Here is a 57671-nt window from a genome sequence, read left to right on the forward strand (position 1 = left end):
GTGTTGGGAGGTGCTTCAGGCGGCAGACCACATCATCGTATTGGTGACCGTTACCAAGAGCTGAAGGAGCTAGGGCATGACATTGAAAACCCTGCAGCGGTTTAAATCGCCAACAGGTCTTTCCTACGTGAAATTAGGGCAAGGGCCATCCCTTGTTCTGATTCATGGAGTAGGGCTTAGGCTGGAAGCTTGGGTGAATCAATTAGAGGCCTTGTCTAAAAACTATACCGTTTATGCTGTCGATATGCCTGGTCATGGAGAGAGTAGTGTGATGAAAGAATGCACCGATATCTCTAAATACACAGATGTTATTGCCCGTTGGGTAAAAACAGAATTGAAGTCCTCTGTTGTTATGGTTGGTCATTCAATGGGGTCGATGATTGCGCTGAATTTTGCGATTCGATATTCAAAGCTTTGCTCTGGAGTGCTTGCTCTTAACTCGGTTTATCGTCGTTCTGCAGAAGCTAAGAAAGCTGTTTTGGCGAGAGTTCAGCAAATTAAACATGACATTAACGCGCAAAATGTCACGGGTCCTGTGGCTCGTTGGTTTGATTATCCGGTTCAAGGCAATGATGTTGTCTACGCTGATTTGTGCTGCCAATGGCTTAGTCAGGCACCTTTAGATGGCTATCGACAAGCCTACGAAGTGTTTTGTCTAAATGACGGCCCAGCTGAAAGTGATCTGGAAGCACTGGCCGTACCTGCGATGTTTATTACCGGTCGGAATGACCCAAATTCTTTGCCTTCTATGTCTGAGAATATGGCTGCAATTTGCTCTAAAGGTGAATCGTATATTGTTGAAAATGCTCGACATATGGCGCCGTTGACTCATTCGAATGAAATAAACCCGATTATGATTGATTTTGCCTCACGCTGCTTTATTCAATCAAAGGAGATGTCTCATGAGTAATTTTGACGTACGTGAACTACGCAATGCATTCGGTTCCTTTATGACTGGAGTGACCATAGTAACGGCAGTAAGTAAAACTGGAGAAAAGGTAGGTTTTACTGCGAACTCATTCACGTCGGTATCTATGGATCCACCTTTGTTGTTGGTTTGTCCTGCTTTGCGCCTATCTAGTTACGACATTTTTGAGTCATGTGATCACTTTGCCGTGAGTGTTCTGGCGGAAGATCAGCAACATGCTTCGAATACATTTGCAGGTTCTAAAGGCGATCGTTTTGCTGAAGTGGAATGGCATGCAGATGAATTTGGAACGCCACTGATTACTGGAGCGGTTGCCCATTTTTCTTGTTCATCATTTCAAAAAGTTGAGGCTGGTGATCATTTACTGCTGATGGGCAAAGTTGAACAGTTTTCAAGCAATGAAAAGTTTGGATTGGGTTATGCGAAAGGCGGCTATTTTAGCTTAGGCATGGAGCATAAAGCGGAAGAGATCGCCCATGAACAGTATGCACAAGTTGGAGCGTTAGTAGAATGTAATGGCAAACTCTTACTTAAACGAACGGAACAAGGCTTCAGTTTACCGCAAGGCAAAATGCAGGCTGAAATTTCGTCTCTCCAAACTTTAAAAAACCTGCTTGTTTCTCTTGGTATTGAAGCGGAAGTCGGTCAGGTTTTTTCTGTCTATGAGAAGTCAACAGCGGGAAATTTTGTGGCTTTCTATCGCGCTGAAAGTGTCGCTGAAAATACGCTTGATGGTTATGAGTATGTGGGCATCGATGATTTGTCGGATGTGGCTTTTGCCTCTTCAGACTTAACCTCTATGGTGACACGTTTTGTTCAAGAAAAGCGTAATGGTGTTTTTCGCCTATACGTCGGTAATGAATTAGAAGGAGATGTACGATGAAGTTTTCACTTTTTGCTCATATGGAGCGGGTAGACGAACAACAGCGTCAGAAAGATCTTTATGATGAATTTATGTCGCTTTGTAAAATGGCGGATGAAGGCGGAATGACTACTGTTTGGACGGGTGAACACCACGGCATGGACTTTACCATTGCGCCAAACCCATTCCTGAATTTGATTGATATTTCGCATCAAACTAAAAATATCCGCTTGGGAACAGGCACCGTTGTTGCGCCATATTGGCATCCAATAAAGCTGGCAGGCGAAGCGGCGATGACAGATATCATCACTAAAGGTCGTCTTGAATTGGGTATCGCACGTGGTGCTTATTCTTTTGAGTACGAGCGTATGGTTCCAGGTGGGATGGATGCTTGGGCAGCGGGTGAGTGTTTACGAGAAATGGTGCCTGCTATCAAAGGGTTGTGGAAAGGGAATCATACCCAAGAAAGTAAGCATTATAACTTTCCGAAAACCACGTCTTCACCAAAGCCATTAACGCAAGATGGTCCTCCAATCTGGATTGCAGCACGAGACATTAATAGCCATGAATTTGCTATTAGCCAAGATTGTAACGTGCAAGTCACTCCTCTTTGGCAGGGTTTAGAGGAAGTTGAAGGGCTCATTGAAAAGTACAACGAAGCCTGTAATAAGTTCGATCGTCGTACCAAAATTATGATTTTGCAGCATGCTTATGTTGCAAAGGATGAAGTTGAAGCAGACAAAGCAGCGACTAAGTTGCATGAATTCTATTGTTATTTTGGCGCGTGGTTTAAGAATGAACGCCCAATTAATCAGGGGTTGATTCAGTCTCTTACTCAAGAAGAAATTGATAATCACCCATTCTATAAAAAAGAAGCCATTAAAAACGATCTCATGATAGGCACTTCTGAACAGATTATTGAGCGTCTAAAACATTATGAAGCACTTGGTTATGATGAATTCGCTTATTGGTCTGATTCCGGCATGACTCGGGAAGAAAAAGAAACGTCCTTACGTCGCTTTATTGATGAAGTAATGCCAGCTTTTAATTAAGGAATAGGCTCATGTCTAATAAAAATAAATTACCACACTTTAAGTTGCTTATTGATGGTGTCTGGACTGATGGTGCTAATGCTCGCTCTATGACAACAACGAACCCTGCAACGGGTGAAGCTTGGGCAACTTTTGCCATGGCGGAAGCCGAAGATGTTGATCGTGCCGTTAAAGCTGCACGTAATGCACTTTCTAAGAAAGAATGGGGCGGATTAAGCCCGACGCAGCGTGGTGTTCTAATGCACAAGTTGGCTGATCTATTGGAGCAGCATTCAGAAGCCTTAGGCGAAATTGAAACCACAGACAGTGGCAAGCTGGCTGCAGAAACTCAGAGTCAAGCCAAATACGTAGCGAGCTATTATCGTTATTACGCCGGATTAGCTGACAAAATAGAAGGCCATACATTACCAATCGACAAGCCAGATATGCATGTCTTTACCAAGCCTGAACCGATCGGTGTGGTTGCTGCCGTCGTGCCATGGAATGCACAAATGTTTTTAACCGCTACTAAGTTGGCGCCTGCGCTGGCTGCTGGTTGTACGGTGATCATTAAGGCATCAGAAGTTGCTCCTATTGCTATCTTAGAATTTGCTAAGTTGATTGAAAAAGCAGGTTTTCCAAGCGGTGTTGTCTCTGTCATTACTGGGGACGCTGAAGGCTGCGCGATTCCACTAACCTCTCATCCTGATATTGATCGTCTTGCTTTTACTGGTGGTCCAGAAACTGCAAAACATGTGGTTAGAAATACCGCGAATAACTTCGCAGTGACGTCATTAGAATTAGGTGGGAAATCACCGATTTTAGTCTTTGATGATGCCAATATTGAAAGTGCTGTAAATGGCATTATCGCAGGAAATTTTGGTGCATCTGGACAGTCTTGCGTTGCAGGCTCTCGTGTTTATGTCCAACGTGATATCTACCCTAAAATTTTGGCGCGTTTGTTAGAAAAAACCGCAGCTATTGTTGTTGGCAACCCTCTGAATGCGACAAGTCATATTGGTCCCTTATGCACCTTGGCACAAGTTGAAGGCATTGAGCGAACTTTGGATAAAGCTAAAGCACAAGGCGGCAAAGTGTTAACAGGAGGCACACGTCTAAACGATCTAGGGTCGGATTATTATTTTGCACCAACCATCGTTGAGTGTCCGACTCACGATATTGAAACGCTGCATGTTGAGCTATTTGGTCCTGTGTTATCGATCGCATGTTTTGATTCAGAAGAAGAGGCGATTACGTTAGCGAATAACTCTGAATTTGGTCTTGGCTCAGGCCTTTTTACCGAAAATTTAGCTCGCGCGATGCGTGTTTCTCAACAAATTAAGTCAGGTGTCTGTTGGGTGAATACTTATCGAGCCGTTTCGCCTATGGCACCTTTCGGTGGCATTAACCAATCTGGCTATGGGCGAGAAGCGGGTATTCAAGCTATCCAGGATTACATCAGGGTACGTACCACTTGGATTAATACATCAAGTGAACCTATGGGGAATCCATTTGTAATGCGATAAATACAGGTTATTTGTGCCTTTTAATTATCTAGAAGCTACGCATTAGCAAAAGGATGAGTGTTTTTTTACTTGATTCCAATTGCGGTGCGTTTGCGATTTTTAGCGAATTTTATATACGTTGCTGATTTATATGGATTTTTTAAAGATAAGCGCTGTAACAGCCTAAACCAATAAAAATAAACTCAAATATTATATTTGAAGGCTTATGCTTAGGAGTTGTCATGAAACCAAGCAGTACAGAACAAGATATGAGTCATAAGAGAATGCGTAACATCATGTCCTACGGTTCCATTTTAATGGTCGGGGCGTTTGTTCTCTTTTCGGTTTTAAATGTGAAGCTATCTAACGATATAGCAAATGGAATTAATCATTGGATTCAAACTAATATGAGTTGGTATTACATTGCGGTTGTCTGCTTTGTATTATTTTTCTCAGTGTGGGTGGCATTCAGTCGCTACGGTAACATTCGTCTTGGTAGGGATGATGAGAAGCCTGAATTCGGCTTTACTGCCTGGTTCTCAATGCTGTTTAGTTGTGCGATTGGTACAGGGCTACTGTTCTGGAGTATTGCAGAGCCTATTACCTATTTACAGGGCAATCCATTTTTGGATATGGAGCATATACAACCTAATACACTAGATGCGGCGCGAGTTGCATTGCGTATAACCATGTTTCATTGGGGACTTCATGGTTGGGCTGTTTATATTTTAGTGGGCCTTTGTTTAGCGTATTTCTGCTATCGAAGAGGGTTACCGCTTACCGTTCGTTCTGGATTATATCCCTTGTTGGGCGACAGAGTTTATGGGCCGATTGGTCATGCTGTCGACTTCTTGGCCATATTCAGCACGCTCTTCGGTACTGCCACTACGTTAGGTCTTGGCGTCTCACAAATGAACGCGGGCCTGAATTATCTTTTTGGTATCGAGATTTCTTCTACTTCTCAGGTGATATTAATCGCTATTGTATCGATTATCGCGACTATTTCTGCTATTTCAGGGGTAGGTAGAGGCATTCGAATATTGAGTATTTGGAATATTCGATTAAGCACTCTTGTCATTGCGTTTTTCGTTCTAGCTGGCCCTACGGTATTTTTATTAAAAATGACCGTTTCAGGTCTAGGTGACTATTTTACCAATTTCATTCCTATGGGATTCTGGGTTGATACGGACCCTAATCGCCAATGGCAGAGCTGGTGGACAATCTTTTATTGGGGTTGGTGGTTGTCTTGGGGTCCATTAGTTGGGATGTTCATTGCGCGTATTTCTCGTGGCCGCACTATTCGCCAGTTCCTATTAACTGCTTTGGTTATTCCTCCATTAGGTGGTTTTATTTGGATTATTGTATTCGGCGGAACGGCTCTTCATATTCAGGTGCTTGGTGATGGTTCTTTAGCTAGCGTTGTGAATGACAATATTACATTGGCTTTGTATAGCACCATTGAAGCGATCAATGTGCCATCTTTAACAAATTTGGTTGCTGGTCTTACGACCTTCCTTATTGTTACGTGGTTCGTGACTTCTGCGGATTCCGGAACCTTGGTCATTTGTACAATAGTGTCACTTGGAGATAAGAATCCATCCAAAGTATTGCGTCTTGTTTGGGGGATCGGGCTTGGCGCTGTCTCAGCTATTTTATTGATTGCTGGCGGGTTGGACTCTTTAAAAACGGCATCAATTATCGCCGCTTTACCTTTCTCTGTTGTTTTATTGTTTATGTGTTGGGCGTTGGTGAAAGGCTTGGCTGATGAAGCCAATGGCATTCGTTACAACCAAGATGATCTTGCAGGTGGTGGTTCTCAGGAAAAGTCTGTTTCTTCAAAAGAAGAGCTTGCATCAAATTAAGCTATTTACTGAGGATGATTTCTCAATGGAGCAAATATGTTACAACAACAATTAAAAGATCCTTCGTTACTTAAATGCGCAGGGTTTATCAATGGGCAGTGGGTGCAAACCAAGACTGAAAAAGCCTTTGAGGTGTTTAATCCATCGACTGGTGATGTGGTTGCCAATGTCGCGGATTTAGGGGTTAAAGAAACACAGCTGGCCATTGATGCTGCTCAAGCCGCTTTTGAAAAATGGCGAGAAGTGCCTGCAAAGCAAAGATCGTCTCTTTTACGTCGCTGGTTTGACCTTGTTATGGCGAATCAAGAAGATCTGGCTTTAATTATGACCTTTGAACAAGGGAAGGTGATTGCAGAGTCTCGCGGTGAAGTGGCTTATGGTGCTTCTTATATTGAATGGTTTGCTGAAGAAGCGAAACGTATCTATGGTGATATTCTTCCAAGCACCACCTCAGATCGACGCTCATTAGTGATTAAGCAAGCTGTCGGTGTGGTTGGCGCGATTACACCATGGAATTTTCCTAATGCCATGATCACTCGTAAAGTGGCTCCTGCATTGGCGGCAGGTTGCACGATTGTATTAAAGCCTGCGTCAGAAACACCACTTTCAGCCTTAGCCTTGGCTGAACTGGCTGATCGCGCAGGTTTTCCTGCGGGTGTGTTTAATGTTGTCACAGGAACGGATTCAAAGTCGATTGGCGCAGAATTGACATCTAACCCTGATGTGAAAAAAATCACATTTACGGGGTCTACGGTAGTCGGCAAGATCTTGATGGAACAATCTGCAAAAACTGTTAAGAAAACATCAATGGAGTTGGGTGGCAATGCACCTGTTTTGATATTCGAAGATGCAGATTTAGATAAAGCGGTTGAAGGCGCATTGGTAGCGAAGTTTCGTAATGCAGGTCAGACTTGTATATGTGCTAATCGTATTTTGGTTCAGGATTCTATTTACGAAGAGTTTATCCGTCGCTTTACAGCGCGTGTATCGGAATTCGTACTGGGCGATGGGCTATCTTCTGAAAGTACAATGGGTCCTTTAATCACTAAAAAAGCGGTGGCTGGTGTTGTTTCTTTGGTAAATGATGCGGTAAGTCTAGGAGCGAAGGTTTGTATCGGGGGAAATGTTGGCAGTAATGGAGATTATTTCTTTGAACCAACGGTCCTGAGAGATTTAAATGCTTCTATGCGTCTTGCTAAAGAAGAGGTGTTTGGTCCGGTCGCGCCTGTGTTTAAGTTTGGCTCAGAAAAAGAAGCTGTAGCGATGGCGAATGATACTGAGTTTGGACTTGCTGCCTATATGTATACCAAGGATCACGGACGTATTTGGCGTGTTGGTGAGGCACTGGAGTACGGAATGGTGGGAATTAATGAAACGGCCATCAGTTCTGAAATGATACCTTTTGGTGGCGTTAAAGAATCAGGTCAGGGTCGCGAAGGTTCAAAATATGGACTAGAAGACTATTTGGAAATCAAATACATGTGTATGGGAGATATCTGATAGGAATGGAGCCCCGCCAATCGAATAGTTTAGCGGGGCTCTTTTTTAATGTTAATTATTGATAGGGTTCTTAAATGAACCCACGTTCTTACTCTGTGTTACCTGTTTGCATCATTTCCAACCGTTCTTTGTATTGCATAAGTAAGTAGCCCTGTTTGTTTAGTACGAAAGCATTGTGAAATAAAGATGGCTTAGTTTGTATTGTGTAAGTGATTCAAGCTAAAGTGACTAATGTATAAATCACTGATAAGGAATAAGTATGACGGGTTTAAAGAAAAATCTAGGCTTTACTCGTTTGGCACGAGGTGTTGCCGCTGCCTTACTTGTTACTCAAGTAACAGCGTGTGGCACATTGCTTTACCCTGAACGTCGTGGACAAACGAATGGCCAAATTGATATCGGTGTGGCGGCATTGGACGCCATTGGTTTACTGTTTTTCTTTGTTCCTGGTGTTGTGGCATTCGGTGTCGATTTCGTAACGGGGGCAATATATTTGCCTGGTGGCGGAATGGCCAGTTTAACGGAAGATGAATTGAACACCATTAAGAATGGCTCAGACTCAATCGATGTTGAGAAATTTAAAACTGTGATGGCGCAACGTAATGATATTGAGTTGCCTAAAGATATTTATACTGATCAATTGAATGTTGTTGCTATGTCTTCGCCCCAGTCTCTAAAAACGGCAATGAGCCTGAATGACCAGCGTGTTGCGGTTTCATCAGCTTACTAATTGGTTTAGACGAGCGTTATAGATAAGATATGTAACGTCTAAAAATAGGGTTATGGAGCACTTCTCTGTAACCCTATTTTTTTATGTTTTCGCAAGCTTTGTAAACAATCTCTTGCATTTGTTTGAGACCCTGATGCTTGTCTAGTGTAATGATTGATACTTGGGTTTTGATGATATCTTGCCAAATGTTGTCTGCAATTTTGATTGATTCCCCCTCTACTTGAATGACTATATCCACATCATGTTTGCGTATTAGGGCAGACACTTCACTGGGCGAAAATACTGTCACACCGTGAACCAGCGTTCTGTTATTCCAAGGTTCATCGTCTATGAAAGCGATAATATTCAGGGGTTGTCTAGCCTGTTTGTTTTGGTCGAGTAAGGACTTAGACAGCGCAAAGCAGAGGTAGTCAATACCAACAAAAATGAGCTTTTTGGGGATCGGCCTGCGTTTAAAGTATTTAGGCAGTAAACTCGTTAGTGCGTTAATCATCATGTCTCAAGTCGTTTTTGTGTAGCGTTGCTTTGGCCTGCCACCTGTTTTGTAATCGAGTGTCATGCAGACATAGCCTTGGGTTTCTAAATACTCAAGGTAGCGTCTTGCGGTGATGCGGCTAAGATTAATGGCATCGCCAACTTCTTCGGCAGTGAATGAATGTTCCTCTATGGTTTCAAGGTATTGATTAAGCTTTTCTAAGGTGTTCTCGTCAATGCCTTTTGGTGTTTTTCGGCTGCCGTCTTGAGAAGCGCTCTTTCGAAATAGCGCATCTATGTCTTGTTGATCGATTTTATTGTTTTTCGTTAGACGCTTTTTAAAATCTAAATAATCATCCAACGCCTGTAATACGCGAGACATGCGAATTGGTTTGACTAAGTAATCTATCACGCCAAGTTGGATGGCTTTTTCAATGGTCGTGGTTTCTCTTTCTGCCGTTGTCATGATAAAGGCGGCATTGAAACCACGCTGCTTTAAAGATTTTACTAAGCCAATCCCGTTTCCATCAGGAAGCGTAATGTCCACCATGATCAATTCTGGTTCGAATGCTTCGGCTTTTAATTCTGCTTCAATAATACTTTCACAGACTGCGATAACATGAAAATCATTGTGCTGGTTTACGGTACTTTCTAATACATAGCTAGCACGCAGATCATCTTCCACAATCATTACAGGAATGCGACTCATCTTATTAGTGCTCGTTTATCTAAATAAATACTAAACACAGTGGTGTTTTCTTCACTGCGCTCCCAATCCAGACTGCCATGATATTGGTCGACAACTTTTTTAACCAAATATAAGCCAATACCGTGTTGCTCTGTACTGTGCTTGCTGCTGACGCCAAAATCCAATATTCGGCTTTCTAGTTTTTCATCAATACCGGCGCCGCTGTCTTCAATTTGTATCATGATGTGGGCGTTACGATCACTGATATAGAGTTTAACAAATGGTGATGAATGCTGTCTGTTTGACCAGGCTGCCAGAAAGGCATTGTCTATTAGGTTTCCAACTAAAGTGACCAAGGCTTCATTTGCCTCAGAAGGGTAGTGACCTAATTGGCAATCGCTATCCATTTGCATGTCTACTTTTAAGTCTTTGGCTTTGTTGTGCTTAGCGAAAATAAGGCCTGCTACAGCACTGTTTTCGATGGTCTGAATAATGCGTTTTAGTATTATTTGGTCGCCGTCGCTTTCTTTTTGGAGGTATTCAATAGCGTCATCATAGCGCCCTGCTTGCAGCATACCAGACAGTACATTAAGTCGATTAGAATGCTCATGTGTTTTAGCACGTAATAAGTCAGCGTAATTCTTTGTGGAAATTAGCTCTTGTTCTAGAGACTTTTCACCGTGATCAGGAAAGAAGACGATGACATAGCCTACATTGCCTTTTTTACCTTTGATAGGGTAAAGGGTAGCGATAAATTCCAGAGCACCTAAATGAAACCTGTTTTGAGTGAGTTGGCCTTTTGCTTCTAAGATAAAATGGGAAAGACTTTGAGAGAGTTCTTTTAACGGCTTTCTGACAACTTGTGACGGGCTTAAAACGTTCATGGTTAACCATTCAACCGCTGTGCTGTTAATCGCGGTAATGCTCTGTTCATGATCAATGGCAACAATGCCATCGCGAATGCTGTCTAAAATTAATTCATGCTCTTTGAATTTCTGTACGATCTCTTCTGGTTCTAAGCTTAAAAAAGTCCGTTTTAACTTGGCGATCAAAAAAATCGCGATAACCACACCAAGTAAATAAACTAGCACAACAAGTAAGCCTGCTTCTTTTAAATGTTGATATATCAATTCGCTGGTAGTTTGAGATAAATAGCCAACGCTAACGGCCCCAATTACGTCTGAATTGTGTTTTATAGGTGTGAAATTGCGAATGGCTTCCCCTAGTGAACCGCTGGCGACATTGGTAAAAGCGATGCCTTGCTGTAGGACTGGGTATATATCGTCTCCTATAAAAGCTTTACCGATCAATGTGGGTGTTGGATGACTTAGACGAATGGCGTCTTTGTTTACGACAACAATATAAGATGCGTCTGTTTGCTGGCGAAGATTTTCGATGTGTTGCTCTAGGGAAGTAAATTGACCCGAATTGCTTGCTTTGACGGCCTGAATCACTTTTTCGTCTTGGGCAATGACTCGAGCTAGCTCCAACCCTCGTTTACTTATTCCTTCTAAATAGGCATTTTGTAGGGAATAGCCGAATACGAATGCCGCTGAAATGATAATGGCGGTAATGGTTGAAATTGTAATTAATGCTAAGTAGGACTTAAGTGTCATGTATGGATTATTACTTATGAAATAAGAGCGGTGATTATACAGCATACAGAGGGAACGGCTAAACAAAAGGGAAAAGCCTTGACGGACTTTTCCCTTTTGTTTGAAAGCTAGCAAGGTGATTATGCGGACTTGCTAGTTTATTAAATAACTTGTTGAAGTGTTATGCGATCGATTGCACCACAATTGTCGCCAATATCAGCATGAAGGCACCACCAATTCGCGATGAGATTTGTGCGAAAGGCATCAGCTCCATACGTTTACTTGCCGCAAGTACCGCTACGTCGCCTGTACCGCCCATGTTTGCCATGCAAAGCCCGCCAGTAATCGCAGCCTCGATTGGATAAAAGCCCATCAACCAGCCGATTAAGCCAGCACCAAAAACAGCGCCAAGTACGGTGATTAGAACTAGTAAGAAGTAGATTGGGGATAGAGCATTAAGAATTTGGTTCAGATCTGTGTATGCCACACCAATGCCGACCAATAGGGCTGGTGTTAGGTTGCCAACAACAAACTTGTACCAAGAAAAAGCAGCTTGCTCTAACGCCTTAGGCATAATGCCAGACACTTTGATAATAGCGATTGACAGGATCATTAGCGCATAAGTGTGCATGCTAATGTAGTTGGATAGAAAAGTACCAATGAAGTACATGCTGACAGCCAACAAAGCACCAACGCCAAGAGTGGTGACAGTCAATCCAGAGACTGTTTGGTCTTCTTCCTCAATCGGTTTTTGGCCGCGAATTAGTTGGCCATTACCTGTTAGGCTTGGGGACATCTGGCCGAGTTTATTGAGCAATCCCGCAATCACAATAGCGATAGCATTACCAATAGCCAATGCAGGAACCATTTGTGACATTAGCGTCTCTGCATTCATGCCCGTCTTTCCAGACATGATTTCAACAAGTGGCACAGCTCCAGCACCCATACCACCACCCATAATAGGCAGTGCTATTAACATCACGGAATCGTAAAAGTCTTTGCTCACCAGCATGCCAACTAGGCCTGTGAAGATACAAGCGAAGAAAGCAGACCCTAAAATCACCGGAATGTATTTTAATGCGGCTTGTTTTAGGGTTTGTGTGTCCATACCAAAAATGGAGCCCGTTACTAGACTGGCAACATAAAACGCTAAAAAGCCACCACTTTTCATGAAGGTTGTAATGTTGCTTTCAGCGCTAGAAGGAAACAAACCGCTGTGGAATAAGTAAGCAGAGCCGAAAATGACGACAATCGCGCCACCACCGAAGAACTGATTGATAATAGGGGTTCTGTCCCCAATGTAATTAAGGATGAAGCCGATGATGACCATAATACCCAAGGCACCGATCATTCCGCTGGGCATTTGGCCGGCAAACGTAGCCAATAGAATGGTAATTGCGGCAATAGCCAATATGATTTTACTGGTGCGTTGATCGCGCACTGTCATAGCATCATTACTGAACATGGTAGACTCTCTTGTTTTTTTGCTTGTTTTGATATGCGGCGCAGTCTACCAACCTTCGTTATAAGCGGAAGTTTCTTTTCTTCTAATGAAACTAAAAAGTGGTTTTGAAACTTTTGTAATGCAAGTTATTGTCACGTTTTACACAATAGCGTAAATTTTTCCCTTAATGATGAGTCTTTATCCATGACGTCATTTTGTCCGCTGGCATTGGCTTGGCAATGAAATAGCCTTGCCCAAATTGACAGCCAATCTCTAATAACGCCTGTTGAATTTCTTGGGATTCAACGCCTTCAGCAATGAGCTTGTAATTAAATGCTTGGCTTAAGGCAACGATACAAATCACGATAGATCGATCCTCAGGATTTTTTAATAGGTTTTGTACAAAGCTCTTATCGATTTTTAATGTGTTCAAAGGCAATTGTTTTAAATAGCTTAGGGACGCATATCCTGTCCCAAAGTCGTCCAATGCGACATGTACACCTAATTGGCCACAGGCTTTTACCACCTCAACGGCATGTTTGATGTCAGACATAGACACCGTTTCTAGGATCTCAATCTCTAATGCTTGAGGGTTTACAGCTGGAGTTTGCTCTAGTAACAGAGAGAGACGCTGAACAAAGTTGTGGTTTAACAAGTGAGCGGGAGCAATATTGACGCTAATGACGAGGCCTGGGGTATTCCAGATTGCGTGTTGCTTTAGAGCTTCTTTTAGAACCCATTCACCAATCAAAACCCCTGTGCTTGGGTGTTCTAATGCTTCGGAAAAAGTCTCCGGATACAATAAACCTAGGCTGGGATGGTGCCAACGAATCAGAGCTTCAACACCAATAAGTGTCTGTTTTATCATGTCAATCTGAGGTTGGTAATAGAGTTCAAATTCATTTAATGCGACACCTCGTTCAGCGGCTTGCAGCATGGTTCTGCGATCATATAGGCGCTTCTCTTCATGAGGATCGAAAAATAAAATGTTGTTACTACCGGAATTTTTAGCTTGATACATGGTTTGGTCAGCGCGACGTAATATGGTGTCAGCGTCTAGACTATTATCTGTCACCAAGGCTACGCCAACACTCGCAGAAACCTGTACTTGGCATTCGAACTCTGTCAGTTCAATAGGCGTGTTGATTAGGCTGATTAGCCTATTTAAGAACAGGTCGCATTCTTGCTTGCTGGCAATTCCTCTAAGCAGTAAGACAAATTCATCACCACCCATTCTAGAAAGCGTATCTTCTTTGCGAAGCAAATTTTTCAGACGATTCGCAATGGTAACCAAAACATAGTCACCCGTCTCATGGCCGTAATTATCGTTGACGGGTTTGAAATTATCCAAGTCCAAAAAAGCGACAGCAGCGGGTTCGTTGTTTTTAACGACCTGTTGCAACTTTTCTAATAGCAGCGGCCTGCTGGCTAACCCTGTAAGGTTGTCATAATGGGCCATATCGTGAAGTTTTTTTTCTAGCTCGGCACGATGCACTGAATTGATGATGGCGTGGATGAGTTTGTGGCTTTGTAGCTGACTTTTTAATAGGTAATCACTTGCTCCAAGCCTCATAGCCTCAGCTGCCACTTCTTCATCGCCTAATCCAGTGATCATGATGACAGCACAATGGTTATCCATCGTCGAACGAATACTATCTAGCAAAGTGAGTCCCGAAGTTAATCCCAAACGGTAGTCAATAATGACACAGTCAAAATCACTCTTGCTCAAATGCTCTAAAGAGTCTTCGACGGAAATCGCTTCAGATACGTGCGTTTTTATGTCTGATTTGGACAGCATTCTACGCAGACGTTCACGATCAACATCATCATCGTCAACAATCAGCAGCTTTAGTGTGGGCCCTTGGTAGGCTTCTAATAGGTCTACAGTGAATTGTGCTTCCATAGTAACTCCATGTTTAATGGTTTGGCTCAACAGCGTTTCTATAAGCGTCCATTAGCATGGCCAATTTAGCGAATTGTGGCCCAACAGCGGATTTCACCATGTAGCCTGCCACATTATTGTCATACGCTCGCGCTCGGTCGTTATCATCATTTGAAGTAGTAAGAATGAAAACGATGCAGTCTTGAAGGACTGGGTCTTCACGTATGTACTCTAAAAACTCAAAACCATTCATGACTGGCATATTTAAGTCTAGTAGTACCAAATAGGGTGCTGCTAATGTTCTGCTTGGATGGCGTTTTTCTAATATTTCTATCGCTGTCTTACCGTGTTCTGCATAAACCAAGCTGATATCGGGATCCACTTTTTTTAGGCTGCGAGTAATGGATTCAGCTGCAACATCATCGTCTTCAACAATAAGTACGTTTAGGTGTTCAATCATGGGTATCCTTCCTCAAAAATCGTGGCCACCATACATGGAATGTGACGCCTCTTTGTGGCGTATTTGCTTCAACGCTAATACGGCCACCGTGTGTTTCAACTAAGCGCCGACTAACAGATAGGCCTATACCAGTGCCACTGCGCTCGTTGGATGTTACTGTTTGAAATAAACGAAAAATGCGTGAGAAAGCCGCTTCTGGAATACCGGGTCCATCATCCGATATCGAGAAATGACAAAGATTATTTTCAGCAACACAGTGAATAAATATATTGCCAGTGTCCCGATCATGGTGTTTGATCGCGTTACTAATTAGGTTGCGAATGACCGTTTCTAACGGTGTCGATGTGGAAGTGAGATGTTTTAATTTGATATCTCTAGTAACGGTTATGCCTTTTGGAATAGGGATTAATTCGAATATATCATCTAGAAGCTTGTTGACGTCGATTTGTTGTGTGTTTGACTCGACTTTACCTGCTTTAGCATAAGTTAATAAATTGTCTATTAACTGTTCCATGCGCTCAATTCGAACCTCTATTCTGTCGAGGTTTCGTTTGACATCCGGAATAAGGCCAGAGTCTAAATCTTCTTTTATCCACTCTAATAAATCTGCAATACCTCGAAGTGGTGAGCGCAAATCATGAGAAGCCACATAGGTGAATTCTTCTAAGTTAGTATTTGTCTCTTTAAGATCTTGTTCCATACGTTTACGTTTGGTGATGTCCAGCAGAGAAACCAATACCATGTTATTGCCTGTTTCGTCTTCAAACGGGCTGAGGCCTATTTCAACTGGGAATTCTCGCCCATCTTTATGCAGTGCTGTTAGGTCGCGACCCACGCCCATCATTCTTGGTGTTGGCGTCTGGTGAAAAGTGTCGCGCAATTTACCGTGGTATTCGCGGTAGCGATGGGGTAAAAGCATATCCATTGACTGATTGATTAGCTCTTCAGCGGAATAACCAAAAGCTTGGCAAAGAGCGCTGTTTGTAAGTTGAATTATTCCACCAGCATCCACCGCTAGAATGCCATGAGGAGCGCTTTCAATAGAGCGTTGAAACATATTGTTAGCGCGTTGTCTTGCGGTTAAATCGATCAAGGTGGCTAATACAAAAGTGTGTCCGTTTTGCTGTATTGGGTTAAGCCCAATTTCTATTGGGATATGTTCACCATTTTTCTTGCGAGCGTATAAGGCTTGTCCTAACCCCATTTGACGCTTACGCGGTTGCGCAAAAAAATGCTGTATAAAGTTTTTGTGCTTATCTCTGAATTCTTCAGGCAGCAACATATCAATGTCAGCATTAAGCAGCTCTTCTTGGGAGTAGCCGAGAATATCAATAAGAGAGTCGTTAACGAATAGGATTCGTGTGTTGGCATTGACGACCATGGCCCCCATAGGTAAGTAAGTGACTAATTGTTTTAAAAAAAACTCATCCCTTGACGGGCTATTAGGCAGGTCAATTCTGCTATCTTCAACTTCAGTATGATCCATCATGTATTCCATATATCAAGAAGGCGCTCTATATATTGATAGACTAGAAATGACAGAACAGCAATTAGGTAAATATTGCTTTTTGTAAATATGGGAGGGTCTTAGGTGAGGGGAGGAAACTTTGGTAGGAATGGAATGCACGGCGAAGGACAGAACATTCGCATAGTGCTCTCTTATTAATGGCAAGAGAGCACGACAAAAAAGGTTTGCTAGTTACTAGTAGGCAGTTGTACAGGGTTAGTACTGAATAAGTAACCATCGAAATTAGGGTCTTGATGTTCTGACAACAGCATTAAGGTGTCTTTAACGTTTTCTAAATGTCGCCACATGGCCATACGAGCCGCATCAGGCTTCTTTTGTTGAATCGCAAGCAGAATATTCTCGTGATCAATAAGCCATTTTTTTCGGTAAGCCTGATCAATGATGTGGGAGTGAAGTTGTTTCCACATGGGGCTATTTTCACGGCGTTCCCATAGAGTTTTGACAAGGTCGACCAAAACGCTATTTTGCGTTGCTTCAGCGATCGCCAAATGAAACAACTTATCAGCCTCATGATTTTTGTCGGCTGTGTCTATTGTCTGCTTTTCCAGCTCTAGTGCATCGCGCATTTTGAGAATGTCTTTCTTGGTTGCCTGGCTGGCTGCAAATTCTGCAACATGACTTTCAAGCAGTTGCCTTGCTTGCATCATTTCAAATGGGCCAACATCATCCTTGTCTAATGATTCTTCAAATCGATCGGTCGATTTAATGCTAGTGGGTTGCTTTAAAAGATAAACACCGCTGCCTTTACGAACTTCAACCACCTCCATCAGTTCAAGCATGATTAGTGCTTCACGAAGTAAGGTTCTGCTGACGCCTAATTGTTCGGCGATATCGCGTTCCGGTGGTAAACGGTCTCCGATCTGATATCTGCCTTTTCTAAGTTCCTCGTATAATTTAAGGCCTACCTCTTGGTAAAGGCGCTTTGGTTTTACAAGACTGTTTATCATGGCGTTCTACTTTAATTTTAATAATAGTGAGAGATCAGAGGTCGATAGACTAATGTACTAAAAAGAGGGAGCTTTAATAAGTAAGCGACTCTTATTAAGAGGTAACCCAATAAGAGTCGCTGGATTTTGCTTATTTGTCGAGTGCTTTTATTGCTTTCACATAAGATGAAATCGCAGGGTTCTCTGCTGCGGCTTCATGCATTGGAGCAACGGCTTTAATAAAGGCGTCTTTATCAGCCTGAAGAACTTCTACGCCCATTTTTTCAGCTTTTTTAAGCTCTTCTACCGTGTATTCCGCCCAAAGTGTCTTCATGAACGCTGTCGCGTCTTTACCCGCAGCGATTACGGCTGCTTTGTTATCATCAGACAATCCTTCCCAAGTGCTAGCGCTGATAACTAATACATCAGGAATCATAGCGTGTTCATCTTCGGTGTAATATTTCGCCACTTCACCATGACGGTAGGTCGTTACAGCGCCAATGTTGTTTTCGGCACCATCAACCACACGTTGTTGTAGTGCAGTGTACAGCTCACCAAATGGTAGTGGGGTTGGAGATGCACCCATTAATTCCATCATTTTAATCGCGCTAGGGCTTGGCTGAACGCGAATTTTCATGCCTTTCAAATCGGCTGGTGTTCGAACAGGCTTAGTTGTGTAGAAGTTACGAGAACCTGCATCAAAATACGCTACACCGACAAAACCGTATTTTTCAGAAGAGCGCAGGATTTTTTGGCCAATGTCTTCACTTTCAAGTGCGCGATAAAAGTGTTCACGATCTCTAAAGATGTAAGGGATGTTGAAAGCGCCGTAACCTGGGTCAAATGACTCAAGTTCACTGGCGTTTGATTTCGCCATGTCGAGCGCGCCACTTTGAAGTAATTCTAGAGACTCACGTTGTGTACCTAATTGTCCATTTGGGTAAACACGAACTTTCAAATCACCATCTGTCTTTTCTTTTACTTCATCAGCGAAGAATTTAAGAGCTTTATGGACAGGGGATTTTGTGTCGCCGTTATGACTAAGTTTTAGAGTTTGAGCGAAACTCATAGAAGAGGCACCCATCAAGCCGCCAATGATGACTGCTGTAGCAAGGTGTAACTTAGTTTTTTTGATATTTAACATTTTGTAAATCTCCGTTTTGATATTTTTATAATGTTTTAGATTATCAAAGTGTGTTGTTTCGAGTTCGAATAATTGCACGCAAGTTGATTTTGGTCAACCAATCCGTCTGATTAGTTGACCAAATTTGATGTTTGGTTCAATATGTCGTTGGTTAATAGGCGCTGTTTTGCGCTTTTAGTCTCTTTTGGGGGTAGTAAATGGCGAAATTCATTCATGTGGTCGACCGCATATTATCGACAATTTGTATCACTTTGATGGTGGTATTGGTGTCGTGTGTGGTGTGGCAAGTGTTCTCTCGATATGTTCTTGGTGCGCCAAGTACATCAACTGATGAGATTGCTAGGTTCTTGTTTATTTGGGTTGCTTTGTTAGGTGCGGCTTTCACATTAGGGCAGAAAAAGCATCTGGCGATGGACTTTGTTTTGCTGATGTTGGATGGCAATAAAAAAGCCACCTTGCAATTGGTCATTACATTAATTGGTGTGTTTTTCGCGGCTGTAATTATGGTGTATGGCGGTGGATCATTGATGATGAAAACGTTGAATGTTGGTCAAGTCTCTCCTGTTTTAGGGTTGCAAATGGGCTGGATTTATTCCGCAATTCCAATCAGTGGCGTATTCATGATCTCGTATTTGGTAAGAGATTTGGTCACACCAAGCCAAGATTAAAAAAATTTACATGTTAAAGAATTCCGCTGTTTTCTAGCGTCTTAGCGGTCTAAAAAATTCTGATAATAAGGATAAAAAACGTGGAATGGTTAATTGCACTTGTTTTATTTGGTAGTTTTTTCGGAATGCTGGTACTTGGCGTACCCATTTCTTTTTCCATTGCGATTGCTTCGCTGCTGTCTATTATGGTTTCTCTGCCGTTTGATGCGGCCTTATCTGTTGTTTCGCAAAAAATTGCGTCAGGCATGGACAGTTTCACTTTGCTGGCGATCCCGTTTTTCATTCTCGCTGGTAATATAATGAACCGTGGCGGGCTGGCATTAAGATTGATTGAATTTTCTAAGTTGTTAGCTGGGCGTTTACCAGGTTCTTTAGGCCATGTGAATGTGATTGCTAATATGCTGTTTGGCTCGATTTCTGGTTCTGCCGTTGCGGCGGCTGCTGCGGTGGGCGGTACTATGGCGCCATTGCAGAAAAAGAGTGGCTACGACCCTGTATTTTCCACAGCAGTAAACATATCTTCTAGCCCCGCAGGCCTATTGATTCCACCTAGTAATGCTTTAATTGTTTACTCCCTGATTTCTGGTGGTACCTCGATTAGTGCTTTGTTCTTAGGCGGCTATTTGCCTGGTATATTAATGGGCGCGTGTGTGATGTTGGCCGTTGCTGTCGTGTCTAAAAAGAAAAACTACCCAGTTTCTGAACCAGTTTCTATGACCGAAGCTGGACGAATTACGCTTCGAGCTTTGCCTAGCCTAGGACTTATTGTGGTCATCATGGGTGGTATTATCGGTGGTGTTTTTACAGCCACAGAAGCGTCTGCTGTCGCGGTTGTGTACTCGCTATTGCTAGCCTTGATTTATCGTGAAGTGACGATTAAAGATATGCCGAGCATTATTCTAGGCTCCATCATGACTGCTTCTATGATCATGTTGTTGATCGGGGCGTCTATGGCAATGGCTTGGGCAATGGCAAACGGTGATATCCCTTATGCTGTAAGTGATGTGCTTCTGGCTCTTTCTGATAACCCTATTATTATCTTGTTGATTATTAACTTAATTTTGCTTGTTGTCGGTATCTTTATGGATATGACACCAGCGTTGTTAATCTTCACACCTATTTTCTTACCTATTGCGCAAGAGCTTGGTATCGATCCAGTTCACTTCGGCATCATCATCACATTTAACTTATGTATTGGTATTTGTACTCCTCCAGTCGGCAGCGCCTTGTTTGTTGGTTGCTCTGTAAGTGGCGTCAAAATTGACCAAGTGATTAAGCCGTTGTTGCCTATCTTTGGTTTACTCTTATTGGCGTTGTTGGCAGTGACTTTCATTCCAGAAATTAGCCTGTTTTTACCGTCTCTTTTACTTGGGTACTAGTTTAGAAGCGTGCGAATTTTAACGATATTTGGAGATATGTATTTATGAAGCCAATTAAGAATTGGAAGCTTCTAGGTGTTGAAGGCAATCGTGTAGACGTCCAGTGTGACGATCGCCATGTGCTGCATTTTTTCGTTCTAGAATCTAACGTGATTCGTGTTTTACTAAAAAAGAACGCTACATTGCAGCTTGAAAGCAGCTGGTGTGTTTCTCCTAATGATAGCGAAACAGGCTGGGAAGGGCGCGACCGTATGAGTACGGAAGGCTTTACTTGTCCAGAATTTAACGTGTCAGAGCAGGGGGATCAGCTAAGCATTGCTTCCGACGCTCTTCGCGTTACTCTATCGAAGCCACTAAAGCTTACATGGGAATATGCCGACGCGACTGGCGAATGGCATTATCTTGCAGCAGACCGCCAAAGCGGTGCCTATATGCTGGGCGTGCAAAGTAACGATATCCATCATTATATGGCTCGTGATTTGTCTGAAAAATATTATGGATTGGGTGAGAAGGCTGGTGATTTGAATCGTCATGGTTCTCGATACCAAATGCGTAATATTGATGCGATGGGTTACGATGCGAAAAATACCGACCCTTTGTATAAACATATTCCGTTCTACATTACGAAAACCGAGCAAGCGAGTTTTGGTATTTTCTACGATAACTTATCAACCAGCTGGTTTGATTTGGGTAACGAGCTTGATAACTATCATGGCTATTACCGCAGTTATCACGCTGATGAAGGCGACCTCGATTTCTACTTCATGTACGGTGAAAAAGTCTTAGATGTGACCAAAACCTATGTCAACCTAACAGGTCGTACCATCTTTGGCCCTAAGTGGAGCCTTGGTTACAGTGGTTCCACCATGCTTTATACGGATGCGGAAAACGCTCAAGAGCAGTTAGGCGACTTTATTAAGCATTGTGATAATCACAACATGCCATGCGATTCTTTTCAGCTTTCGTCTGGTTATACCTCAATTGGTAATAAGCGCTACGTATTTAACTGGAACACCAGCAAGGTACCAAACCCACTTAAATTGAGTGAAGACTTCCATAAGGCGGGTCTTAAACTAGCGGCCAATATCAAGCCTTGTTTGCTGCAAGATCACCCGCGCTTTGATGAAGTCGCGTCGCAGAATTTATTCATTCAAGACTCTGAATTCGACGCCCCTGAGTCTTCACAATTTTGGGATGATTCAGGGTCACACTTGGACTTCACTAACCCAAAAACCATTCAGTGGTGGAAAACAAATGTTACCGAGCAGCTGCTTGAAAAGGGCATTGATTCTACTTGGAATGATAACAACGAATACGAAGTGTGGGACAGCAATGCTCGTTGTGTTGGCTTTGGTAAACAAACACCAATCAAGTTAATTCGTCCGCTACAACCTTTGCTAATGATGCGTGCCTCTTTCGAAGCACAAACGGAATTCGCACCAAGCCTGCGCCCATATTTGATTTCGCGATCCGGTTGCCCAGGCATGCAGCGCTACGTGCAAACATGGAGTGGTGACAACCGTACTAACTGGCAAACTTTGCGTTACAACACTCGCATGGGGGTTGGTATGAACCTTTCTGGTTTGTATAACATGGGCCATGACGTGGGTGGGTTCTCTGGTGATCGTCCAGATCCTGAATTGTTTGTACGCTGGGTTCAAAATGGTGTCATGCATCCTCGTTTCACTATTCATTCTTGGAATGATGATAAAACGGTTAACGAGCCTTGGATGTATCCAGAGGTGACGCCAATTATTCGTGAAGCCATGGCGCTTCGTTACCGCTTGATGCCTTATTTGTATAACCTACTTTGGCAAGCACACAAGCACCACGAACCTATGCTGCGTGCGACTTTCTTAGATCACGAAGGCGATGCTCGTACTTATGAAGAGTGCGACGACTTTTTGCTAGGTCAAGATCTATTGGTTGCCTCTGTGGTGGAGCAGGGACAACGAACTCGTCCTGTTTATTTGCCTGATAATGGTGAAGGTTGGTATGACTTCCATCGCAAGACTTGGTATGCCGGCGGACAAGACATTAGGTTACCTGCTGCATTAGAAGAAATTCCGCTACTTGCTCGTGCCGGTAGTGTGATTCCTACCAGCAGTCGTATTGCTCATGTGGACGCAGAAAAAGACACACAACGCCAGTTCCTTGTTTTCCCATTTAAAGGTGCAGGGCAGCGCAACGTATCAGTGTTTGATGATGATGGCCTAAGCAACGGCTACCTAGATGGCAAGTATCTGATGCTAAACATGACATTAACATCGGATCTAGAGCGTATTGATTTGGCAGTATCAAGTGAGGGTGAATGGCAACCAGCTTACAGCGAAGTGAGCTTTGTTCTGCCTAGCAATGAGTTACGCCCTTTCTACGTCAATGGCAAGCGAGTGCAAGCATCTCAAACTGTTGCCTTAAACGAACTAGCCTAAGCCGAGGAATGACATGAAAAACTTTATGACAGAAGATTTTTTGCTTACAACGGAAACGGCCAAGCGCCTTTATCATGACTACGCGGCTGAGCAACCAATCTACGATTACCATTGTCATCTAAGCCCTCAAGAGATTGCTGAGAATCGCCGTTTTAGCGACCTTGGCGAGATCTGGTTGGAAGGTGACCATTACAAGTGGCGCGCTATGCGCGCCGCAGGTATGGAAGAGCGTTTAATCACCGGAGACGCTAGCTTTAAAGAAAAATACCAAGCTTGGTCTAAAACTGTCCCTCAGTGCATAGGCAATCCAATTTACCATTGGACTCACCTAGAGTTGCGCCGTCCATTTGGCGTCACAGATGTGCTGTTTTCTCCAAAAACAGCCGACGCTATTTGGGAGCAGTGCAATGATATGTTGCAGCAACCAGAGTTTTTCGCACGTGGCATTATGCAGCAAATGAATGTGAAAATGGTTGGCACCACGGATGACCCAGCGGATAGCCTTGAACACCATAAGTTTATCGCTAACGACAGCAGTTTTGACATTGCTGTGACGCCAAGCTGGCGACCTGATCGCGCTTTTAAAGTCGATCATGTTGGCTTCAAAGATTACTTAAACAAACTGGGTAAAGCTGCCGACATAAACATTGTTCGCTTTAAAGATCTGATTGATGCCTTAGCGCAACGTCTAGAAGTATTTGATGCTCATGGTTGTCGTAGTGCCGATCACGGTATTGAAATCATGCGCTTTGCTAACGAACCAAGCGAAGCTGAATTGGATTCTATTCTATCCAAACGCGTTAATGAGCAACCGCTAACCGAACTTGAAATAGCGCAATTTTCCAGCGCCGTTCAAGTGTGGTTAGGCAAGCAATACGCTAAAAAAGGCTGGGTGATGCAGTTGCACATTGGTGCGCGCCGAAACAATTCATCCAGAATGTTCAAACTGGTTGGTGGTGATTCTGGTTTTGACTCTATGGATGATCGCGCTTACGCAGAGCCATTGTCTGGATTCTTGAATGCTTTAGATCAGACTGATGAACTACCAAAAACCATCCTTTACTGCTTGAATCCAATTCATAATGAAATGCTGGCAACCATGGCGGGTAACTTCCAAGGTGGCGGCATTGCAGGCAAGGTGCAATTTGGTTCTGGCTGGTGGTTTAACGATCAACTGGATGGCATGCAGCGCCAGCTTACCAGTGTGGCTCAAATGGGCTTGTTGAGCCAATTTGTCGGTATGCTAACCGACTCTCGTAGCTTTTTGTCCTATACCCGTCATGAGTATTTCCGTCGTTTGTTGTGCGACATGATTGGTGGTTGGGTTGAGCGTGGTGAGGCTCCTGCAGATATGGCGCTATTAAGTGGCATGGTGGAAGGAATTTGTTCTGAAAACGCTAAGAAGTACTTTGGCTTCCAGAATTAATCTCGTAAGGCTGCGCTATTTTATCGTTACAACCTAAGGAACCATCATGATTAGCATAAAAACAACAAATACCTTATATGCGCCAGACAAGGTAGATGTTGGCATTGTTCATATTGGATTGGGGGCTTTTCATCGTGCCCATCAAGCAGTTTATATCGAAAAAAATCTTAATCGTCACCAAGGTGGTGATTGGGGAATTTGTGCCGTTAATATTCGCTCGAATACCCAGTTGGTTGATCAGCTGAAAGCCAATAATTGTCGATATCATATTGCCGAATATCAGGATAGTCAGAATGTCGAGTTGCGAGAAGTCAACGCGATTCGTGACGCTTTATTTGCGGGCACTGATAAAGAACCTTTGTTTGAAAAACTGGTGTCGCCAAAGACCAAGATCGTCACTTTAACCGTGACCGAGAAGGGCTATTACTTGGCGCCAGCCGATAAAACATTGCGTCTAGATGATCCAAGTATTCAGCATGACATACAGAATCCCACAGCACCGAAAACGGCGCCTGGAATTTTAGTTGAAGCCTTGTATCGCAGAAAAGAATCTGGCTTGCCAGCGTTTACTGTCTTGTCTTGTGACAATATGCCCAATAATGGCAGCTTGACCCGTCAAGCTGTGTGTGGATTAGCTGAGCACCGTTCTACTGAGTTCGCCCAATGGATTCAAGATAACGTTGCTTTCCCTAGCTCTATGGTTGACAGAATCGTACCAGCTATGTCGGACGCTTCTCGTGAACGCTTGCAGTCAGAACTGCAGTGTGACGATGAAAATGCCGTCATGTGTGAAGCCTTTAGCCAATGGGTTGTCGAAGACAACTTCCCACAAGGTCGCCCAGACTGGGAAGAAGATGGCGTACAAATGGTGGCAGATGTACATCCATTTGAAACTATGAAGCTTCGTCTGTTGAACGGGAGTCATTCTTTGTTGGCGTATGTTGGTTTAGCAGCCAAACATCAAACAGTTGCACAAGCGGTAGCGGATGAAAAATTCGCTAACTTAATTCGTCACTATATGAGTGTTGAAGCCTCGCCTACCTTGGATTTACCTGAAGAGGTGCAAGTACAGGCTTACATTGATAGTTTGATCAGCCGATTTGCCAATGACAGCCTGCAGCATCAGTTGTCACAAATAGCGATGGATGGATCACAGAAGATCCCGCAACGCTGGTTGAGTGGCGCAGAAGAACGCTTAGCTACCAGATCCAGTCTTGCTGCGACCGCATTAGGCGTGGCGGCGTGGTTGTTCTATGTACGTGGCGAAGACCTTGATGGCAATAAACATCAAGTTGATGACCCAATGGCACAGACATTAAGTGAGCTCCATGCTCGCTGTTCAGACCCAGAATCATTGGTACACGAAGCTCTAAAATTGAACGATATATTTTCAAATACACTCAGCCAAAACGAGGCATTCTCTGTTGCTGTGCTGAGCGCTTACAAAACACTTATTTCAAGTGGTGTTGTGGAATGTCTGTCATTCAATAACAACACTGCGAATTTCGGAGGATAAAATGGAACATACTTGGCGTTGGTTTGGACCAAACGATGAAACAACGTTGACGGATATTCGTCAAACAGGCGCGACGGGTGTTGTGACCGCGTTGCATGAAATTCCTAATGGTGACGTTTGGCCAGTAGAGGCGATCAGAGCTCGTAAGGAAATGATCGAATCGCATTCACTGCGCTGGTCTGTGGTAGAAAGTGTGCCAGTGCATGAAGACATTAAAAAGCGCACTGGTAACTACAAAGAGTACATTCAAAACTACAAGCAAACCCTGCTGAATTTGGCTGAATGTGGAATCGATACGGTATGTTACAACTTTATGCCAGTGTTGGATTGGACGCGTACGGATTTGGATTATGCATTGCCTGATGGCTCGCGTGCGTTGCGTTTCGATCAAACTGCGTTTGCGGCGTTTGAACTTTATATTCTAGAGCGTAAAGGGGCAGAATCTGAATACAGCGATGAAGAAAAAGCCCGAGCAAAAATCTTTATTGAAAACCTAAAAGAAGAAGATAAAAACCGTCTAGTGGCGAATATCATTGCAGGTCTTCCTGGTTCAGAAGAGAGCTACACTCTAGAGCAGTTTCGTTCTAAATTAGACGAATACGATGGTATCGACAAAGACAAACTTCGTGAACACTTGAAGCTTTTCTTGGAAGAAATTGTGCCAGCCGCAGAACAAGGCGGTTTACGTTTAGCGATTCACCCAGATGATCCACCACGTCCAATTCTTGGTTTACCACGCGTTGTCTCTGTCAAAGACGATATCGAATGGTTGCTTGGGGCAGTGCCAAGTCCTGTAAACGGCATAACTCTTTGTACTGGTTCTTATGGAGTTCGTGCTGATAACGACTTGGTCGACATGGTGCAACGCTTTGGCTCAAACATCTTCTTTACGCATTTAAGATCCACTAAACGTGAAGAAGTGGCAGGTAGCTTCCATGAAGCGTCCCACCTTGGTGGTGACGTAGACATGGTTGGCGTGGTTCGCGCGCTTCTTGTAGAAGAGAAAAAGCGTAACGACAACAACGCACCGCGTCCTATCCCAATGAGACCAGACCATGGCCATCAAATCTTGAATGACCTAGATAAAAACTCGAAACCGGGTTACTCGAAACTAGGCCGAATGAAAGGCTTGGCGGAAGTTCGTGGTTTAGAGTTAGGTCTTAAGAGTACGCTTTAATTTAAGCTGAATAGAATGGGTAAAAAAAGACCGAATAGTTTGCTATTCGGTCTTTTTGTTTTATCCAAGTTTTAACAAATTAATGCAAGGCAGCAGCAAGAATGGCTGACTGTAGGCTAGTTTATTCTATGGAAAGGACGCTTATAGTCGAGTCTGGTTGGTCTCTGTAACGTATCTTGGTCATCAGCTCCAGTGTAGAGATTGTCGTTCTTGATATAAATGATGTTGTGTTCTTCAGGGTAGAAGTGGGCGCCATCATATCGCATAGTGCGACTATCGACTTCGGTGACGATAGTGCCATCACTCAGCATAATGCCGTTTCCCAACGTGAATTTGCTAAATGATGTAGGATTCGGAGCCCCAGGTAAGGGGCTAGTGCAGCCAGCATCAAGGTAGTTTTTTATATCAGTGGTGAATTCGCTACGACTGAAGGATAACGTAACGATATCATAGTGCGCTTCACCGTCTACATGCCCGCATGACTTTCTCCAAGAGCCTTCAAGGTCACTGGTCGTCACGGTGGCGTTGTATACTTTTTCGGGGTCGTCAGGATTGTTTTCTGTGTCGTTACCTTCGCTCTCGGCATCTTCGATTTCTGTGACAGGGCTTTCGTCGCTGCCATTGAAATAATTCCCAATTTTGGTATAGCTTTCATTACCTACGCAGCCAGCCATGAGTACCGAAACTAGGCATACCAATACAAGCTTTTCCATAGCGTTTTTTCCTTACGATCTTGCCATTTCTAAATGGGAGGAAAATAGTCTCGCATAAGGCGAGCAGTAGTAACAAGCATTACACCTGCTCGCTTTTTAATCAAATTTCACTTTGTCTGTTTTGAGCAAAGCGGCACTGCTGGAGTTCACCAACTTGTCGTTCTTTCTTTCGATAAAGAAGACGTCTAAGTTTTCCTCTTTGGCGATTTTTGCGCCTTCCACTGGGCCAAGGCACAACATGGTGGTTGCCCATGCATCGCTTATTCTAGGGTCGGTGCCAAATACCGATGCCGAGACAAGGTCATGAGTGATTGGCTTGCCTGTGCTTGGGTTGATTATGTGCGAATACTCCACGCCATTATCGTCGAAGTGACGGTTATAAGTGCCTGATGTATCCAGTGTGACGCCATCTTCATTTTTGACCGTTATGACTTTATAAACTTTTGGACCACCTTCAGTAGAAGGGATTGGACTTTGAATGGCCACTCGCCATTTGTCGCCATTTGGCTTGTGTCCTTTGATTTTCATATCGCCACCAAATTGCACCATGTAATTATCGTAGCCTTTGGATTCTAATACATGACTTAACTTGCCAATGGTGTAACCTTCGCCCATAGAAGAAAAATCAAGCTGTAAGAAAGGACGCGTTTTACGCACGCGCATATTTTCTTCATCGATTTCAACTTTATCTATGCCTATTTCTGCTTTCAGAGCTGTGAGTTCTTCTGGTGTTGGCACATGAAGTTGGTCGGTTTTGAACCCCCATAGATCAAACAAAGGCCCAATAGTCGGGTCGTAACAACCTTCTGATTTCGCGTGTATGTCTTGGGCGATTTGAACCAGTTCGACAAAGTCTTGAGAAACAGGTTGCCAGGCCACAGAAGGGCTGCGGTTGAACTCGGAAATGAAAGAATCTGGACGATAAGTAGAAAGTTCTTTATCAATCTGGGCAAGAGTATCGTTAAATGCAGCTTGTACCTCTGTTACTGGAACCGCGTCTTCAGACCAAAAGCTGATTTGATAGGTTGTGCCTTGGGCATAGCCTTCAACCGTTTCCAGTTTTGGTGGCTCACTGCAACCCACTAAAAACGTTGTCATCAGAATAGTACTAAAGCCCGCAACCCTGGTTACATTAAAACCAGATTTTATCGAAGTAGACATGTGATTTAAGCCTTATGAAAAGTAAATTCAGTAAGTTTACCAGTGGATTATGATCAACTCTATCAACCAGCTTACCATCCACACTTATGTGCATTTTGTTGTTCTACTTTTGTTTTCAAAGTTCTGGAAGCAGGCCATTTCTAACCGCGCCGGGGGATATACCTGTCATTCGTTTGAAGGCTCGACTAAACGATGCTGTTGAGCTATAGCCAAGGCGATCTGCGATTTCGTCAAGATTCAGGTTGTCTTGGCTGATCCATTGGCTTGCGAGCCGCATGCGCAGATTGCCTAGATATTGCTGTGGTGTGGAATGGGTTAATTCGGTAAAGCGCTCAGCAAAGACAGAACGTGAAACGCCCATCTCACAAGCCATATCTGCTACCGACCATTGTCGACCTGGGTCATGGTGTAGGGCGGATAAAACCTGTGCCAATTTGGGGTCGCGCATGGCTTCAACCCAGCCGCACACATCGCATCCAACTTCTACCCAACGACGTAAAATCGCAGCGGCCACGACATCGGCAAGCCTTGTTAAAATGACGCTATATCCAGGTCGTTTTGCCTTTAGTTCTTTGGTCATGACATCAAGAATGGCCGGGATTTGAGGGTCATAATCGGGCACGGTTTCAATATGCATGACTTCGGGCTTCAAATGGGCTAATGGATGAAGCCAGCCTAAGTTGAACTCCATCGCACAACTGAAAATAAAGTTGTCTTTTGATCTACAGATTTCGGTATCACAAGCACGGATTTCAGAGGAGGCATCACACAGCGATACTTTTTCAAAGGCATCGATACTGACTAATGGCACGCCGTCTTCGCTATAAATATCGTGCGCTCCAGCGCAAGGCAACAATACAGCATCGCCACAGGCAAGCTCTTGTACTGCGCCACTCTTGGTTCGAAGTAATACTGAGCCTTGGCCGATAAAATGAAAGTACGCCAATTTTGTATCGGCTCCTTCTCCATATTTCAGGCCAAATGGCGCTGAAATTTCGATACGTCGGTATTCAAGGCCTTTAAGGCGAACACCGGACAGAAGCTCGTTTACCATGTCGTGTTGGGTTTTATTGGTGATGTTGTTTTGCGTGGAAAGTTGCATAGCGCTCCGGACGATATGGTATAAATTTAAGATATATTGGTATATATCGTCTGGCCTGTCCATATTATTCTGTGCATATTGTTCGATAGGCAATGTACAAACATTTATATCTAGAGGATTTTCAATGACGAATACCATAAATGAGCCGTCCATGCAGACAAAAGAAACACCTGCCTGGTGGGCTGTGATAGCGATGACGTTAGGTGTTTTTGGGTTGGTCACGGCAGAGTTTTTGCCTGCTAGCCTTCTTACTCCGATGGCGTCAGACCTTTCCATTACCGAAGGTATGGCTGGTCAAGCGGTTTCGGCTACTGCTATTTTGGCGGTGGTCGCCAGCCTTTTAACGGCTACTGTGACCCGCAGAATAGATCGTCGATACGTATTGCTGGGCTTCTCTGTGCTATTAATTATCTCAAGCGCTTTGGTTGCGCTTGCTCCAAATTTCTTCTTGCTGTTGGCCGGTAGGGTGTTACTTGGTATTGCACTGGGTGGTTTCTGGACCATGGCGGCCGCTGTCGTTATGCGCTTGGTTCCCGATAAAGACATTCCTCGTGCGTTGGCTATTATGTTTAGTGGGGTGTCGGCCGCGACGATTTTTGCGGCGCCGCTTGGCAGCTACCTCGGTGGTACTATTGGCTGGCGTAATGTCTTTTGGCTTGTTGCTTTACTAGGGGTTATGGTTCTTTTCGTCCAGCTTGCGACCTTACCGAAAATGCCTCCTCGTGGGCGAGCGACATTGGGTACATTGTTAGCAGTGATGAATCGACCTCGAATGAAGTTTGGCCTAATAATGCTGGTGCTTATTTTTACGGGGCACTTCGCTTTATTTACTTATGTCCGACCCTTTCTTGAAAACGTAACAGGCGTGGCTACGGCTGGTATTTCTGGCATCTTATTAGGTTTTGGCGTGGCGAACTTCATTGGGACTCACTTAGCCGGTGTGTTAATTGCGCGATCTCTGCGTCTTACTTTAACGCTTGCACCATTGATCATTGGCTTAGCTGGAATCGGGATGGTCAGCATTCAGGGCGCTATTGCTCCAACTGCTGTATTGGTAGCGATTTGGGGCATGGCGTTTGGTGGCGTGCCTGTCGGTTGGTCTACCTGGATTACACGTAGTGTACCGGACGAAGCTGAAAGTGGTGGTGGGCTTTTGGTTGCGGCTATTCAAGTAGGGATTGCAACCGGTGCTGCAGCGGGCGGATTGGTGTTTGATGCAAGTGGTGCTTTGGGGGTCTTTAGTATCGCTGCATTGATACTGTTGGCGGCTTCCTTGTTTGTCTCAATCGGCTTGAGGGTTAAGCCCTCTGCAGCCGCAAAAGCCATTTAATTCAAACATCTTCTATCTATTGGGCTATCGTTATAAGTCGACTTGAAAGTGTGTGTATTGCTAATAAATACGGAATAGACGGGGACGGGGTAAAATAAAAGTAAATTGTCACAAGGAACCGAGTAGCAAGTGCTCCTCGGTTCCTTTATCTTTTTGGATGTTAGTACTTTATCTATTAACCAAGATGTTTAGGGCAGACGCTAGTAACACTTAGCCGTTTTATTCTGGGCGACTAAGTCTTCATAAATTGGTAGGTTTTTACTTAAATTTGCCTGCAAATCTTTAATGCGAGTGGAGTTGGAAGGGTGAGTAGATAGCAGCTCCGGTGCTTTGCTTTCACCTCCTGCACTCATATTACGCCATAATTGAACGCTTTCTCGTGGATCAAAGCCCGCTTTTGCCATATAGCTTAGGCCAAGTAAATCTGCCTCAGACTCATGAGAGCGGCTAAAGGGTAAAATAATGCCTACTTGCGCTCCTATGCCTAGCGCTTGGAAGATGGCTATTTTTTCTGGCGACTCTTCACCACTCAATTGATACCCCAACGCCAAAGCTTGGCTTGTTGCCAACTGAGTCGACACGCGTTCGTTACCGTGGCGGGCAATAACATGGGCTAATTCATGACCGACCACAGCGGCTAATTGTGATTGGTTTTCTGCAACAGTCAAAAGTCCCGTATAAATACCAACTTTGTATCCAGGTAAGGCAAATGCATTCACTTGTTCATCGTTAAACAGCACCACTTCCCAGTCTTGGTTGCGATACTTTTCTGGCAACACCGCAATTAATGAATCTGCCACACATTGAACTTGCTCGCGCAATTTAGCATCAGATGAAGCCGGTATTTCTTTCTTCATTTCCGTGAAAGATTGAACGCCCATCTCATTCATCTGGCTATCAGGCAGCACGGCAAACTGTTTGCGCCCTGTTGGTGATGAACTACAACCGACCATCACAGCCAAAGCCGCCGCCATCGCTATCTTTAAAGAAACCTTCTTAAACACCATTATAAAACCGCCTTCTTTGTAATGGACTGTTTGATATGCCTGCCATTATAGAGAAGGGGTTTTATTATAAGCAACTGGGGCTAGTGTGGTTTGTTCGTCTTATCCTTTATTTTGACTTACTACACTCTCTGTACCAAAATATACCAACTATTGGTACAGAAGGAGGAAGGAATGCCTAAAAATACAAGCATTAGTTTAGGTAGTCATTTTGATCAGTTTATTGCACAGCAAATAGCAGATGGGCGATACGCCTCCGCTAGTGAAGTCATCCGTGCTGGATTGCGTAAACTTGAAGATGATGATCAAAAACTTAAAGCACTGCAAAGCTTAATACAAGAAGGTGTTGCTAGTGGCACTGCCGAATACAGCTATGAAGGCTTGATGAAAGAGCTTGATGACGAATTGGGTAAATGAATTTGTTTACTTTGTCGAACGCGGCACGTGCCGACATTAAGCAAATAGCTACCTATACACAGAAAGTATGGGGTTCAGACAAGCGTAGAACTTACATCAAAGAATTAGATGCAACGATGCTTTTTTTAGCAGATAACCCTATATCAGGTACGCAATGTGACTATATAGCTTCAGGCTTACGGAAACACCAACATCAAAGCCATACTATATTTTATGAAATTCAAAGGGACTCAATCTTTATTGTTCGGGTACTTCATAAAAGCATGGATGTCGAGTCGAAGTTTTGAGGTTGCTGGCCGAATAACAGTAGGTATAGTGATTATATAAAGGTCGGGAATACTAAGCATTCGAATGGAACCAAAGGATGAAATCCACAAATCCTTGGCACTTCTATCAAAAATCATTGTCTATTCACCACCATGTGTATTTTTCCTTTATGATAGTCGCCATTAGAATTTGAATTAAACTTGGAAACAGAGAATATGAGTAACACGCCCGAACACAAGCCACGTCCAATGGTGGATCTTATTGTTAGTGTCATTTTGCCATCTTTTATTTTGATGAAGTTAAGTGGTGAAGATAAGCTAGGTACGACTGGCGGTTTAATCGCAGCGTTGGCGTTTCCCTTAGGCTGGGGGATTTATGAGTTAGTTAAGTACAGGAAGTTCAACTTCATTGCCTTGTTGGGTTTGTTCAGTGTGTTGCTGACAGGCAGTATTGGCTTGTTCGAGTTAGATAATAAATGGCTGGCGATTAAAGAAGCAGCGATTCCTGCGGTTATTGGGGTGGCTGTTTTGATCTCGACATTTACACCGTATCCTTTGGTGCGAGCGATGTTCTTTAACGCTGCGATCATGGACGTTGAAACCATTAAGCAAAAGCTTGAAGAGAACAACAGCACAGAAATGTTTGAAAAGCGATTAATGAAAGCCACGTATTTCATTGCAGGCTCTTTTGCCTTTTCTGCGACAATGAATTATGTCTTGGCAAAATGGATCGTTACCAGTCCAGCAGGAACGGAAGCCTTTAACGAAGAACTGGGGCAGATGACTTTATACAGCTACCCAATGATCGCTATTCCATCCATGATCATGCTAATGGCGATATTTTATTACCTATGGCGCAGCATCCAAAAAGCCACAGGATTGAAGCTAGAAGACTTAATCGTTAAAAAATAATCCCTTCACAGACATCTTCCGAACATATTTAGTGGCTCACACACCTTTTTATTCAAAATGCTATGGATCTGAAAAGCGTTTAATAAAGAGGTGTTTGCCCTCTAAATCCTCTCTTAAGTCCCTTATCCAGTACTTAATGACCCTTTCTTTAAAATGGGTTTGAAAGCGACGCAATAACCTAGTCGGTTTTAGTGTTGCTCTAGTCGTTTCCAGCTAGTTCTCCTACTAGCCGAAAAATTACACTGAGTTCATTGCTTAATAGCCCTAAAGGACAGAACAATGAACGCAGCAGAGTTACATGATAAGTCTATTATTATTGACGGTTTGATTTGTGCGAAGTGGAACCGTGAGCTATTTGAAGACATGGCGAAAGGTAAGCTGACCGCAGCGAATTGTACTGTGTCGTTCTGGGAAAACTTTGAAGGTACGGTGCGCAATGTTGTCGAGATGAATCAATTGATCGAAGCCAACAGTGATTTGCTAACCAAAGTCTACACGACAAAAGACATTCACCGAGCGAAAGCTGAAGGCAAAACAGGCGTAATGATGGGCTTTCAAAACGCTCATGCATTTGAAGACCAAATTGGTTACGTGCAGATCTTTAAAGACCTTGGCGTTGGTATTGTGCAGATGTGCTACAACACACAAAACTTGGTTGGTACGGGTTGTTACGAACGTGACGGCGGTTTGTCTGGTTACGGCCGTGAAATTGTCGCGGAAATGAACCGTGTTGGTATGTTGTGTGATCTATCTCATGTTGGTCCAAATACTGCGAAAGAAGTCATCATCGAATCCAAACAACCCGTTGCCTATTCACACTGCCTTCCAGCAGGTTTGAAAGAGCATCCACGTAACCGTACAGACGAAGAATTGAAGTTCATTGCTGATAATGGCGGTTTTGTTGGTGTCACCATGTTTGCTCCTTTCTTAAAAGCCGGCATCAATGCAACAGTCGATGATTATGTAGAAGCCATTCAATACATCTACAACATCGTTGGTGAAGATGCGATCGGTATTGGCACTGACTTTACTCAAGGTCACGGCTACGATTTCTTCGAATACCTAACTCACGATAAAGGCTATGCCCGTCGCTTGACTCGCTTTGGTGAGATCATCAATCCACTGGGTATGCGTACTGTAGGTGATTTCCCGAATTTGACCGAGGCGCTGTTGAAGCATGGCTTCAGCGAGCGTCAGGTACAGAAGATTATGGGTGAAAACTGGGTAAATCTATTAAAAGAAGTTTGGGGCGAATAAAGCTACAGCGCTCGTAACGCTTTGCAGGGTTTGGTTATAACACAAAGAATTTAAGGAATTAGATATGACTGTTCATGCACCAGAGATGCCTATAGAAGTTGATAGCGAAACCGGAGTTTGGAGTACAGATGCACTTCCAATGTTGTATGTACCTCGCCACTTTTTTGTGAACAACCACATGGGAATCGAAGATGAGATCGGCGAAGAACGTTACGCTGAGATTCTTTATAAGGCGGGTTATAAGTCAGCTTATTACTGGTGTGAGCAGGAATCAGCTTGCCACGGTATTTATGGCGAAGAGATCTGGCACCACTACTTGAGACGTTTGTCGCAACGTGGTTGGGGCTTCTTTATTACAGAAGAATTGGATATTGAAAAAGGCACTGCGAAAGTGCGTTTAGAGAATTCCGCTTTTGTTTATCACTACGAAAAAATTCACGGTAAAAAAGTGAATCGTAAAGTGGATTACATGTTCACAGGTTGGTTTGCTGGGGCGCTAGATCAAATAGCAGAAAGCAATGGATTGGCGGTTCGCACCAAGGCGATTCAGACTCAAAGCGCAGCAGAAGAAGGCTGTGATGTTGGGTATTTCCAAGTGTCGCCACTTTAGAATCTTTTTAACCTAAACCACGAAGATGCGATTGCCACGGGCAGGTGGTGATCGTAATCAGTAAAAGTTACACGTCGTTTTCAAGAAGGCAGGATGTTATGTCCCAGTATGATGCGTTGTTCGAACCACTAAATATTAATAAATTAACCATCCGCAATCGTATTGTCAGTACGGCTCATGCTGAGGTATATGCTACTGATGGCGGCATGACAACAGACCGTTACGTGAAATATTACGAAGAAAAAGCCAAAGGTGGCTGTGGTCTGTGTATATGTGGTGGTTCTAGTGTGGTGTCTATTGACAGCCCGCAAAGCTGGTGGAGTTCGGTCAATCTTTCGACAGATCGCATCATTCCTCATTTCCAAAATCTTGCTGATGCGGTTCATAAGCATGGTGGCAAGATTATGATCCAGATTTCTCACATGGGTCGTCGTTCTCGCTGGGATGGTGAAAACTGGCCTAACCTAATGTCTCCTTCTGGTATTCGTGAACCAGTTCACCGTGCAACTTGTAAAACCATTGAAGTTGAAGAAATGTGGCGTGTTATCGGTGATTTTGCTCAAGCAGCTCGCCGTGCCAAAGAAGGTGGATTGGATGGTGTAGAACTGTCTGCTGTTCACCAACACATGATTGACCAATTTTGGTCGCCACGTGTAAACAAGCGTACCGATGAATGGGGCGGAACGTTTGAAGGCCGTATGAAGTTTGGCATGGAAGTGCTTAAAGCTGTTCGTGCTGAAGTGGGTCCTGACTTTGTCGTTGGTATGCGTATCACGGGTGATGAGTTCCATCCTGATGGCTTGGGCCATGAAGAAATGAAGAAAATTGCCCAATACTACGATGCGACAGGCATGGTGGATTACTTTGGTGTGGTTGGTTCTGGTTGTGATACTCACAATACTTTGGCCAACGTTATTCCAAATATGAGCTATCCGCCTGAGCCGTTTTTATATTTGGCTGCTGGCATCAAAGAAGTCGTTAATGTTCCAGTAATCCATGCGCAAAATATCAAAGATCCGAACCAAGCGAAGCGTATTCTTGAAGCAGGTTATGTCGATTTTGTTGGTATGACTCGTGCTCATATTGCTGATCCGCACTTTATTGCCAAAATCAAGATGGATCAGGTTGATCAGATTCGTCAGTGTGTGGGTGCAAACTACTGTATCGACCGTCAGTACCAAGGTTTGGACGTGTTGTGTATCCAGAATGCGGCAACATCTCGTGAGTACATGGGCTTGCCACATGTTATCGAAAAAACAACGGGTGTCATTCGTAATGTGCTCGTTGTCGGTGGCGGCCCTGGCGGTCTTGAAGCGGCACGTGTTGCAGCGGAACGTGGTCATAAAGTGACTTTGCTTGAGAAAGCAAGTGAGCTAGGTGGTCAGTTAGTCTATGCGGCCAAAGCGCCTCAGCGTGATCAAATTGCGGGTATTACTCGTTGGTTAGTGATGGAAGTGGAGCGCCTAGGCGTTGACGTACGTTTAAATACGTCAGCGGATGAAGCCATGGTTAAAGAGTTGAACCCAGATGTATGTATCTTGGCGACTGGTGGTCGTCCATTTATCGAACAGAATGAAGAGTGGGGCGCTGCTGAAGGTTTGGTTGTTTCTTCTTGGGATATTCTGAGTGGTGCGGTTGAACCAGGCAAAAATGTCTTGGTATACGACACTATTTGTGAATTCTCAGGTATGTCTGCAGCCGATTATTTGGCGTCTAAAGGCTCTTTGGTTGAATTGGTGACTGACGATATTAAACCTGGTGTTGGTGTTGGCGGTACGACGTTCCCAACTTACTACCGTTCTTTGTACGAGCGTGAAGTTATCATGACGTCCGATATGCTGTTAGACAAAGTATATCGTGAAGGCAACAGCTTAGTGGCTGTGCTTGAAAATGAGTACACTGCACAGAAAGAAGAACGTGTGGTTGATCAAGTCGTGATTGAGAACGGTACGCGTCCAAACGAAGAGTTGTACTACGCACTAAAATCAAGTTCTCGTAATAAAGGCCAAATTGATAACGAAGCTTTGTTTGATATTAAGCCTCAGCCAGTGCTTGAAGGTGGATCAGATGAGGGCATGATCTTGTGGCGTCTCGGAGACTGTGTCTCTCAGCGTAACGTTCATGCTGCTATGTATGATGCTCTTCGCCTTTGCAAAGACTTGTAGGGGAGCGATTACTGCGCTCGTAAATACCTGGTTAAAAATGAACTCGAAATGCTCTTTTATTGTTACTAGCTGAGCTTTCTTGTTCATTTTTGCCTTGTCTTTACTGGGTTCGTTAAATCGCTAATGCATATATGAGTAAATACTGTATGTGCCTTCTGTATTTATAATGATGAGGACTCATCATGATTCTTGATTGGTTACCTCCAACTTTGATTGGTTTTCTTCTTGTGCTAGCGGGGATTGGTGCTATCCGCCGCATGAATTTATGGCGCGCAGGACAGGCTGAAAAAGTCAATATTCTGGCTGGTTTGCTGGCGATGCCAAAACGCTATTTGCATGACCTTCACCATGTTGTAGAACGGGATAAATACATGTCTCGTACACACGTTGCAACGGGTGGTGGTTTCGTCTTAGCCATGGTGCTAGTACTGTTTGTTCACCTATTTGGCGTTAAGAGCGAAATTCTTGCTTGGGCGCTACTAGCGGCTTTGGTATTGATGTTTTGTGGTGCTTTGTTTGTTTATAAGCGCCGCATGAACCCGCCATCGCGCCTTTCTAAAGGTCCGTGGATGCGCTTGCCGAAAAGCCTACTGACTTTTTCTATCACCTTTTTTGTACTGACTTTACCTGCTGCAGGAATTCTTCCTGAAGGAACGGGTGGTTGGGTACTTACGCTTGTATTGTCTGTTCTTATTTTAATGAGCCTAAGTGAAATGCTGTTTGGCATGACGTGGGGCGGGCCAATGAAGCACGCTTTTGCAGGGGCTTTGCATCTTGCTTTTCACCGTCGTCCAGAACGCTTTGGTGGTGGCCGTTCCACTGGCTTGAAACCGGCTGTTTTAGGTGAGGCATCCCATGGCGTTGCGAAACCTACGGATTTCAAATGGAACCAATTATTAGGTTTTGATGCTTGTGTACAGTGCGGTCGTTGTGAAGCGGTTTGCCCAGCATTCGCAGCAGGTCAGCCATTGAATCCCAAGAAACTTATTCAAGACATGGTGGTAGGTTTTGCTGGTGGTACGGATGCAAAGTATGCAGGTAGTCCTTACCCTGGTGTGGACGTTGGTAACGCGAAAGGTGCACCGGACCAGATTATCACTAATGGTTTGATCAGCTCAGATACGCTTTGGTCATGTACGACATGTCGTGCTTGCGTAGAAGAGTGCCCGATGATGATCGAACATGTGGACGCCATTGTTGATATGCGTCGTTTCTTGACCCTAGAAAAGGGCGAGACACCAAACAAAGGTGCTCAAGTTCTGGAAAACATTATCGCTACAGATAACCCGAATGGTTACTCGCCAGCGAGCCGAACTCACTGGGCGGCAGACCAAAACCTGAATTTGATGAAAGATGTGAAGCAAGCGGATGTGTTGTTCTGGGTGTCTGATGGTGCCTTTGATATGCGCAGTCAGCGAATTTTACGTGCGTTTGTGAAACTAATGAAAGCAGCAAATATTGACGTTGCGATCTTGGGTGATGAAGAGCTAGACAGCGGTGATGTTGCTCGTCGATTAGGTGACGATGCGGCTTTCCAAAGTTTAGCGAAGCGTAACTTGGCGACGTTGTCGAAATACAGCTTTAAAACAATCGTAACGACAGACCCGCATGCATTTCATTGCTTGAAAAATGAATACGGTGACTTTGGTTCTGATGCCCTTAAAGGCGTTGAAGTATTGCACCACACGACCTTCTTGAATCGTTTGGTGAAAGAGGGCCGTTTACAGCTAGATACTTTTAAAGGTGGCAAGGTTACTTATCATGATCCGTGTTATTTGGGCCGCTACAATGGTGAATATGACGCACCGCGTGAATTGTTGGCTAGCTTAGGTATTGATGTTGCTGAAATGGAACGTTCTGGTTACCGCTCTCGTTGTTGTGGCGGTGGCGGTGGCGCTCCGATTACGGATATTCCTGGCGAACGCCGTATTGCAGATATGCGTATGGAAGATGTGGTTAGCACTGGTGCCGAAATGGTTGCCGTGGGTTGTCAGCAATGTACTGCTATGCTTGAAGGTGTTGTAGAACCAAGACCTGTTGTAAAAGATATTGCTGAAATTCTTGTTAGTCAACTTTCTGAGGAGGTGAACTCATGAGCGAATTTCCCTCAACTGAGGCGACTTCAAGCGGTCTTCTAAGACGTGATCCAAGAACTGAATGGATTGCCCGTAACCGTTTGCACCCATTGCATAGCAGTGTGGTATCGGCAGGACAAGGCGAAGTGCGTGGTCCAACAGGGCTATTGCGTAAAAATCCTCACGTCATTGGCTTTATTGGCCCAAATGGGATCAAGCGTATCGACAGGGCTAACTTGTCAGCTGCTGGTCTTAATAGTAAAAAACGCGCTGGCGAAGCGAAAGAAGTTCAGCTGCCATTGCATGTTGTTGATAATCCAGACGGTTACATTATGGTGGTAGCCGATATGATTGGCGGTCGTCTGACCAGCCATGACAAAGACATTCTTGGGTTGGCACATCAACTTGTGGCTGAAAATAAAGCCGCTGACAAAGGCAATATTGCCGTTGTACTAGTGTGTTTTGGTGAAAGTAAAGAAACCCAGTTTGATTTAGCGGGTGTCGATCGTCTGCTTCATATTACAGGCCAAGAGTTTGAAGGCTTTGCGCCAGAGGCAAGATTATCTGCTTTGATGCAAATAGAAGCTCAATATAAACCAGAGAACTGGTTGTTCCCCGATAGTATCCATGGTGGCACTGATTTAGCGTGCCGTTTAGCATCGCGTTTGGGAGAGCGTCCAGCAACGCAAGCTTGGCAAGTTACGGCAACCAGTACAGTAAGTCGTGGCGCGTCTGGAAGCTGTGATATTAGTAGAGAAACACCACGTATTTTGATGCTGATGGAAGAGTGTGCCAATGCCATTGAAGATACTCGACATCAAGTACTGGATCTAGAATTTGATGTTAATAGCGTCGATACCGGTGACAATTATCGCTTGATTGATCAGGGGCAAATTGAAGTCGATTCTAACGCTGTGCCTTTAGCGGAAGCTGAGTTTATCTTATCGGCTGGTAATGGTATCCATAATTGGGATCAATTCCATGCGGTCGCGGCGGCACTACGTGCTACTGAAGGCGCAAGTCGTGTAGCAGTAGACGATGGCTTTATGCCTCGTTCTCGCCAAGTTGGGGCATCTGGAACTTGGGTTACGGCACGTGTTTATCTGGCTGTTGGTATTTCTGGTGCGATTCAGCATATGCAAGGTATTGGGCAGTGTGACAAGGTGGTTGCGATTAATACCGATGCGGGCTGTGACATGGTGAAGCGTGCCGACTTAGCTGTTATTGAAGACAGTGAGGCTGTTTTGGAAGCACTGATGAAACTTGCTCAAGAACATTATTCATCAAAGGAACAGGAGAAGAGTGATGCCGCCTAAAGTTAATGTGGTTTCTTTGGTTTCTATTGGTCGTCACCCTCAGTCAGGTCGATCACGTCGTGCTGAGCAAGATGGTAGAGCTGTTGAGCTAGGTTTGAAACTGTCGAAAAAGTCTTTAACAGTTGTTCACGCTGGTGATGCTCAAGAACCCGTGCTGCGTCAATATGCAGGTATGGGGTTAGATTCGTTGACAGTCTTACCGCAACCGGCTGATGGCGATGCCTTGCCAATCTTGGTTGATTTCTTGAAAAGCAGTAAAGCACAAGTAGTACTAACGGGAGTTCGTGCCGAAAGTGGCGAGTCTTCTGGTATGTTGCCCTATTTATTGGCTGAACAACTCGGCTGGCCATTAGTGCCTCGCGTTGCAGAAATTTTGACAATAAAACAGGGTGCTGCAGAAGTTCTGTTGGCTTTACCTCGTGGTCAGAGGCGTTCGGTTATTGTCAGCCTGCCTTTTATTGCTACAGTTGATAATGCCGCTGCTGAAGCGCGTCAAACGGCTTTCGGGCCAGGACTAAGGGCAGATTTTAAAGTATTGGATGTTAACAGTGTGAAGGATGAGGCTATGGCAACGTGGCAAATTAGCGCTGCCAAGCCTCGCCCTAAGCGTTTGAAAGTAGTGAAAGCCAAAACTGCAGCTGACCGAATGAAGGCCGCAACGGCGAAACCTGTTGGCGGTGGTGGCAAAGTCATGAAAAATGAAACGGCAGCTGAAAAGGCCCAAGCTATATTCGACTTATTATTAGAAGAAAAAGTGGTGCGCTAGACCACTGTTTAGGTATAAGCTGTTAGTCCATTGTTGCTTAACTGAACAAGCATTTTGTATATAGGTATGCGTTATGATGATTGTAGACTTAATTGATGAAGTCGACTTCAAGGAAAAGCTGATAGCCCTTGGGGCGCCTGTTACTTTAGAGCAAAGTTTGCCTGAAGTGCAGGAAGCCGTTTTGTCTTGGTTGCAGCAGTATCCTGAACAGACGCCTTTCATTAAAGACCTTTGCTTATCAATGCAAAAAGAAAACACGACGGTACTACCTGAAGTATATAGTGTCATAGCTGCATTTAGTTAATCTGCATCAATTTACGATACTTATAAAGCACCAATGCAATGCTACTAAGGCTGCTTTATAAGTACGTTTTCCTTTAGATATTTCCTCTCTAAAATCCTTACACTTCCTGTGAAATATAATCTGTTTATCTGATTGTATTTTTTTACAGCTTTATGTGCTTTTTAGATACATAAATTAGCATATTTAAACTACTCTAAATGTTGTTGATAAAGTATTTTTTAGTAAATTGAGGGAGTGAAGGAAAAGTAAGGAAGTACTGATTTCTACTAACTAGCTAATCAAGCGATATGAAGTATCAAAATTAGATTCTTTTAAAAGGTATTTCTCATATTGAATGAGTTCTCTGTGGACTTATCGTAAGCCCTTTCAGAGCCTTAATATTGGTGAATAGAATATTTGGATGACGTTTATGAAGATAAAAACCAAGCTATTGATTGCTTTTTCTGTTGCTACTTTATTGCCTGTTTTAGTGGTTAGTGCAATAACTGGCTTTCTTGCTTCTGATCAAGCGCTAAAAGGCTTTACGAAAAATAGTGGACAAACTATAGGAGCTGTAGAAGACACCTTTGATCAATTTCTTACCGATATTAAATACGTTGTTGCTTTTATTGCTGAAAGTGATGCGATAACAGATCCAAATGCAGAACCTTTAACAACTTATCATGATAAACAGGGCAAAGCGCCAAGCAAGATTGCTGCGCAAAATGGCGGTCGAGAGGCTGAGGTTTTTAACTTGTTTGAGGCGATAGGCAAAAATAATCCTAACTATGTATACGTTTACACTGGTGATGTTGGCGATGGTTACATGGAGTGGCCAGGGACTTATGAATATGCAGAATGGCATCCAAAAAAACGCGCTTGGTATTCAAGAGCCCTAGAAACGCCTAATCAAGTGGCACTTCGAGACGCCTATTATTGGGAACCTGATGATGCTGTGTATGTATCAGCGGTACGTACTTATAACAAAGGCAATAATATTGGTGGTGTTGTCGCTGTTGATGTGTCTATAAAGACATTAACTGAAATGGCGAATAGAACGAAACTGGGCAATTCCGGTAGCCTTATGGTAATCGAAAACACTGGAACTATTTTGGTCGATGCCCTTCATGCTGAGAATAATTTTAAGAAAATTACCGAGCTAGACGGTGAGGCTTATCAAGCCATTGCCAATACATCTGATGGCGTCGTTAATTTCGAGCTAGATGGAAGAGACTATTATGCCAATGTTTATACTTCCCCAAATTTAGACTGGAAGTTTGTAGGTTTAATGCCTGCTGCAGAAATTTATTCAAGCACGGTTGAAATGATTAAAACCACGACGATCGTCTGCGTGTTGCTTTTGATTGTATTTGGTGTGGTTGCATTCTTAATGGCGAAAGGTTTGATCACGCCAATTGAGTCTGTTTCGAAACATTTGCAAATTCTTGCTGAAGGCGAGGGGGATTTAACTTCTCAAATTTCGATCAACACCAATGATGAGACAGGTACTTTATCTAATTGGTTTAATCAATTTATCGAAACGACTCGAAAACTTATAGTCGGTATTAAGAAGTCCAGTATTCAAATTGATAAAATCGCCGCTGAAACCTCAGCGAAAGCGAGTGAAGTGGCTCAGTCTGCGACAACGCAACTGCAGTCCATAGAGTTGATTGCCGAAGCTGGTCAGCAGATGTTGATAGCGTCGAATGAAGCGGCTGAAAGCTGCGCCAATTCAGCTCAATTCTCTGAGAAAGGCTTGGAAACGACGATAGCAGGTAAGAATTTACTAAAAAGCAGTGCTGAAGGGGTGAATCGTTTAGGTACTCGCTTAAAAGAGTCGAATCAGATTATTACGGAACTGCAAAAAGAGACCACGAATATCAATCAGATTCTGTCAACGATTCAAGGTATCGCAGAGCAAACTAATTTGTTGGCATTAAATGCCGCAATAGAAGCGGCGCGTGCCGGTGAACAAGGCCGGGGTTTTGCTGTTGTCGCCGACGAAGTGCGAACCCTTGCTGGGCGTACCCAAGAGTCGACCGAACAGATTAGCAATATTTTGGGGCTTCTTGCGAACAGAACGAAACAAGCGTCAGATTCTATGATGATAAGTGTAACGGAATCAGAAAATGCGATTAATTTATCTGACCAAGCACTCGTATCGTTCGAGCAGATTGAAGAAGTGGTTAAACAAATGCGTGATATGACGATGCAGACCGCGGCTTCTGCAGAAGAGCAGCGTGCAGTAACCGAAGGGGTTAATGAAAACATTAATTCAATCAGTGAGTCTGCGCACAGAGTATCGGATATATCTGGTGACGTTGCTGAACTGTGTCGCAAGCAAGATGAATTGAGTAAACAGTTACACGTGATGGTGGTTCGTTTCCGTACGGAGTAGACATCATTTATCACTAAAAATGTAAATCAAAGGGCCATACAAAATGGCCCTTTTTTATTTCTGTACTCTTCAAATTTCATTTGAAAAAAAGATAATAACGATTATCATATGCGATTAAATTTACTGATTTAGGTACTAGCATGATTAAGTCGTTCATAATGCTTTTTTTAACGTTTTCTATTGGCTCAGTGTGGGCTGCTGAAGTGACGGTAAAAGATGTCTTGGGTCGTGATGTAACATTTGATGCGCCAGCGCAGCGAGTTATTGTGGGATTTTATCCTGAAGATTACATGGCAATCGGTACAGAGGCAGCTTTTGACAAAGTCGTTGGCATGTCTAAATACATTTGGCAGGCGCGCACTAGCAACTGGGAAATGTACGTCGAGCACCGTCCATCATTAGACGATATCCCAGAGATTGGTCGTGTGGACACACAAACCTTTTCTGTTGAGAAAGTTATTAGCTTGAACCCAGATGTTGTGATGTTGGCTGACTGGCAGTACAAAGGCTTAGCAACAGATATCGAGCGTCTTGAAAGTGCGGGTATTAAAATTGTTGTCGTGGATTACAATGCTCAGACATTAGAGCGCCATATTAAAAGTACAGAACTGATTGGTGTGATTACAGGCCAAGAAGAGCGCGCAAACCAGATTGCTACGGATTATAAAAATACTGCAGACATGATTAGTAAGCGTCTTGCTGAAGCGAATTTACCAGAGCCTAAGGTGTATACAGAGTTTGGTGCTTCTGGTGTGCAAGAGCTTGGTTTTACCTTTGGTAAAAACATGTGGGGTGCTATTTCGACTATGGCGGGTGGCGACAATATTTCTGCGCCATTTGTTGAGTGGTGGGGTAAATTGAACCCAGAACAAGTAATTGCTTCAAACCCTGATGTTATCGTTATTACGGGTTATGAAACAGGCAAAGGGTCTGATTCAATGATCATGGGGCAAGGTGTTGATAGAGCAGAAGCCCACAAGCGTTTAGAAGGCTATAAAAATCGTTTAGGTTGGTCATCTATTAATGCGGTTAAAAATAATCGTTTATATGCGGCTTATCATGGTGCATGTCGTACTATTTTCGATGCGGCTATGATTGAGTTCTATGCTAAGGCGATGTACCCAGATTTGTTCGCTGATTTGGATCCAGAACAATCGTATTTAGACTTCTACAAAAAATACCTTCCTGTAACGCCAAAAGGAACCTTTACTTTGGCGTTGTAAAATCGATCTGATACTTGCTTAGAGCAAGAAAAAGGGGCTTTCTACATGAGTGGTAGAAAGCCCCTTTTTTATTTTGAGCCTTGGCTTAATTGAACCGTCACTCGAAAGCGTAACGCGTCACTTGCCTATAAGTGTCTTCAGGTGCAAGTAAAATTGGTGGGAAGTGTGACTGGTTAATGGCATCTGGCCAATGTTGTGCCTCAAGGGCGAGACCTGCGTAAGCCGATAGCGCGCCTTGGTTGATATTTGATTCGGCACTCAGCTGAATGTGACGACCGTCATAAACCTGCAATCCTGGCTCGGTTGTTTGATAGTGCAATGTCAGCCCAGTGATAGGGGCTTTAAGTGTGGCAACGGTTTGTAACGGACGATGGCTGGCCAAAGAAAGGCAGAAATTGGTATCCAGTCCTGGGTAATCCTCTCGGCCAATAGTGCGGGACTGTAAAAAATCAAAGGCACTGCCTGCAGTTGGTGTGACTTCGCCCGTGGGAATTAACTCAGCATCCACTGGTAAGTAGTGGTCTGCTTGAATGCTAAGTTGATGATCCAAGATGGAGCCTTTGCCATCAAGATTGAAATAGCTATGGCCGGCAAAATTACAAATGGTTAGCTGATCCGTTGTTGCGGTAATTTCCATTTCCAATGCGCTATCGATCAGGCGATAAAACACATTCACAATCATGTTACCTGGGTAACCCATTTCACCGTCAGCCAGTTGCGTTTGCAGCTGCACCATGTCGTCACTTTGCTCGATAATAGACCAGTTTTTACTGCCAGTTCCATCTGGGCCACCATGAAGGTGGTGAGCTTCTGGTAAGGTAGGAGGCAGCTGATAGGTTTTTCCAGCTATCACGGCATGCCCTTTATTGGTTCTGTTTGCTACTCGGCCAACCACAGCACCAAAGTATTTTGCCCCTTGAAGGTAATCGGCTATTTTTGTTGAGCCTAAAACCAAAGAATGCTCGTAGCCTTTAAGATAGACAGATTGAATGCTCGCACCCAATGTCAGAATCGACACCTTAAGCTGCGCGTTATTTAGCGTGATAGATTGAACTTGGTTTAAATCTGGCGCTACGTTCACGGAAGTATCCTTTCAAATAAAAGGGAGCCGAAGCTCCCGAAAGTGTAGACAGATGACGATTAGATATTTTCTAACAAGTCGTTAATACGATATTGCGCTGTTTCCAGTGCATCGTCTATCGATTTGTTACCACTAATAGCAGAGCCTAATTCTTCGCCAAGAATGTCTTGGATCGCAAATTGGCGTAAAACCTGAGCTGGTAAAGCTTGTCCGGTTTTAGCGACTTTTGCGATATCACTACGATGAGGCAGAGATTTAAACTCATCACTGTCAATCACGGCTTTTACTGTTGGTAAATGGCCTGTACGAGCCCACTCATAGTCGTTGTCGTATAGGAATTTAAACAGTTTTCCGATGGCTGCCATTTTTTCTTCATCACGATTTCCGCGAGGAACAACCCAGCCATGGCCGTCAGCATAAGTGGCGTCTTTTTGTTTAAAGAACTGTGGCACAGGGAAAACACTGTAACCATCTGATAGAGGGTTATCGGCTTGTTTTGATTGCGCATCATAAGAACCAATTAACCAAGTGCCGTTTACGGCAATGCCGCCTTGGCCGTTCGCAAAGCCAGCGACCGCAGCAGGGTAGTCCATATTTTTTGTACTTAAGCCTTTATCCATGATGTCTTTCATCAAGGTTAGAGCTGCTTTGGCGTCTTTTCCACTTAAGTCGATACGGCTAGGATCGGCAAAAAACTTGCTGTTTTGCTGCATCATGAGCGTGTAGAAAATACGAGCGTAAGCGGCGGTTTCATTCGCTGTTATTTGCACTAAGTAAGGTTTGCCAGTTGCATCTTTAAACTGTTTGCCTTGGGCAAATAGTTCATCGCTGCTGCTTGGTAAAACGGGTTTACCATTGGATTTCATTAGATCTGCTTTCTTCATCAGATTGTTATTTACGTGAAATAGCATAGTCCAGTTATCGAATGGTAAAGCATAAATTTTGCCTTCCTTAGTGACACTGGAGATGGCCGCGTTGGTAAAATCTGATGGTTTGATATTCTGATCTTTTAGTAGCTTATCCAGTGGTACTAAAAGGCCGCGAGACTGGTAGTCGGACATAGCAGAATAATGCATTGAAACGACATCAGGAGCCGACCGTGACGCTAGTTGAGCATTCAGCTGGTCATAACCAGGCCATTCCACTGTGGTGACATTTACGTCGATATCTGGATTGTCGGCTTCAAACTTATTCACCAATGCGGTGATGATGCCACATTCGCCAACCGCCGCAGAAACGTCAGTGACCTTGCCGTATTCGGCTTCACAGGCACCAAAGAAGCGCTGCAGTTCAATTGTGGTATTGGCGTTCGCCAATGGTGCGAGAGCTAATAAGCCAACTGCTGTTGTCCCGAGAAGTAACTTTTTCATTATTTATCTCCTAGTTCATTTTTATTGTTGTTGTATAGCCCAGTGTCAATTTTTATTACTCAAGTATGTTTATTCGCGTTATTTTACGGCTCCTCCTGATACCGCAGTGACTATGTGGCGTTGAAAGAAAATATAGACGAGCACGACTGGCAATGATGCAAAGATAGCCTGTGCACCTAAGAAACCAAGTCCTTCGGATTGCGCAAAGTTTGTTTGTGATGATGCGATACCTATGGTGAGAGTATACATATCGGACTTTGTCGCAGAGATCAGCGGCCACCAGTAATCGTTCCAAGCCTGCAAGAAAGTAAATATCCCTAACGTTGCTTGTGCTGGCAGTGTTAGCGGTAGCAGTACTTTCCAGAAAATACGAAAAGTCGATGTATTATCCAACATGGCTGCTTCATCAATTTCTTTGGGGATTGCCCGAAAGAATTGCGTCATCAGAAAAACGCCAAACGCCGAAGACAAGTTAGGCAATATCAAGCCGATGTGCGTATTGTGGAGGTCGAACCAGTTGAACATCTGGTGACGAGCGATAATCACCGCCTGTTCAGGCACAGCCAAACCAAATAACACAATAATGAATAGTGTTTTACGGAATGGAAATTCCAGTCTCGCAAAAGCGTAACCCGCAAGAGAAGAGAGTAGAAGCACGCCAAATGTTTGTCCAACCGCAACTATCACCGAATTCATAAACCAGCCAAAAACACTGGATGACTTTAAGATGTTCGCATAGTTCTCTAAGGTATAGGGAAACGAAAAGACAGCTTCGGTGCCTTTGAGCAGCTCCGCATTATCTTTCAATGAAAGACCGATAATCCACGCGACCGGCGCCATCATTATTAAGCCGAGGAAAGCGGCTATCCAGAACAATCTACGGTTCGACGTTAAATGCTCTGGCGAATAGTTTAATGCTTTCATGCGTCTGTCTCCTCTTTACGAGTGCTGACCCAATATTGCAACATGGCGGCACAAAGAATGATTAAGAACAGAATTTGTGACGCTGCGGCACCCATACCAATATCCCAGCGTAAGAAGCCAATTTCATATATGTACATAACGATTGGTCGTGACGAACCTGCAGGGCCACCGTTAGTCATTAATTGAGCCTGACCAAATAACTGGAACTGCATGACCACTTGGATAATCGCAACCAACATAATGGTCGACTTAATCGATGGCAGTGTGATGCGGGTTAGCACTCGCCAGCGCGACGTATTGTCGAGAGCGGCAGCCTCATAAAGGTCTTTCGGTATTTGCTGTAACGCTGCTAAGAACAACATCATCGGCAAACCGATACACCACCAAACCGTTGCAACACCAACCGAAAATAACGACCAACCAGTGGTTGAAAGGAAACCGATTGGCTGCCAACCGAAATACTCAAAAATCAGTGCCATTAAGCCATCGTTAGGGATGAAAACGATACGCCAAATGAGCGTTACTATGGTGACAGACAGGATGGAAGACGCAAAAAATACGCCGCGTAAGAAAGATGAGCCTTTGGTGGTTTTGTTTAAGGCCAGAGCCAGAAACAAACCCAAAACGACTAAAGTAGGTACGGATACCCCAACAAAAATGACCGTGTTTTTGACCGCTTGCCCAAAAATGGGGTCACTTAATACACGGGCGTAGTTTTTTAAACCTATGAAGCGTTCACCACCAAATAAATCCACTTTATTGAGGGATAGCCAGATCCCCCAACCAAGAGGGAACACCAGCAAAGTCAAAAAGACACTCAAATAGGGAACGACAAATAAGCCATTCGACCAACGGGAACGACGATAACTTTCCGCCATCTTACACCTCCATTTTGCTGTGATGGGCGCGGCCATCACCGTCAAAAATATGTGCAGCGTGAGGAGATATTGCCACTCGTACCATATCGCCAGCTTTTACTTTTGAGCGTCCTGAATCCTCCGCGATAAGCTCTGTGCCATCAACCAAAGTGCCATACAGAAGGGTGCGATCACCAAGGCGTTCGACGACTTTTATGGTCAAATCAAGGCCATCTTCTTGCTCTGAAACCACTTCAGTGTCTTCTGCTCGAATACCAATAACCGCGTCTTTAGCGTTGAATTCTGCTGGTAGGGTAATGGCTGTGGCGACGGTTCCCGCACCACTGACTTCAACAGTCACGCCATCCGCGGTTTTTTCGATGTGATTGATCGGCAACATAGACATAGGTGGAGAGCCAACAAATTCAGCAACAAAGCGGCTCACAGGATATTGATAAATCTCCATTGGTGTGCCGATTTGTTCTATTTTTTGGTTGTGCATGATGACGATGCGATCTGCTAACGTCATCGCTTCCACCTGATCGTGGGTTACAAAGATCATGGTTGAACCAAGGCGCTGGTGGAGCTGAGCCAGTTCTAAACGAGTTCTGCCGCGTAATGCCGCATCTAAATTGGACAATGGCTCATCGAAGAGGAAGGCTTTGGGTTCTTTGACAATAGCGCGACCTATTGCAACACGTTGGCGCTGGCCACCAGACAATCGTCCAGGTTTTCGGTCCAACAAGTGATCAATTTCGAGGATCTTCGCAGCGTCATTAACGCGACGATCAATTTCGTCTTGGGCTACTTTCACGTTCTCTAGGCCAAATGCCATGTTTTGACGTGTCGTCATATGCGGGTAAAGTGCATAGGACTGAAACACCATGGCTACACCGCGCTGCCCAGGAGGGAGCGTATCAATGCGTTTTTCGCCAATTTCAATAGAACCTTCGGTTATCGATTCCAGTCCCGCAATCATGCGCAATAGGGTCGATTTACCACAGCCAGAAGGACCAAGGAATACAACAAACTCACCGTCTTCAATGTGTAGGTTAATGTCGTCTAAAACGGTAACACTGTCATATCGCTTTGTTATATTTTTTATAGAGATAGATGCAGACATGGTTTCCTCTCTCAGCAAATTTTAAACGGAAAAACTTGGGGTATTACGCCCCAAGTCGAATCATGCGATAGCTCATAGGAGCAATGCTTGCCGTTAATTTTTGCTGTGTAACAGACGCGCCTTGGCCATCTTTCGGTGCCACTTGTTCAGCATCTGGGCCATTTTTAGTGTCAAGTGCGTAACCTGACATGACTTTATCCATAATGACTGTTTGGTGTGTGAATCCTTGTAGAGACAGATCCAATTCAATGCTTTCATCTGGATGACGATTTACGATGAAGAAGGTCAACCCGCCATCTTTATCAGACTCAACAGCGGATACATCTAAGTAGGGTACATCCTTAGCAAAGTCTGTGCTGTAACTTTCGCACTGCACAGCAAGATTAAGTGCTGTACCGCGACCATATTGGGAAGCATACAAATATGGATAATAAGTAGACTGACGCCAAGCTGGTCCGCCTTTCACTGTCATGATAGGAGCAATAACGTTGACTAACTGTGCCAAACAACCAATTTTTACTACGTCGCTGTGACGAATAAAGCTGTTAAGAATACAGCCAACTTGCAAGGTATCAGCAAAGTCGTAAATGTCTTCTAATAAAGCAGGAGCATGTGGCCAGCCGTCGTTGCCACCAAGGATTTTTTTGTCTTGCTCGTTAGAGTGATACCAGACGTTCCATTCATCGAATGAAATATAGACGTCATGGTTAGAGCGTTTTTTGGCTTTAGTGGTTTTAATAACCGCCGCAATAGTATCGATGTAGTTATCCAGTAGGCTGGCTTTGGCTAGATAGTTTGCCGTGTTCTTCTCATGGTCGTCGAAATACATATGCAATGAAATATAGTCGACGGTTTCATAGGTGTAATCTAGAACCGTGCTTTCCCATTCTGGGTAAGTGGCCATTTTAGGAGAAGAAGAACCGCAAACAACCAACTCGATGTTCTTGTCGAAAGCGCGCATGGCTTTGGCTGTTTCAAAGGCGACTCGACCGTATTCTGCCGCTGTTTTTTGACCGATTTGCCAAGGGCCATCCATCTCATTACCAAGGCACCATAGTTTTACGTCCCATGGTTCTTCGCGGCCGTTTTTCTTACGTAAGTCAGACCAATAAGAGCCACCAGGGTGGTTAACGTATTCTAGGAAAGCGCGGGCTTCGTCTAAGCCACGTGAACCAAGATTCACTGCTAACATCATTTCTGTGCCAGCTTGCTCTGCCCATTCAGCAAATTCATGGATGCCAATTTCATTGCTTTCTGAGGTATGCCATGCAAGGTCTAGACGAGTAGGACGGTCTTCTTTTGGCCCAATACCATCTTCCCAGTTGTAAGCAGAAACAAAGTTACCACCTGGGTAGCGAGTGACCGGAACATCGATGTCTTTAATCAGCTCGATCACATCTTGGCGAAAACCATGCTCATCTGCGGTTGGATGGCCTGGTTCATAGATGCCGCTGTAAACAGCGCGACCTAAATGTTCGATGAAAGAGCCGTATAGACGAGGGTCAATTTTGGCAATCACATAGTCTTTGTGTGCAGTCACTGTAGCGCGCATGCTTACTCCTTTCTTATTTTTGTACTTATTTAAGGTATTTTTAAGTATCTGATTTTATGTTTATTATCCGATTGATGGATATTAAGGGGATATTTGACTTGAGGTCAATCAATAAGACGTTTAATTTTCGTGCAATCGAATACCAAAATTGGTATGTCTAAGCGGGATTTTGAACGAAAAAAGAAAGTGGTGAATGCTTGAGGATTTTCTAAGGTATTGATATTTAGCGTTTTTATGAGTTTTTATCACTATAACAAACTTGCTGATATCAAAATCAGAAAATAAGATGCTGTGTATGAGGTTAAGATTGAAGGCGTAATATAATGTCTTGGTCGTAATTGCCAAATTGTTTGCCAAAAATATTGATCCCGCCAGGGTGCTCAGCATTGTCAGGAACTGAAATCCGTACCCGAATGGATCGATGTTCGTCCAGCGCTAAGTCTTGCAAGGAAACGTCTGAAACACGCATACCATCGACAAAAGTCCCGTTATGAGTGACACGGAAGCTTTTTAAATGCCCGTATTGACTGCCAGCGAGCTTCCACCAATCTGGGGTGTATTTACCTTGGTGATCACCGTAGTCGCCAGGTGCTGTCCAAATGGCGGCGGTCTTGCCATTGATAGAGATATGGATATCAGAGGGCCAGTTTTCTGAGGTCCCCGGCACTTCTGATGAAAGCTCCATAACCAGCTCTAGCTCTTTTACTTTCTGGCCTGCGATGCGAGCATTATTAGGGAATTGATATTCCACATAGCCTTTGGTGAACCATAATAAGTTTGCGCGCATTCGGTCTGGAGAGAGATAAGTGTCTGGGCTATCTAAAAATCCAACAATGCCAGATTCAGAGCACAAGCCACAAGGCGCCATCACGTCAAATTCAGAATACAAGCCAACAGGCATAGACACTTCAATGACATTATTTTGATTTTGCTTGGTATTACTGAAAGATAGGACGATTTCTTCATGGGCTGCGCGGCAGATTTTTTGGCTACCTTTACGGCCCTTTTGGCTTTCTGTGGTAATTAAGCCAACAGTTTCGAGAGAGTTGATATGGCTAGAAGTCGATGATTGCGGTAGTTCGAGCAGGTCGGCAATGTCATTAACATTCATCGGACCTTTTTCATGCAGCAAAGACAATATTGCCAAACGAGCTGGCGCCGCTAGGCTTTTTAGGATATCAGCGCCATCTTCAGGTGTTAGCAATAAGAACTTTTTACTCATCATCATCTCCACTTCAAGATGCCTTTATATCGAGTATTGTGATTCTTATCAAGTTTTAATTGGCTTCCTCATTTGGTTTGCCCAATGAGGAAGCCTAGTCTTTTGCTATGGAAGTGAGCCGTTATTGGTTAATTATAAAGGGCATGGAAAGGCACTAAGACCAGAGAAGGAAACAAGATTAGCGCAATCAGTAAGGCCAGTTGAGCCAATAAGAATGGCGCAATACCTTTAGTGACTGCTCCCATACTGGTGTTGCCAACGCTTGATATGGCGGCTAATACGGTGCCAACGGGTGGCGTCAGCAAGCCAATACTTAGATTAAGTACAAAGACAATACCAAAATAGACAGGGTCGATTCCTGCTGCGGTAACAACGGGCATCAGAACCGGCGTCAAAATCAAGATCACGGGAGCAAGGTCCATTGCCATGCCGATGATTAATACCAAGATATTGATAATGATCATTAGTGTGGTTGGGTCGTCTTTCCAGCGCTGAAGTAACTCAGACACGGCACCTGGGATATCCGCCATGGTGATCATCCAAGCCGCGATAGAAGAGGCCGCAACCAAGAACATAATGATGCTGGTTAGCGTAGCGCAGTTCACCAATACACTATAAAGACGCTTAGGAGTGAGTTCTCGATAAACGAATATTCCGATAAACAATGCATAAAAGGCTGCAACAGCCCCTGCTTCTGTAGGGGTGAATACACCAAAACGCAAACCGACAACAATAATGACAGGTAAGATGAGTGCCCAGAGCGCATTCTTTAGAGCATGAAGACGCTGGCTAAGACTGGCTTTTTCGAGCAGTTCAATGTCTTCTTTGCGGGTAACGTACCACCACACAAAAATCAGCAAAACCCCCATCATTAGACCCGGAGCTAAACCGGCAATAAAAAGCTGAGAGATGGAAACGCCACTGGTGACACCAAATAAAATCAAAGGAATGCTTGGTGGCAAAATAGGGGCAATAATGCCGCTGGAGGCAATAAGCCCACAAGAGCGGTTGTGGTCATAGCCAGCTTTCACCATGAGCGGAATCAATATAGCGCCAAGTGCCACAGTGTCCGCCACAGCAGAACCAGATAACGACGCAAAGAGTATTGCCGCCACAATGGTGACATAACCCATACCACCTTTTTTGTGGCCAAGCATGGTCATGCCTAAATCAATAATCCGGCGGGTAATACCGCCTGCATTCATTAATTCCCCTGCGAGTATGAAGAAAGGAATGGCCATTAAAGAGAAGTTATTACTGCCACTGACTAGGTTTTCGGCAATCAACTGACTGTTAAACATATCCATGTAAAACATCAGCGCCATACCTGTCATGATAAGCGCGAAGGCGATAGGCATACCGATAATAATGGCGCCAAATAACGCGCCAGCAAAAATGACCAGCTCCATTATGCTTCTCCTTCTTGGTGATTTTTGTTGTTGAGAGCGTCTTGTTGCTGTTCGTTTTCGATTAATCGTCTAATGCCAAATAGAATAAACAAACTCATGCAAGCTCCCATAATGATTGCGCCTGCATAGAGCAGCCAAAGTGGCATATTCGTGGCGGGGCCGAGAGTGTTCATATTGATTTTGACTAATTCCCAGCTACCATCGATGAGTAACCAGAGGGCATATAGCATTAAGGCCGCAGAAATAAGTTGCAGTGCGATTTTCAACCATGTGAACGGTATAAGCTTAATGAAAATATCGACGTTCAAATGTTGATTGAGCTTCATCGCACGAGTGGTGCCGAGAAAGATCATAAAGACGAATAGATAGCGCGACATTTCTTCCGACCATGTGATACCTGAATCGAATAAATAGCGCAGAATGACATTCGAGAAAACAAGGCAAGACATGGCGGTTAGACAACTCGCCATGCCGATTCCTAGCAGTAAGTCTACAGAGCGAGATAGCTTTTTCATCATGGGGATGCTCTTAATTGGTCAAACAGTATTCAAAATTTCGTATTTAAAAAGGGCGTCTCTATGGAATATAGGGACGCCCTTATTGAACTTATTTTTCGCCTAGTGCAATGATTTCTTCAACAATATCGCGAGCACCTGGATGAGTTTTGTAGAAGTTTTCATACGCAGATTGTTCTGCTTTTATTAACGCCGCATGGAAAGCTTGGTCTGGCACCGTGATTTTCACACCGTCTTGTTCAAGCTTCGCTTTGTTTTGTGCTTCCTGTTTGATCAACAAACTCCACTCTTGTTTCGCTGCGTTTTGCGCAGCTGTAGAAACGGCTTTTTGTTGCTCTTTGGTTAAGCCGTTCCAAGTGTTGTTGTTCATCAAATACAAATTTGGCGTGAAAACGTGATTCGTTTCAGTAATGTACTTCACAATTTCATACCACTTAGACGCGACGATATTTGGGTATGGGTTTTCAACGCCGTCCACAACGCCTTGCTCTAGAGCGCTAAACACTTCGGAAATAGGCAAAGGTGTGATGTTCGCACCTAGGTTGTTACCGATTTCTAGCATGCTGGTAATGCCAGGAAAGCGTAGGCGAAGTCCTTTGAAGTCATCCATAGAGGAAATTTCACGGTTACTGGCAACAACGCGGAAACCTTGCACACCATAAGCAAGGAAATGCATGCCTGTATTGGTGTCCATATCATTCACTAATTTTTGACCGATCTCGCTGTTTAACACGGTTTGAGCGTGTTCGTAATTTTTGAACAAGAAGGGCAGTTGGATAATGCCTACGTTTTCTACTTCTTTGTCCATAATCGTGCCAAGGATAGCCATGTTAATGGTGCCGCCTCGGACAGAGTTATAAAGCTTTTCTTCTGCACCCAATACACCATTGCTGAATACTTTTACTTTCAGTTCGCCATTACTAAGGCTTTCGACATCTTTTTTGAAGGTGTCTTTTAGAGCGACACTGTTTGGGTGAGTATCAGGAAAAAAGTTAGCAACCGTAATCATTTTTGCTGCAAAAGCCGCTGGCGTGACGGCAAGCGCTGATGTGATGGTTAGGGCCGCAAGGGTTTTTCGTGTGAACATAGTCTTCTCCTAAATACGCTTGAAGCGTAGATTGTTTTTATTGTGCTAAGAAAGATAGTGCTATTTATTGCTAATTAAGCAGCTTGCTATAGTGTACTTTTCGATGATTTCTGGCTTCGGTGAGAAACCTAATCCGAAAGTGTTTCCAAGGTCGTATGTCGCAGGGCATTCGTTGAGTGGGTGAAGAAAATCAGCCAATTCAATGAAAGGGATTTCTAATGACGTTTCAGGCATATTGGCAGCGATAAAGTGAGCCGTCGCTATCATGCCCGCACCATAGTAGAAACAATGTGGGACTACTTTTACATTGTGATGTTTGGCGCGATCACAGACATCGTACATGCCAGTGATGCCGCCTATCTTGCTGACGCTCGGC

At 43.9% G+C, this 57671-nt stretch carries 51 protein-coding genes (2 of these 51 running past the window's edge); 27 read left to right on the top strand and 24 right to left on the bottom strand.

Going from position 1 to position 57671, the window contains the following annotated elements; all coding sequences use genetic code 11:
- From DFP75_RS01760 to DFP75_RS18480, 8 genes are all read left to right on the top strand, one after another.
- Nucleotides 1-105: the 3' portion of an amino acid synthesis family protein gene (locus tag DFP75_RS01760; protein WP_110571783.1), read on the top strand. It extends 495 nt beyond the left edge of the window; 105 of the gene's 600 nt are visible here — the last part of the coding sequence; its start codon lies off the left edge, out of view; its stop codon occupies nt 103-105.
- A complete protein-coding gene (locus DFP75_RS01765) occupies nt 77-910 on the top strand; it encodes an alpha/beta fold hydrolase (protein WP_110571784.1) in 834 nt (277 codons plus the stop codon). The genes DFP75_RS01760 and DFP75_RS01765 overlap by 29 nt, the downstream gene beginning before the upstream one ends.
- Nucleotides 903-1811, top strand: a complete 909-nt coding sequence (locus DFP75_RS01770; protein ID WP_110571785.1) for a flavin reductase family protein — start codon at nt 903-905, stop codon at nt 1809-1811. The genes DFP75_RS01765 and DFP75_RS01770 overlap by 8 nt, the downstream gene beginning before the upstream one ends.
- On the top strand, nt 1808-2842 hold the full coding sequence (locus DFP75_RS01775; RefSeq protein ID WP_110571786.1) for an LLM class flavin-dependent oxidoreductase: 1035 nt from the start codon (nt 1808-1810) through the stop codon (nt 2840-2842). Before DFP75_RS01770 ends, DFP75_RS01775 begins: the two co-directional genes overlap by 4 nt.
- Before the next feature lie 11 nt (nt 2843-2853).
- A complete protein-coding gene (locus DFP75_RS01780) occupies nt 2854-4347 on the top strand; it encodes an aldehyde dehydrogenase (protein ID WP_110571787.1) in 1494 nt (497 codons plus the stop codon).
- Nucleotides 4348-4568: 221 nt separating this feature from the next.
- A complete protein-coding gene (locus DFP75_RS01785; protein WP_110571788.1) occupies nt 4569-6188 on the top strand; it encodes a BCCT family transporter in 1620 nt (539 codons plus the stop codon).
- Nucleotides 6189-6224: 36 nt separating this feature from the next.
- Nucleotides 6225-7688: an NAD-dependent succinate-semialdehyde dehydrogenase gene (locus tag DFP75_RS01790; protein WP_110571789.1), complete on the top strand. Its 1464-nt coding sequence runs from the start codon at nt 6225-6227 to the stop codon at nt 7686-7688.
- Nucleotides 7689-7947: 259 nt separating this feature from the next.
- A complete protein-coding gene (locus DFP75_RS18480) occupies nt 7948-8418 on the top strand; it encodes a hypothetical protein (protein WP_217495003.1) in 471 nt (156 codons plus the stop codon).
- 73 nt (nt 8419-8491) lie between these two features.
- Here DFP75_RS18480 and DFP75_RS01800 read toward each other — a convergent pair whose 3' ends face one another.
- The 9 genes from DFP75_RS01800 to DFP75_RS01840 form a co-directional block, all read right to left on the bottom strand.
- The gene (locus DFP75_RS01800; protein WP_245926928.1) at nt 8492-8914 is read right to left on the bottom strand and encodes a nucleoside-diphosphate sugar epimerase/dehydratase; all 423 of its coding nucleotides are present in this window, start codon (nt 8912-8914) and stop codon (nt 8492-8494) included.
- Between the two features lie 3 nt (nt 8915-8917).
- A complete protein-coding gene (locus DFP75_RS01805) occupies nt 8918-9601 on the bottom strand; it encodes a response regulator (protein ID WP_110571790.1) in 684 nt (227 codons plus the stop codon).
- Nucleotides 9598-11196, bottom strand: coding sequence for a sensor histidine kinase (locus tag DFP75_RS01810; RefSeq protein ID WP_175404910.1), 1599 nt, complete (start codon nt 11194-11196; stop codon nt 9598-9600). The genes DFP75_RS01805 and DFP75_RS01810 overlap by 4 nt, the downstream gene beginning before the upstream one ends.
- A gap of 160 nt (nt 11197-11356) precedes the next feature.
- Nucleotides 11357-12640 carry a 2-hydroxycarboxylate transporter family protein gene (locus DFP75_RS01815; RefSeq protein ID WP_110571791.1) on the bottom strand — a complete coding sequence of 428 codons (1284 nt, stop codon included), beginning with the start codon at nt 12638-12640 and terminating at the stop codon, nt 11357-11359.
- A 163-nt stretch (nt 12641-12803) separates the two neighbouring features.
- On the bottom strand, nt 12804-14522 hold the full coding sequence (locus tag DFP75_RS01820; protein WP_110571792.1) for a GGDEF domain-containing response regulator: 1719 nt from the start codon (nt 14520-14522) through the stop codon (nt 12804-12806).
- Between the two features lie 13 nt (nt 14523-14535).
- Nucleotides 14536-14961, bottom strand: coding sequence for a response regulator (locus DFP75_RS01825; protein WP_110571793.1), 426 nt, complete (start codon nt 14959-14961; stop codon nt 14536-14538).
- Nucleotides 14954-16447 (bottom strand): sensor histidine kinase, encoded by a 1494-nt coding sequence (locus DFP75_RS01830; protein WP_110571794.1) that lies wholly within the window; start codon nt 16445-16447, stop codon nt 14954-14956. The genes DFP75_RS01825 and DFP75_RS01830 overlap by 8 nt, the downstream gene beginning before the upstream one ends.
- Before the next feature lie 209 nt (nt 16448-16656).
- Complete coding sequence (locus DFP75_RS01835; RefSeq protein ID WP_110571795.1) at nt 16657-17436, bottom strand: FCD domain-containing protein; 780 nt, start codon at nt 17434-17436, stop codon at nt 16657-16659.
- Nucleotides 17437-17566: 130 nt separating this feature from the next.
- Nucleotides 17567-18559: a TRAP transporter substrate-binding protein gene (locus tag DFP75_RS01840; RefSeq protein ID WP_110571796.1), complete on the bottom strand. Its 993-nt coding sequence runs from the start codon at nt 18557-18559 to the stop codon at nt 17567-17569.
- Between the two features lie 197 nt (nt 18560-18756).
- On the opposite strand from DFP75_RS01840, the gene DFP75_RS01845 reads away from it, so the two are divergent.
- The 6 genes from DFP75_RS01845 to uxuA all read left to right on the top strand — a co-directional run bounded on the left by DFP75_RS01845 (nt 18757) and on the right by uxuA (nt 27157).
- Nucleotides 18757-19227 (top strand): TRAP transporter small permease, encoded by a 471-nt coding sequence (locus DFP75_RS01845; RefSeq protein ID WP_110571797.1) that lies wholly within the window; start codon nt 18757-18759, stop codon nt 19225-19227.
- 80 nt (nt 19228-19307) lie between these two features.
- Entirely contained in the window at nt 19308-20606 is a 1299-nt protein-coding gene (locus DFP75_RS01850) for a TRAP transporter large permease (protein ID WP_110571798.1), read from the top strand.
- A gap of 44 nt (nt 20607-20650) precedes the next feature.
- A complete protein-coding gene (locus tag DFP75_RS01855; protein ID WP_110571799.1) occupies nt 20651-23038 on the top strand; it encodes a glycoside hydrolase family 31 protein in 2388 nt (795 codons plus the stop codon).
- Nucleotides 23039-23051: 13 nt separating this feature from the next.
- Complete coding sequence (uxaC, locus tag DFP75_RS01860) at nt 23052-24464, top strand: glucuronate isomerase (RefSeq protein WP_110571800.1); 1413 nt, start codon at nt 23052-23054, stop codon at nt 24462-24464.
- Nucleotides 24465-24510: 46 nt separating this feature from the next.
- Entirely contained in the window at nt 24511-25980 is a 1470-nt protein-coding gene (locus DFP75_RS01865) for a mannitol dehydrogenase family protein (RefSeq protein WP_110571801.1), read from the top strand.
- A 1-nt stretch (nt 25981) separates the two neighbouring features.
- Nucleotides 25982-27157, top strand: a complete 1176-nt coding sequence (uxuA, locus tag DFP75_RS01870) for a mannonate dehydratase (RefSeq protein ID WP_110571802.1) — start codon at nt 25982-25984, stop codon at nt 27155-27157.
- A gap of 116 nt (nt 27158-27273) precedes the next feature.
- Here uxuA and DFP75_RS01875 read toward each other — a convergent pair whose 3' ends face one another.
- The 3 genes from DFP75_RS01875 to DFP75_RS01885 form a co-directional block, all read right to left on the bottom strand.
- A complete protein-coding gene (locus DFP75_RS01875) occupies nt 27274-27870 on the bottom strand; it encodes a hypothetical protein (protein ID WP_110571803.1) in 597 nt (198 codons plus the stop codon).
- 96 nt (nt 27871-27966) lie between these two features.
- Nucleotides 27967-29031: an FAD:protein FMN transferase gene (locus tag DFP75_RS01880; RefSeq protein WP_110571804.1), complete on the bottom strand. Its 1065-nt coding sequence runs from the start codon at nt 29029-29031 to the stop codon at nt 27967-27969.
- A gap of 115 nt (nt 29032-29146) precedes the next feature.
- Complete coding sequence (locus tag DFP75_RS01885) at nt 29147-30133, bottom strand: AraC family transcriptional regulator (protein WP_110572805.1); 987 nt, start codon at nt 30131-30133, stop codon at nt 29147-29149.
- Between the two features lie 124 nt (nt 30134-30257).
- Here DFP75_RS01885 and DFP75_RS01890 point away from each other — a divergent pair, with 124 nt between their 5' ends.
- Complete coding sequence (locus DFP75_RS01890; protein WP_110571805.1) at nt 30258-31463, top strand: MFS transporter; 1206 nt, start codon at nt 30258-30260, stop codon at nt 31461-31463.
- Between the two features lie 200 nt (nt 31464-31663).
- Here DFP75_RS01890 and DFP75_RS01895 read toward each other — a convergent pair whose 3' ends face one another.
- Nucleotides 31664-32470, bottom strand: coding sequence for a M48 family metallopeptidase (locus DFP75_RS01895; protein ID WP_110571806.1), 807 nt, complete (start codon nt 32468-32470; stop codon nt 31664-31666).
- Between the two features lie 171 nt (nt 32471-32641).
- On the opposite strand from DFP75_RS01895, the gene DFP75_RS01900 reads away from it, so the two are divergent.
- The 12 genes from DFP75_RS01900 to DFP75_RS01955 all read left to right on the top strand — a co-directional run bounded on the left by DFP75_RS01900 (nt 32642) and on the right by DFP75_RS01955 (nt 46155).
- Nucleotides 32642-32884 carry a type II toxin-antitoxin system ParD family antitoxin gene (locus tag DFP75_RS01900; protein ID WP_110571807.1) on the top strand — a complete coding sequence of 81 codons (243 nt, stop codon included), beginning with the start codon at nt 32642-32644 and terminating at the stop codon, nt 32882-32884.
- Complete coding sequence (locus DFP75_RS18750; protein WP_110571808.1) at nt 32881-33171, top strand: type II toxin-antitoxin system RelE/ParE family toxin; 291 nt, start codon at nt 32881-32883, stop codon at nt 33169-33171. Before DFP75_RS01900 ends, DFP75_RS18750 begins: the two co-directional genes overlap by 4 nt.
- Before the next feature lie 195 nt (nt 33172-33366).
- Entirely contained in the window at nt 33367-34062 is a 696-nt protein-coding gene (locus DFP75_RS01910) for a VC0807 family protein (protein WP_110571809.1), read from the top strand.
- Between the two features lie 279 nt (nt 34063-34341).
- On the top strand, nt 34342-35319 hold the full coding sequence (locus DFP75_RS01915) for a dipeptidase (RefSeq protein WP_110571810.1): 978 nt from the start codon (nt 34342-34344) through the stop codon (nt 35317-35319).
- 64 nt (nt 35320-35383) lie between these two features.
- Nucleotides 35384-35929, top strand: a complete 546-nt coding sequence (locus tag DFP75_RS01920) for a DUF5943 domain-containing protein (protein WP_110571811.1) — start codon at nt 35384-35386, stop codon at nt 35927-35929.
- A 98-nt stretch (nt 35930-36027) separates the two neighbouring features.
- On the top strand, nt 36028-38094 hold the full coding sequence (gene dgcA / locus DFP75_RS01925) for a dimethylglycine demethylation protein DgcA (RefSeq protein WP_110571812.1): 2067 nt from the start codon (nt 36028-36030) through the stop codon (nt 38092-38094).
- Nucleotides 38095-38276: 182 nt separating this feature from the next.
- Nucleotides 38277-40190: a (Fe-S)-binding protein gene (locus DFP75_RS01930; RefSeq protein WP_110571813.1), complete on the top strand. Its 1914-nt coding sequence runs from the start codon at nt 38277-38279 to the stop codon at nt 40188-40190.
- Complete coding sequence (gene etfA, locus DFP75_RS01935) at nt 40187-41485, top strand: electron transfer flavoprotein subunit alpha (RefSeq protein WP_110571814.1); 1299 nt, start codon at nt 40187-40189, stop codon at nt 41483-41485. Before DFP75_RS01930 ends, etfA begins: the two co-directional genes overlap by 4 nt.
- Nucleotides 41475-42251 (top strand): electron transfer flavoprotein subunit beta, encoded by a 777-nt coding sequence (gene etfB, locus DFP75_RS01940; protein ID WP_110571815.1) that lies wholly within the window; start codon nt 41475-41477, stop codon nt 42249-42251. Before etfA ends, etfB begins: the two co-directional genes overlap by 11 nt.
- 73 nt (nt 42252-42324) lie before the next feature.
- On the top strand, nt 42325-42555 hold the full coding sequence (locus tag DFP75_RS01945; protein WP_110571816.1) for a hypothetical protein: 231 nt from the start codon (nt 42325-42327) through the stop codon (nt 42553-42555).
- Nucleotides 42556-42964: 409 nt separating this feature from the next.
- Nucleotides 42965-44932: a methyl-accepting chemotaxis protein gene (locus tag DFP75_RS01950; protein ID WP_110572807.1), complete on the top strand. Its 1968-nt coding sequence runs from the start codon at nt 42965-42967 to the stop codon at nt 44930-44932.
- 140 nt (nt 44933-45072) lie between these two features.
- The gene (locus DFP75_RS01955) at nt 45073-46155 is read left to right on the top strand and encodes an ABC transporter substrate-binding protein (RefSeq protein ID WP_110571817.1); all 1083 of its coding nucleotides are present in this window, start codon (nt 45073-45075) and stop codon (nt 46153-46155) included.
- Nucleotides 46156-46252: 97 nt separating this feature from the next.
- Here the strand turns inward: DFP75_RS01955 and DFP75_RS01960 are convergent, their stop codons facing one another.
- From DFP75_RS01960 to DFP75_RS02010, 11 genes are all read right to left on the bottom strand, one after another.
- Nucleotides 46253-47236 carry an aldose epimerase family protein gene (locus DFP75_RS01960; RefSeq protein WP_110571818.1) on the bottom strand — a complete coding sequence of 328 codons (984 nt, stop codon included), beginning with the start codon at nt 47234-47236 and terminating at the stop codon, nt 46253-46255.
- A gap of 59 nt (nt 47237-47295) precedes the next feature.
- Nucleotides 47296-48606: an extracellular solute-binding protein gene (locus DFP75_RS01965; protein ID WP_110571819.1), complete on the bottom strand. Its 1311-nt coding sequence runs from the start codon at nt 48604-48606 to the stop codon at nt 47296-47298.
- Nucleotides 48607-48684: 78 nt separating this feature from the next.
- Nucleotides 48685-49530 carry a carbohydrate ABC transporter permease gene (locus tag DFP75_RS01970; RefSeq protein WP_110571820.1) on the bottom strand — a complete coding sequence of 282 codons (846 nt, stop codon included), beginning with the start codon at nt 49528-49530 and terminating at the stop codon, nt 48685-48687.
- Nucleotides 49527-50408 (bottom strand): carbohydrate ABC transporter permease, encoded by an 882-nt coding sequence (locus DFP75_RS01975; RefSeq protein ID WP_110571821.1) that lies wholly within the window; start codon nt 50406-50408, stop codon nt 49527-49529. Before DFP75_RS01975 ends, DFP75_RS01970 begins: the two co-directional genes overlap by 4 nt.
- 1 nt (nt 50409) lies before the next feature.
- A complete protein-coding gene (locus tag DFP75_RS01980; protein ID WP_110571822.1) occupies nt 50410-51510 on the bottom strand; it encodes an ABC transporter ATP-binding protein in 1101 nt (366 codons plus the stop codon).
- A 43-nt stretch (nt 51511-51553) separates the two neighbouring features.
- Nucleotides 51554-53062 carry an arabinosylfuranosidase ArfA gene (gene arfA, locus DFP75_RS01985; RefSeq protein ID WP_110571823.1) on the bottom strand — a complete coding sequence of 503 codons (1509 nt, stop codon included), beginning with the start codon at nt 53060-53062 and terminating at the stop codon, nt 51554-51556.
- 301 nt (nt 53063-53363) lie between these two features.
- Nucleotides 53364-54284, bottom strand: coding sequence for an ArsR/SmtB family transcription factor (locus DFP75_RS01990; RefSeq protein WP_110571824.1), 921 nt, complete (start codon nt 54282-54284; stop codon nt 53364-53366).
- A gap of 128 nt (nt 54285-54412) precedes the next feature.
- A complete protein-coding gene (locus DFP75_RS01995; protein WP_110571825.1) occupies nt 54413-55693 on the bottom strand; it encodes a TRAP transporter large permease in 1281 nt (426 codons plus the stop codon).
- Complete coding sequence (locus DFP75_RS02000) at nt 55693-56211, bottom strand: TRAP transporter small permease (RefSeq protein WP_110571826.1); 519 nt, start codon at nt 56209-56211, stop codon at nt 55693-55695. Before DFP75_RS02000 ends, DFP75_RS01995 begins: the two co-directional genes overlap by 1 nt.
- 88 nt (nt 56212-56299) lie before the next feature.
- A complete protein-coding gene (locus tag DFP75_RS02005) occupies nt 56300-57295 on the bottom strand; it encodes a TRAP transporter substrate-binding protein (RefSeq protein ID WP_110571827.1) in 996 nt (331 codons plus the stop codon).
- Between the two features lie 60 nt (nt 57296-57355).
- Nucleotides 57356-57671 carry the end of a mandelate racemase/muconate lactonizing enzyme family protein gene (locus DFP75_RS02010; protein WP_110571828.1) on the bottom strand. Its footprint extends 818 nt past the window's final position, so only the last 316 of its 1134 coding nucleotides appear in the window; its start codon lies beyond the right edge, outside the window; it ends in the stop codon at nt 57356-57358.

The sequence above is a fragment of the Marinomonas alcarazii genome (assembly GCF_003208215.1).
GTDB lineage: Bacteria > Pseudomonadota > Gammaproteobacteria > Pseudomonadales > Marinomonadaceae > Marinomonas > Marinomonas alcarazii.

What these genes read in the sequence shown, in the direction of transcription:
- DFP75_RS01975 (WP_110571821.1), bottom strand. Translation starts at nt 50,408, where the DNA reads ATGGCGGAAAGTTATCGTCGTTCCCGTTGGTCGAATGGCTTATTTGTC.
- DFP75_RS01955 (WP_110571817.1), top strand. Translation starts at nt 45,073, where the DNA reads ATGATTAAGTCGTTCATAATGCTTTTTTTAACGTTTTCTATTGGCTCA.
- DFP75_RS01815 (WP_110571791.1), bottom strand. Translation starts at nt 12,640, where the DNA reads ATGTTCAGTAATGATGCTATGACAGTGCGCGATCAACGCACCAGTAAA.
- DFP75_RS01865 (WP_110571801.1), top strand. Translation starts at nt 24,511, where the DNA reads ATGATTAGCATAAAAACAACAAATACCTTATATGCGCCAGACAAGGTA.
- DFP75_RS01785 (WP_110571788.1), top strand. Translation starts at nt 4,569, where the DNA reads ATGAAACCAAGCAGTACAGAACAAGATATGAGTCATAAGAGAATGCGT.
- DFP75_RS01995 (WP_110571825.1), bottom strand. Translation starts at nt 55,693, where the DNA reads ATGGAGCTGGTCATTTTTGCTGGCGCGTTATTTGGCGCCATTATTATC.
- DFP75_RS18480 (WP_217495003.1), top strand. Translation starts at nt 7,948, where the DNA reads ATGACGGGTTTAAAGAAAAATCTAGGCTTTACTCGTTTGGCACGAGGT.
- DFP75_RS01765 (WP_110571784.1), top strand. Translation starts at nt 77, where the DNA reads ATGACATTGAAAACCCTGCAGCGGTTTAAATCGCCAACAGGTCTTTCC.
- DFP75_RS01855 (WP_110571799.1), top strand. Translation starts at nt 20,651, where the DNA reads ATGAAGCCAATTAAGAATTGGAAGCTTCTAGGTGTTGAAGGCAATCGT.
- DFP75_RS01910 (WP_110571809.1), top strand. Translation starts at nt 33,367, where the DNA reads ATGAGTAACACGCCCGAACACAAGCCACGTCCAATGGTGGATCTTATT.
- DFP75_RS01945 (WP_110571816.1), top strand. Translation starts at nt 42,325, where the DNA reads ATGATGATTGTAGACTTAATTGATGAAGTCGACTTCAAGGAAAAGCTG.
- DFP75_RS01950 (WP_110572807.1), top strand. Translation starts at nt 42,965, where the DNA reads ATGAAGATAAAAACCAAGCTATTGATTGCTTTTTCTGTTGCTACTTTA.
- DFP75_RS01895 (WP_110571806.1), bottom strand. Translation starts at nt 32,470, where the DNA reads ATGGTGTTTAAGAAGGTTTCTTTAAAGATAGCGATGGCGGCGGCTTTG.
- DFP75_RS01840 (WP_110571796.1), bottom strand. Translation starts at nt 18,559, where the DNA reads ATGTTAAATATCAAAAAAACTAAGTTACACCTTGCTACAGCAGTCATC.
- DFP75_RS01875 (WP_110571803.1), bottom strand. Translation starts at nt 27,870, where the DNA reads ATGGAAAAGCTTGTATTGGTATGCCTAGTTTCGGTACTCATGGCTGGC.
- DFP75_RS01845 (WP_110571797.1), top strand. Translation starts at nt 18,757, where the DNA reads ATGGCGAAATTCATTCATGTGGTCGACCGCATATTATCGACAATTTGT.
- DFP75_RS01830 (WP_110571794.1), bottom strand. Translation starts at nt 16,447, where the DNA reads ATGGATCATACTGAAGTTGAAGATAGCAGAATTGACCTGCCTAATAGC.
- DFP75_RS01775 (WP_110571786.1), top strand. Translation starts at nt 1,808, where the DNA reads ATGAAGTTTTCACTTTTTGCTCATATGGAGCGGGTAGACGAACAACAG.
- DFP75_RS01835 (WP_110571795.1), bottom strand. Translation starts at nt 17,436, where the DNA reads ATGATAAACAGTCTTGTAAAACCAAAGCGCCTTTACCAAGAGGTAGGC.
- DFP75_RS01810 (WP_175404910.1), bottom strand. Translation starts at nt 11,196, where the DNA reads ATGACACTTAAGTCCTACTTAGCATTAATTACAATTTCAACCATTACC.
- etfA (WP_110571814.1), top strand. Translation starts at nt 40,187, where the DNA reads ATGAGCGAATTTCCCTCAACTGAGGCGACTTCAAGCGGTCTTCTAAGA.
- DFP75_RS01820 (WP_110571792.1), bottom strand. Translation starts at nt 14,522, where the DNA reads ATGGAAGCACAATTCACTGTAGACCTATTAGAAGCCTACCAAGGGCCC.
- DFP75_RS01800 (WP_245926928.1), bottom strand. Translation starts at nt 8,914, where the DNA reads ATGATGATTAACGCACTAACGAGTTTACTGCCTAAATACTTTAAACGC.
- etfB (WP_110571815.1), top strand. Translation starts at nt 41,475, where the DNA reads ATGCCGCCTAAAGTTAATGTGGTTTCTTTGGTTTCTATTGGTCGTCAC.
- DFP75_RS01920 (WP_110571811.1), top strand. Translation starts at nt 35,384, where the DNA reads ATGACTGTTCATGCACCAGAGATGCCTATAGAAGTTGATAGCGAAACC.
- DFP75_RS01990 (WP_110571824.1), bottom strand. Translation starts at nt 54,284, where the DNA reads ATGAGTAAAAAGTTCTTATTGCTAACACCTGAAGATGGCGCTGATATC.
- DFP75_RS01965 (WP_110571819.1), bottom strand. Translation starts at nt 48,606, where the DNA reads ATGAAAAAGTTACTTCTCGGGACAACAGCAGTTGGCTTATTAGCTCTC.
- dgcA (WP_110571812.1), top strand. Translation starts at nt 36,028, where the DNA reads ATGTCCCAGTATGATGCGTTGTTCGAACCACTAAATATTAATAAATTA.
- uxuA (WP_110571802.1), top strand. Translation starts at nt 25,982, where the DNA reads ATGGAACATACTTGGCGTTGGTTTGGACCAAACGATGAAACAACGTTG.
- DFP75_RS01805 (WP_110571790.1), bottom strand. Translation starts at nt 9,601, where the DNA reads ATGAGTCGCATTCCTGTAATGATTGTGGAAGATGATCTGCGTGCTAGC.
- arfA (WP_110571823.1), bottom strand. Translation starts at nt 53,062, where the DNA reads ATGCGCGCTACAGTGACTGCACACAAAGACTATGTGATTGCCAAAATT.
- DFP75_RS02005 (WP_110571827.1), bottom strand. Translation starts at nt 57,295, where the DNA reads ATGTTCACACGAAAAACCCTTGCGGCCCTAACCATCACATCAGCGCTT.
- DFP75_RS02000 (WP_110571826.1), bottom strand. Translation starts at nt 56,211, where the DNA reads ATGATGAAAAAGCTATCTCGCTCTGTAGACTTACTGCTAGGAATCGGC.
- uxaC (WP_110571800.1), top strand. Translation starts at nt 23,052, where the DNA reads ATGAAAAACTTTATGACAGAAGATTTTTTGCTTACAACGGAAACGGCC.
- DFP75_RS01970 (WP_110571820.1), bottom strand. Translation starts at nt 49,530, where the DNA reads ATGAAAGCATTAAACTATTCGCCAGAGCATTTAACGTCGAACCGTAGA.
- DFP75_RS01825 (WP_110571793.1), bottom strand. Translation starts at nt 14,961, where the DNA reads ATGATTGAACACCTAAACGTACTTATTGTTGAAGACGATGATGTTGCA.
- DFP75_RS01780 (WP_110571787.1), top strand. Translation starts at nt 2,854, where the DNA reads ATGTCTAATAAAAATAAATTACCACACTTTAAGTTGCTTATTGATGGT.
- DFP75_RS01885 (WP_110572805.1), bottom strand. Translation starts at nt 30,133, where the DNA reads ATGCAACTTTCCACGCAAAACAACATCACCAATAAAACCCAACACGAC.
- DFP75_RS01900 (WP_110571807.1), top strand. Translation starts at nt 32,642, where the DNA reads ATGCCTAAAAATACAAGCATTAGTTTAGGTAGTCATTTTGATCAGTTT.
- DFP75_RS01790 (WP_110571789.1), top strand. Translation starts at nt 6,225, where the DNA reads ATGTTACAACAACAATTAAAAGATCCTTCGTTACTTAAATGCGCAGGG.
- DFP75_RS18750 (WP_110571808.1), top strand. Translation starts at nt 32,881, where the DNA reads ATGAATTTGTTTACTTTGTCGAACGCGGCACGTGCCGACATTAAGCAA.
- DFP75_RS01770 (WP_110571785.1), top strand. Translation starts at nt 903, where the DNA reads ATGAGTAATTTTGACGTACGTGAACTACGCAATGCATTCGGTTCCTTT.
- DFP75_RS01930 (WP_110571813.1), top strand. Translation starts at nt 38,277, where the DNA reads ATGATTCTTGATTGGTTACCTCCAACTTTGATTGGTTTTCTTCTTGTG.
- DFP75_RS01980 (WP_110571822.1), bottom strand. Translation starts at nt 51,510, where the DNA reads ATGTCTGCATCTATCTCTATAAAAAATATAACAAAGCGATATGACAGT.
- DFP75_RS01915 (WP_110571810.1), top strand. Translation starts at nt 34,342, where the DNA reads ATGAACGCAGCAGAGTTACATGATAAGTCTATTATTATTGACGGTTTG.
- DFP75_RS01880 (WP_110571804.1), bottom strand. Translation starts at nt 29,031, where the DNA reads ATGTCTACTTCGATAAAATCTGGTTTTAATGTAACCAGGGTTGCGGGC.
- DFP75_RS01890 (WP_110571805.1), top strand. Translation starts at nt 30,258, where the DNA reads ATGACGAATACCATAAATGAGCCGTCCATGCAGACAAAAGAAACACCT.